This window comes from Microbulbifer maximicatervae (SeqCode), from assembly GCF_052467325.1.
In genome coordinates this window covers 4,527,672-4,585,342 of the sequence record NZ_CP174310.1, presented here as the reverse complement: position 1 = coordinate 4,585,342, position 57,671 = coordinate 4,527,672, and the positions used below count along the sequence as shown (strand labels likewise).

55 protein-coding genes (2 of these 55 cut by a window edge) are annotated in these 57,671 nt (G+C 50.1%); 37 read left to right on the top strand and 18 right to left on the bottom strand.

The annotated features are described in order from the left end of the window. The 5 genes from ACJJIE_RS20495 to ACJJIE_RS20475 form a co-directional block, all read left to right on the top strand. A protein-coding gene (locus ACJJIE_RS20495) for an HU family DNA-binding protein (protein ID WP_282934239.1) crosses the window boundary here: on the top strand, positions 1 to 31 show its 3' portion. Its footprint begins 368 nt before the window's first position; the window shows 31 of its 399 coding nt (coding positions 369–399); the start codon falls outside the window, past its left edge; its stop codon occupies positions 29 to 31. 214 nt (positions 32 to 245) lie between these two features. Beyond that, on the top strand, positions 246 to 1,973 hold the full coding sequence (locus ACJJIE_RS20490; protein ID WP_444892808.1) for a proline--tRNA ligase: 1,728 nt from the start codon (positions 246 to 248) through the stop codon (positions 1,971 to 1,973). Positions 1,974 to 2,094: 121 nt separating this feature from the next. Continuing rightward, positions 2,095 to 2,661: a lytic transglycosylase domain-containing protein gene (locus tag ACJJIE_RS20485; protein ID WP_108731817.1), complete on the top strand. Its 567-nt coding sequence runs from the start codon at positions 2,095 to 2,097 to the stop codon at positions 2,659 to 2,661. Positions 2,662 to 2,664: 3 nt separating this feature from the next. Beyond that, entirely contained in the window at positions 2,665 to 3,732 is a 1,068-nt protein-coding gene (locus tag ACJJIE_RS20480) for a helix-turn-helix transcriptional regulator (RefSeq protein WP_444892807.1), read from the top strand. Between the two features lie 178 nt (positions 3,733 to 3,910). Further along, positions 3,911 to 4,741, top strand: coding sequence for a sterol desaturase family protein (locus tag ACJJIE_RS20475; protein ID WP_444892806.1), 831 nt, complete (start codon positions 3,911 to 3,913; stop codon positions 4,739 to 4,741). Between the two features lie 68 nt (positions 4,742 to 4,809). Here ACJJIE_RS20475 and ACJJIE_RS20470 read toward each other — a convergent pair whose 3' ends face one another. Continuing rightward, positions 4,810 to 5,214, bottom strand: a complete 405-nt coding sequence (locus tag ACJJIE_RS20470; protein ID WP_282934243.1) for a DUF4345 family protein — start codon at positions 5,212 to 5,214, stop codon at positions 4,810 to 4,812. Positions 5,215 to 5,444: 230 nt separating this feature from the next. Between ACJJIE_RS20470 and ACJJIE_RS20465 the strand changes: the two genes are divergently transcribed. Together ACJJIE_RS20465 and ACJJIE_RS20460 are read left to right on the top strand one after the other, a co-directional pair. Then, positions 5,445 to 6,302: a peptidylprolyl isomerase gene (locus tag ACJJIE_RS20465; RefSeq protein ID WP_444892805.1), complete on the top strand. Its 858-nt coding sequence runs from the start codon at positions 5,445 to 5,447 to the stop codon at positions 6,300 to 6,302. Continuing rightward, complete coding sequence (locus ACJJIE_RS20460) at positions 6,299 to 7,351, top strand: HupE/UreJ family protein (RefSeq protein ID WP_444892804.1); 1,053 nt, start codon at positions 6,299 to 6,301, stop codon at positions 7,349 to 7,351. The genes ACJJIE_RS20465 and ACJJIE_RS20460 overlap by 4 nt, the downstream gene beginning before the upstream one ends. A gap of 53 nt (positions 7,352 to 7,404) precedes the next feature. Here ACJJIE_RS20460 and ACJJIE_RS20455 read toward each other — a convergent pair whose 3' ends face one another. Further along, positions 7,405 to 7,881, bottom strand: coding sequence for an Lrp/AsnC family transcriptional regulator (locus tag ACJJIE_RS20455; protein WP_108731811.1), 477 nt, complete (start codon positions 7,879 to 7,881; stop codon positions 7,405 to 7,407). Positions 7,882 to 8,019: 138 nt separating this feature from the next. Continuing rightward, entirely contained in the window at positions 8,020 to 9,219 is a 1,200-nt protein-coding gene (locus ACJJIE_RS20450) for a pyridoxal phosphate-dependent aminotransferase (RefSeq protein WP_444892803.1), read from the bottom strand. 594 nt (positions 9,220 to 9,813) lie between these two features. Between ACJJIE_RS20450 and ACJJIE_RS20445 the strand changes: the two genes are divergently transcribed. Continuing rightward, complete coding sequence (locus ACJJIE_RS20445) at positions 9,814 to 10,251, top strand: hypothetical protein (protein ID WP_444892802.1); 438 nt, start codon at positions 9,814 to 9,816, stop codon at positions 10,249 to 10,251. 281 nt (positions 10,252 to 10,532) lie between these two features. Continuing rightward, positions 10,533 to 11,165: a 2OG-Fe dioxygenase family protein gene (locus tag ACJJIE_RS20440; RefSeq protein ID WP_444892801.1), complete on the top strand. Its 633-nt coding sequence runs from the start codon at positions 10,533 to 10,535 to the stop codon at positions 11,163 to 11,165. Positions 11,166 to 11,291: 126 nt separating this feature from the next. Here ACJJIE_RS20440 and ACJJIE_RS20435 read toward each other — a convergent pair whose 3' ends face one another. Beyond that, entirely contained in the window at positions 11,292 to 11,732 is a 441-nt protein-coding gene (locus ACJJIE_RS20435) for a YqaA family protein (protein ID WP_444892800.1), read from the bottom strand. A gap of 447 nt (positions 11,733 to 12,179) precedes the next feature. On the opposite strand from ACJJIE_RS20435, the gene ACJJIE_RS20430 reads away from it, so the two are divergent. Further along, positions 12,180 to 12,380 carry a CPXCG motif-containing cysteine-rich protein gene (locus ACJJIE_RS20430; RefSeq protein ID WP_444892799.1) on the top strand — a complete coding sequence of 67 codons (201 nt, stop codon included), beginning with the start codon at positions 12,180 to 12,182 and terminating at the stop codon, positions 12,378 to 12,380. A gap of 21 nt (positions 12,381 to 12,401) precedes the next feature. Here the strand turns inward: ACJJIE_RS20430 and ACJJIE_RS20425 are convergent, their stop codons facing one another. From ACJJIE_RS20425 to ACJJIE_RS20415, 3 genes are read right to left on the bottom strand one after another with little or no spacing between them, the layout of a single operon-like run. Continuing rightward, the gene (locus ACJJIE_RS20425; protein WP_444892798.1) at positions 12,402 to 13,877 is read right to left on the bottom strand and encodes a cryptochrome/photolyase family protein; all 1,476 of its coding nucleotides are present in this window, start codon (positions 13,875 to 13,877) and stop codon (positions 12,402 to 12,404) included. Beyond that, positions 13,874 to 14,815, bottom strand: coding sequence for a MerR family transcriptional regulator (locus tag ACJJIE_RS20420; RefSeq protein ID WP_444894789.1), 942 nt, complete (start codon positions 14,813 to 14,815; stop codon positions 13,874 to 13,876). The genes ACJJIE_RS20425 and ACJJIE_RS20420 overlap by 4 nt, the downstream gene beginning before the upstream one ends. Positions 14,816 to 14,823: 8 nt before the next feature. After that, positions 14,824 to 15,786, bottom strand: coding sequence for a YbgA family protein (locus ACJJIE_RS20415; protein ID WP_108731802.1), 963 nt, complete (start codon positions 15,784 to 15,786; stop codon positions 14,824 to 14,826). A gap of 242 nt (positions 15,787 to 16,028) precedes the next feature. Between ACJJIE_RS20415 and ydiJ the strand changes: the two genes are divergently transcribed. The 3 genes from ydiJ to ACJJIE_RS20400 all read left to right on the top strand — a co-directional run bounded on the left by ydiJ (position 16,029) and on the right by ACJJIE_RS20400 (position 20,786). Then, on the top strand, positions 16,029 to 19,064 hold the full coding sequence (gene ydiJ / locus ACJJIE_RS20410; protein ID WP_444892797.1) for a D-2-hydroxyglutarate dehydrogenase YdiJ: 3,036 nt from the start codon (positions 16,029 to 16,031) through the stop codon (positions 19,062 to 19,064). 74 nt (positions 19,065 to 19,138) lie between these two features. Further along, positions 19,139 to 19,876: a tetratricopeptide repeat protein gene (locus ACJJIE_RS20405; protein WP_282934256.1), complete on the top strand. Its 738-nt coding sequence runs from the start codon at positions 19,139 to 19,141 to the stop codon at positions 19,874 to 19,876. A gap of 505 nt (positions 19,877 to 20,381) precedes the next feature. Further along, positions 20,382 to 20,786 (top strand): 3D domain-containing protein, encoded by a 405-nt coding sequence (locus tag ACJJIE_RS20400; protein WP_444892796.1) that lies wholly within the window; start codon positions 20,382 to 20,384, stop codon positions 20,784 to 20,786. A gap of 91 nt (positions 20,787 to 20,877) precedes the next feature. Here ACJJIE_RS20400 and ACJJIE_RS20395 read toward each other — a convergent pair whose 3' ends face one another. Continuing rightward, positions 20,878 to 21,411, bottom strand: coding sequence for a hypothetical protein (locus ACJJIE_RS20395; protein ID WP_282934257.1), 534 nt, complete (start codon positions 21,409 to 21,411; stop codon positions 20,878 to 20,880). A gap of 203 nt (positions 21,412 to 21,614) precedes the next feature. After that, on the bottom strand, positions 21,615 to 21,875 hold the full coding sequence (locus ACJJIE_RS20390; protein ID WP_108731798.1) for a hypothetical protein: 261 nt from the start codon (positions 21,873 to 21,875) through the stop codon (positions 21,615 to 21,617). 197 nt (positions 21,876 to 22,072) lie between these two features. Here ACJJIE_RS20390 and trhO point away from each other — a divergent pair, with 197 nt between their 5' ends. Next, positions 22,073 to 23,074, top strand: coding sequence for an oxygen-dependent tRNA uridine(34) hydroxylase TrhO (trhO, locus tag ACJJIE_RS20385; RefSeq protein WP_444892795.1), 1,002 nt, complete (start codon positions 22,073 to 22,075; stop codon positions 23,072 to 23,074). A gap of 8 nt (positions 23,075 to 23,082) precedes the next feature. On the opposite strand, the gene ACJJIE_RS20380 is transcribed toward trhO, so the two are convergent. Then, positions 23,083 to 23,475: a hypothetical protein gene (locus ACJJIE_RS20380; protein WP_444892794.1), complete on the bottom strand. Its 393-nt coding sequence runs from the start codon at positions 23,473 to 23,475 to the stop codon at positions 23,083 to 23,085. A gap of 592 nt (positions 23,476 to 24,067) precedes the next feature. Next, positions 24,068 to 25,219, bottom strand: coding sequence for an iron-sulfur cluster carrier protein ApbC (apbC, locus tag ACJJIE_RS20375; protein WP_413664391.1), 1,152 nt, complete (start codon positions 25,217 to 25,219; stop codon positions 24,068 to 24,070). Between the two features lie 211 nt (positions 25,220 to 25,430). On the opposite strand from apbC, the gene metG reads away from it, so the two are divergent. Next, a complete protein-coding gene (metG, locus tag ACJJIE_RS20370) occupies positions 25,431 to 27,458 on the top strand; it encodes a methionine--tRNA ligase (RefSeq protein WP_282934262.1) in 2,028 nt (675 codons plus the stop codon). A gap of 10 nt (positions 27,459 to 27,468) precedes the next feature. Here the strand turns inward: metG and ACJJIE_RS20365 are convergent, their stop codons facing one another. Continuing rightward, on the bottom strand, positions 27,469 to 28,371 hold the full coding sequence (locus ACJJIE_RS20365) for an EamA family transporter (RefSeq protein WP_282934263.1): 903 nt from the start codon (positions 28,369 to 28,371) through the stop codon (positions 27,469 to 27,471). 151 nt (positions 28,372 to 28,522) lie between these two features. Here ACJJIE_RS20365 and ACJJIE_RS20360 point away from each other — a divergent pair, with 151 nt between their 5' ends. The 4 genes from ACJJIE_RS20360 to ACJJIE_RS20345 all read left to right on the top strand — a co-directional run bounded on the left by ACJJIE_RS20360 (position 28,523) and on the right by ACJJIE_RS20345 (position 30,740). Beyond that, on the top strand, positions 28,523 to 29,470 hold the full coding sequence (locus tag ACJJIE_RS20360) for a D-2-hydroxyacid dehydrogenase (protein WP_282934264.1): 948 nt from the start codon (positions 28,523 to 28,525) through the stop codon (positions 29,468 to 29,470). Positions 29,471 to 29,731: 261 nt separating this feature from the next. Continuing rightward, positions 29,732 to 29,983 (top strand): hypothetical protein, encoded by a 252-nt coding sequence (locus tag ACJJIE_RS20355; RefSeq protein ID WP_282934265.1) that lies wholly within the window; start codon positions 29,732 to 29,734, stop codon positions 29,981 to 29,983. A 39-nt stretch (positions 29,984 to 30,022) separates the two neighbouring features. After that, the gene (locus tag ACJJIE_RS20350; protein WP_282934266.1) at positions 30,023 to 30,520 is read left to right on the top strand and encodes a hypothetical protein; all 498 of its coding nucleotides are present in this window, start codon (positions 30,023 to 30,025) and stop codon (positions 30,518 to 30,520) included. Continuing rightward, positions 30,498 to 30,740 carry a hypothetical protein gene (locus tag ACJJIE_RS20345; protein ID WP_282934267.1) on the top strand — a complete coding sequence of 81 codons (243 nt, stop codon included), beginning with the start codon at positions 30,498 to 30,500 and terminating at the stop codon, positions 30,738 to 30,740. Before ACJJIE_RS20350 ends, ACJJIE_RS20345 begins: the two co-directional genes overlap by 23 nt. A 126-nt stretch (positions 30,741 to 30,866) precedes the next feature. Here ACJJIE_RS20345 and yghU read toward each other — a convergent pair whose 3' ends face one another. Next, positions 30,867 to 31,745, bottom strand: coding sequence for a glutathione-dependent disulfide-bond oxidoreductase (gene yghU, locus ACJJIE_RS20340; RefSeq protein WP_444892793.1), 879 nt, complete (start codon positions 31,743 to 31,745; stop codon positions 30,867 to 30,869). A gap of 402 nt (positions 31,746 to 32,147) precedes the next feature. Between yghU and rsxA the strand changes: the two genes are divergently transcribed. The 7 genes from rsxA (at position 32,148) to ACJJIE_RS20305 (ending at position 38,980) form a co-directional block, all read left to right on the top strand. Further along, the gene (rsxA, locus tag ACJJIE_RS20335; RefSeq protein WP_108731788.1) at positions 32,148 to 32,723 is read left to right on the top strand and encodes an electron transport complex subunit RsxA; all 576 of its coding nucleotides are present in this window, start codon (positions 32,148 to 32,150) and stop codon (positions 32,721 to 32,723) included. Positions 32,724 to 32,732: 9 nt separating this feature from the next. Continuing rightward, entirely contained in the window at positions 32,733 to 33,347 is a 615-nt protein-coding gene (gene rsxB, locus ACJJIE_RS20330) for an electron transport complex subunit RsxB (protein ID WP_444892792.1), read from the top strand. A 71-nt stretch (positions 33,348 to 33,418) separates the two neighbouring features. Next, a complete protein-coding gene (gene rsxC / locus ACJJIE_RS20325; protein ID WP_282934587.1) occupies positions 33,419 to 35,470 on the top strand; it encodes an electron transport complex subunit RsxC in 2,052 nt (683 codons plus the stop codon). Then, a complete protein-coding gene (locus ACJJIE_RS20320) occupies positions 35,470 to 36,522 on the top strand; it encodes an RnfABCDGE type electron transport complex subunit D (RefSeq protein WP_282934269.1) in 1,053 nt (350 codons plus the stop codon). Before rsxC ends, ACJJIE_RS20320 begins: the two co-directional genes overlap by 1 nt. Beyond that, positions 36,522 to 37,226 (top strand): electron transport complex subunit RsxG, encoded by a 705-nt coding sequence (gene rsxG, locus ACJJIE_RS20315; RefSeq protein ID WP_413664384.1) that lies wholly within the window; start codon positions 36,522 to 36,524, stop codon positions 37,224 to 37,226. The genes ACJJIE_RS20320 and rsxG overlap by 1 nt, the downstream gene beginning before the upstream one ends. Beyond that, entirely contained in the window at positions 37,226 to 37,939 is a 714-nt protein-coding gene (locus ACJJIE_RS20310; RefSeq protein ID WP_282934271.1) for an electron transport complex subunit E, read from the top strand. The genes rsxG and ACJJIE_RS20310 overlap by 1 nt, the downstream gene beginning before the upstream one ends. Positions 37,940 to 38,272: 333 nt before the next feature. Next, a complete protein-coding gene (locus ACJJIE_RS20305) occupies positions 38,273 to 38,980 on the top strand; it encodes a TetR/AcrR family transcriptional regulator (RefSeq protein WP_282934272.1) in 708 nt (235 codons plus the stop codon). 101 nt (positions 38,981 to 39,081) lie between these two features. On the opposite strand, the gene ACJJIE_RS20300 is transcribed toward ACJJIE_RS20305, so the two are convergent. Together ACJJIE_RS20300 and ACJJIE_RS20295 are read right to left on the bottom strand one after the other, a co-directional pair. Further along, positions 39,082 to 40,242, bottom strand: a complete 1,161-nt coding sequence (locus tag ACJJIE_RS20300) for an SO2930 family diheme c-type cytochrome (protein WP_444892791.1) — start codon at positions 40,240 to 40,242, stop codon at positions 39,082 to 39,084. Beyond that, positions 40,232 to 41,527, bottom strand: coding sequence for a parallel beta-helix domain-containing protein (locus ACJJIE_RS20295; protein WP_444892790.1), 1,296 nt, complete (start codon positions 41,525 to 41,527; stop codon positions 40,232 to 40,234). The genes ACJJIE_RS20300 and ACJJIE_RS20295 overlap by 11 nt, the downstream gene beginning before the upstream one ends. A gap of 219 nt (positions 41,528 to 41,746) precedes the next feature. Here ACJJIE_RS20295 and ACJJIE_RS20290 point away from each other — a divergent pair, with 219 nt between their 5' ends. Then, positions 41,747 to 42,259, top strand: a complete 513-nt coding sequence (locus tag ACJJIE_RS20290) for a hypothetical protein (protein ID WP_444892789.1) — start codon at positions 41,747 to 41,749, stop codon at positions 42,257 to 42,259. 1 nt (position 42,260) lies between these two features. On the opposite strand, the gene ACJJIE_RS20285 is transcribed toward ACJJIE_RS20290, so the two are convergent. The 3 genes from ACJJIE_RS20285 to ACJJIE_RS20275 form a co-directional block, all read right to left on the bottom strand. Beyond that, positions 42,261 to 43,289, bottom strand: coding sequence for an alpha/beta hydrolase (locus tag ACJJIE_RS20285; protein WP_444892788.1), 1,029 nt, complete (start codon positions 43,287 to 43,289; stop codon positions 42,261 to 42,263). A gap of 76 nt (positions 43,290 to 43,365) precedes the next feature. Continuing rightward, positions 43,366 to 43,968 carry a Yip1 family protein gene (locus ACJJIE_RS20280; RefSeq protein ID WP_282934278.1) on the bottom strand — a complete coding sequence of 201 codons (603 nt, stop codon included), beginning with the start codon at positions 43,966 to 43,968 and terminating at the stop codon, positions 43,366 to 43,368. Positions 43,969 to 44,310: 342 nt separating this feature from the next. After that, on the bottom strand, positions 44,311 to 45,375 hold the full coding sequence (locus ACJJIE_RS20275) for a branched-chain amino acid aminotransferase (RefSeq protein ID WP_444892787.1): 1,065 nt from the start codon (positions 45,373 to 45,375) through the stop codon (positions 44,311 to 44,313). Between the two features lie 618 nt (positions 45,376 to 45,993). Here ACJJIE_RS20275 and ACJJIE_RS20270 point away from each other — a divergent pair. The 10 genes from ACJJIE_RS20270 to ACJJIE_RS20225 all read left to right on the top strand — a co-directional run. Then, positions 45,994 to 47,292, top strand: a complete 1,299-nt coding sequence (locus ACJJIE_RS20270; RefSeq protein ID WP_444892786.1) for a hypothetical protein — start codon at positions 45,994 to 45,996, stop codon at positions 47,290 to 47,292. A 554-nt stretch (positions 47,293 to 47,846) separates the two neighbouring features. Beyond that, positions 47,847 to 48,638, top strand: a complete 792-nt coding sequence (locus tag ACJJIE_RS20265; RefSeq protein ID WP_444892785.1) for a hypothetical protein — start codon at positions 47,847 to 47,849, stop codon at positions 48,636 to 48,638. A gap of 17 nt (positions 48,639 to 48,655) precedes the next feature. Beyond that, complete coding sequence (locus tag ACJJIE_RS20260; RefSeq protein ID WP_444892784.1) at positions 48,656 to 49,876, top strand: hypothetical protein; 1,221 nt, start codon at positions 48,656 to 48,658, stop codon at positions 49,874 to 49,876. 102 nt (positions 49,877 to 49,978) lie between these two features. After that, positions 49,979 to 51,535: a tetratricopeptide repeat protein gene (locus ACJJIE_RS20255; RefSeq protein ID WP_444892783.1), complete on the top strand. Its 1,557-nt coding sequence runs from the start codon at positions 49,979 to 49,981 to the stop codon at positions 51,533 to 51,535. 273 nt (positions 51,536 to 51,808) lie between these two features. Further along, positions 51,809 to 53,899, top strand: coding sequence for a PEGA domain-containing protein (locus ACJJIE_RS20250; protein ID WP_444892782.1), 2,091 nt, complete (start codon positions 51,809 to 51,811; stop codon positions 53,897 to 53,899). A 9-nt stretch (positions 53,900 to 53,908) separates the two neighbouring features. Continuing rightward, positions 53,909 to 54,118 carry a hypothetical protein gene (locus ACJJIE_RS20245; RefSeq protein ID WP_444892781.1) on the top strand — a complete coding sequence of 70 codons (210 nt, stop codon included), beginning with the start codon at positions 53,909 to 53,911 and terminating at the stop codon, positions 54,116 to 54,118. Positions 54,119 to 54,142: 24 nt separating this feature from the next. Further along, positions 54,143 to 54,937, top strand: a complete 795-nt coding sequence (locus ACJJIE_RS20240) for a MotA/TolQ/ExbB proton channel family protein (protein ID WP_282934287.1) — start codon at positions 54,143 to 54,145, stop codon at positions 54,935 to 54,937. 38 nt (positions 54,938 to 54,975) lie between these two features. Then, the gene (locus ACJJIE_RS20235) at positions 54,976 to 56,280 is read left to right on the top strand and encodes a hypothetical protein (RefSeq protein WP_444892780.1); all 1,305 of its coding nucleotides are present in this window, start codon (positions 54,976 to 54,978) and stop codon (positions 56,278 to 56,280) included. Next, complete coding sequence (locus ACJJIE_RS20230) at positions 56,270 to 57,352, top strand: vWA domain-containing protein (protein WP_444892779.1); 1,083 nt, start codon at positions 56,270 to 56,272, stop codon at positions 57,350 to 57,352. The genes ACJJIE_RS20235 and ACJJIE_RS20230 overlap by 11 nt, the downstream gene beginning before the upstream one ends. Next, a protein-coding gene (locus ACJJIE_RS20225) for a VWA domain-containing protein (protein WP_413664370.1) crosses the window boundary here: on the top strand, positions 57,349 to 57,671 show its beginning. Its footprint extends 682 nt past the window's final position; 323 of the gene's 1,005 nt are visible here — the first part of the coding sequence; its start codon is at positions 57,349 to 57,351; the stop codon falls past the right edge of the window. The genes ACJJIE_RS20230 and ACJJIE_RS20225 overlap by 4 nt, the downstream gene beginning before the upstream one ends.

The window sequence follows — 57,671 nt, the reverse complement described above, 5'->3', positions numbered from 1 at the left end:
GAAGAAGCTGAAGGAAATGGCAGAGAACTAATACACTCTGTAAAGCCTCAGCTTAAAAACCCCGCTTATGCGGGGTTTTTTATTCACTCCCATTCCAAGCCAGTGCCCAGGCACCTGCTAAATAGATACCCCGGTATAGCAAAAGGCAATCCGCATTGAGGCAATACTGCCCCCAGGCAATATTTATTGCCCAGCGAATAGCGTAAAATAGCCAGCTTACCCGTAATAGAATCCAACTAATTCCTATGCGCGCATCTCGTTATCTCATCGCAACCCAAAAAGAAACTCCCAACGACGCAGTGGTGATCAGCCATCAGCTGATGCTGCGTGCCGGCATGATCCGCCGTCTGTCTTCAGGTCTCTACACCTGGCTGCCCACCGGGTTGCGGGTGTTGCGCAAAGTCGAGCGCATTGTTCGCGAAGAGATGGACCGCGCTGGCTCCCTGGAAGTACTGATGCCAGTCGTACAGCCGGCAGAGCTTTGGGAAGAGTCCGGCCGCTGGCAGCAGTACGGCCCCGAACTCCTGCGCATCAAGGATCGCCACAACAATGACTTCTGCCTGGGCCCGACCCACGAGGAAGTCATCACCGACCTGATCCGCGGCGAAATCAATAGCTATAAGCAGTTGCCCGCCAACTTCTACCAGGTGCAGACTAAATTCCGCGATGAAATCCGTCCGCGCTTTGGCGTAATGCGCGCGCGCGAATTCACCATGAAGGATGCTTACTCCTTCCACGTGAACGAGGATTCCCTGCAGGAAACCTACGATATTATGCACGGCGCCTACTGCCAGATTTTTGAGCGCATTGGCCTGGACTACCGTCCGGTACTGGCAGACACCGGTTCAATCGGTGGCTCCAGCTCTCACGAATTCCACGTGCTGGCGCAGAGCGGCGAAGACGATATCGCCTTCTCCACAGAATCCCGCTACGCCGCCAATGTCGAATTGGCAGAAGCGGTTGCCCCAGCTGGCGAGCGCCCTGCTCCGTCACAGGAAATGCAGGAAGTTCATACGCCGAACCAAAAAACCATCGCCGATGTCAGCGAGTTTTTGAAAAGTGATCCCGCCCACTCAGTAAAAACCCTGATTGTTCTGGGCGAGTGCGAAGAGGGTGAAACCGCTCCATTAATTGCCCTGGTACTGCGTGGCGATCACGAGCTGAACGAATTAAAAGCAGAGAAGCTAGCTGGAATCGCCAGCCCTATTCAGTTCGCCTCGGAAGAGCGCATCGCCGAAGAACTCAGTTGCAACATTGGCTCCCTGGGCCCGGTGGGCATAAAGATCGAGACTGTTGTGGATCGCTCTGCAGCGCACCTGGCAGACTTTATCTGCGGCGCCAATCACGATGACTACCACTTAACCGGTGTGAACTGGGGTCGCGATGTTGAGTTGGGCCGCATCGAAGACCTACGCAATGTAGTGGCAGGCGACGCCAGCCCCGATGGCCAGGGCACCTTGGAAATCAAACGGGGTATCGAGGTCGGCCACATTTTCCAGTTAGGCGACAAGTACAGCCGCGCTATGAATGCCACAGTACTGGATGAAAACGGTAAAGAGCAGGTTATGTCCATGGGCTGCTATGGCATCGGCGTTTCCCGAATCGTCGCTGCGGCGATCGAGCAGAACCATGACGACTCAGGGATTATCTGGCCCACTGCGATTGCACCTTTCCAGCTGGCGATTGTGCCAATCAATATGCACAAGAGCGATGTGGTAAGGGAGAAGTGCGAGCACCTGTATGAGTCCCTGCGCAGCAAGGGTATTGATGTATTGCTGATGGACGAAGCCAAAGCGCGACTGGGCGCTATGCTCGCCGATGTGGAGCTGATCGGTATTCCCCACCGCATTGTTATCGGCGATCGCGGCCTGGAAAAAGGTGTGGTGGAATATAAAGGTCGTGGAGACGCAGAAAGCCAGGAGTTTGCCGTATCCCAGCTCGAAGAAGTGTTATTGGAAAAATTTAATCAATAATTGTCGAGCCGCCCGGTCTGCCCCCAAGCAGGCCGGGACCTCTTACGGCAAAAGTGCTTTTTATCGGTGGCGTCACAAAATCACGCTGCCCATTTTGCCGGGCTTTTCGTAGAATCACCCCATGATAAAAAAAGCCACCGCCCTCTTGTTGCTCTGCCTTACCTGCTGTGCCGCCCAGGCTCAAAGCAGTAGAGCCGAGATCGACCCGGAGTTGCGCCTCGCCCTGCAGGACGCAGTTACCCAGGCCGACAGCTTTGTGGACCGCTTCGATGCGGAAGTGTGGCTAATGTCTAAATCCCAGCCTCTGTCCCGCTATATCAAAGATCCCAAGCGGCGGATGCACGTACTGAAAGCTGTCCACCGGGAGGCAACTCGGGCCGGGCTACGCCCGGAAATCGTATTGGCGGTTATCCAGATTGAGAGTGCTTTCGACCCCTATGCGATATCCCGCGTTGGCGCTCTGGGTATGATGCAGGTAATGCCATTCTGGAAAAATGAAATCGGTCGACCCGACGATAACCTGATCGATATGGACACCAATCTAAGGTACGGCTGTACCATTCTTAAACACTACATCAAGAAAGCCAAAGGCAATCTAGCCAACGCCCTCGCCTATTACAATGGTAGCTACGGCCGCCATACTTATAGCAGCAAGGTCCTGGATGCCTGGGCCGAGCGCTGGAGATAAACGATGACCGCCGGCTACTTATTTTTCTCCGGCGGTGCATGCGCTCTTCTTTTATTGGCAGCAACCAAGGTTGCTATACATCACTACCGGCTTGTTGCCGGGCGCTGCTTGCTGGCCCTGCTGATAGCCGTGATCTGCTATTTACTCTGGCCCATCCTGCCACAGTTAAGTGGACCTACTGCGCTCTTGCTTAACCTGCCAATTACTCTGATTCCCGCAATTTTTTGGCTGTTTACTCACCTGTTATGCCGCGAGGAAGAACCTTTTCCCCTGTGGGGCTGGATTCCGATTGGTATTACCCTGGTCATCGGCATAGTCGCCTACCACGCACCCTTGCCATTGACGTCAGATCAGCAATCCCCACTATTTACCCTTTCGCAGCTACTCAAACTCAGTTTAATCAGCCTCGGCCTACTGACACTACAGCGGCAGTTTCACCTGGACTTGGTCGCAGAGCGCCGACGCCTGCGCACAACCCTACTTATCGCCGTCGGCGCCTATATGCTGGTGGTAATTGGCGCAGAATCTATCTTTGCTTACCGCCCGCTTCCCAACGGTGTGCCGACACTGCACGCACTATTTGCCAGCCTGTTGTCACTGGTTGCCTGCCTATGGTTGCTGGCCCTTTCCCCCAGCGCTCTGGGAGAATCCCTGCCGCGCCCGAAGAGCAGCGAGCCAGAGGAGGAAGAACAGCCTTTAGCTCCGCCACCTGAACTGGATGAACAACAGCAAACCCAGCTGCAAAAATTACAGGAACATATGCACAACGGTGGTTATCGCCACACCGGACTCACCATCAGGGAGCTCGCGGAGCAATTGGATATTCGCGAACATGTGCTGCGTGTGCTGATTAATCGTCATCTGGGTTATCGTAATTTTAACGAATACCTAAATCAGTTTCGTATTGATGAGGCCAGCAACCGGTTGGCAGATCCGGAGCAGGCCCATTTGCCGGTACTCACCATTGCTCTGGACATTGGCTATCGCTCCTTGAGCCCGTTCAACGCTGCTTTCAAGCGCCGTCACAGCCAAACTCCCACTGAGTACCGCCGGGAAAAGCTGCCCGCCTGAATCTCCTCTCCTGAAAGAATCCGTCAGCATTTTTTCATATTCCGTAAGCCCGCAAAGTAAAAGGCTCCCAGACTGGGAGCGCGGTGAAAGCGATTTTCCCGCTGCGTGCCCGGCTCACCGAGACCCGATTTAACACCGGTGAGTCTCCCTTCAATAGAAGAATAATGATGGTGAGAATATGGATTTTTTAGTCGACATATCCCAGGACGGAGCCAAACATTTCCAGTTGAGTTTATTTCGCTATGTGCTGGCCGCTTCAGTAATGAGTATTTTGGCCGGCTGGCTATTTCGCACCTGGATGAACCGGCGCCGTATCCAAAAGCGTCGTGCCGAGTGGAAAGATATTCGGCGGGAGGTGAGTTATTCACTATTAACGGTGTGTATCTTTACCCTGGTAGGGGTTATTACCACCATGATGCACGATCTGGGACTGACCAAATTTTACTGGCAGTGGAGCGATTATCCACTCTGGTGGAGTATTGCCAGCCTGCCAGTAGTGATTTTGATCCACGACGCTTATTTTTACTGGACCCACCGAGGTATGCACCATCCCAAGGTGTTTAAACACTTCCACCGCCTACACCATCAGTCCAGAACACCCACGCCCTGGACGGCATACAGTTTTTCCGTAGGTGAAGCGGTCCTGATGGGCGCTTTCTCTCCCCTAATTGCGCTGATACTGCCGCTTAATCCAACTATTTGGTTCACCTTTTTATTTATCAGCATCTTCCGCAACGCCATGCTGCACACTGGCCGCGAATTCCACCCGCGCAGCTGGGTCGACGGCCCTATGGACAGGCTCACCACCACGACTCACCATGACTTGCACCACCAGCGCTTCCAGGGCAACTACGGCTTTTACTTCACCTGGTGGGATCGCTGGATGGGCACAGAGTTTAAGGACTACAAGCAGGTCTTCCGGCAAGCGGTGGATGGGCAATTACACGGGGGAGAAAAAGAGGTGGAAATAGACAACAGCGCAGCGGAAGGCGCAAAAGCTCACGCTTAACCCACTCAAATTACTTAAATGGGTGCCGGGGTTCCCCCGGCTCCTTTCTACTAGCCGTAACAACCGTGTTAATGGCCATGCTGTAAAGGCAACCAGCGGGACTCTCGGTAACAGTAAAGTCCCCAGATAACAAAGACGACTTCGATAGCAAAAAGCACTAAATTGCGCTGGTCAAAACCACTGATAAATAACATTCCGTAGAGGCGCCCAAGAGCGAAGCCGATATAGGCGATAGACATCGCAGCGTAAGCAACCCTGCGGTGCGGGCGCATAGCCAAGGCCACCAGTAGAATCACCGCGATGGCCAACATAAACCCGCCATAAGTGGCCATAAACTCGGGCATGGCTTCGGGGGTATCAAATGAAAAATCCACTTCATTCGCAAGGCTCTGCGGTTTAAACAGGGCCCAGAGGCCAATAGAAGCAAAAACCAATAGATTGAGTGTCAAATAGACTCTTCCCAAATATTTCAATCGATTCTCCCCTCTAATTTCTGTTACTCACCCCTATACAAGGGGAACACCGCTTTGGAGTACTGTCACAGTATATATGAGCCACACCCCGCCATACGCCGGAACAATTCACCAATTTGGTACAAAGCGATGGATTTATCAATATTTTCTTACTGGCAAACTGAGAATGTCTTTCCATAATTAGAATCCACAGCGCAACTCCGACCCACTCCAAAATAAGGGCCGCGCTTTTGAATACCACCACCTTCCTCAAGTCATTGGCGAAAGAGCCCCTGCTGTATTTTATTGCGATCGCCCTAATCCTATTGGGATTGGGAGAAATCCTGGAACCGCCTGCACAAGAGATTGTTATCAGCGAGGGGCGCGTCGAACATCTACGTTCGGTGTTTGAGCGCAAGTGGCACAGGTACCCCACCGATAGCGAGCTGGAGCAACTTATTGAAAATTACCTAAGAGAGGAAATACTTTACAGGGAAGCGCTTGCCCTGGGATTAGCCGAGAACGATACGGTAATCCGCCGCCGCCTGCGAATGAAAATGGAACTTACGGCGCGTAATTTCGCTGATACTCAAGACCCAGGCGATCAAGTATTGGAGAAATTCCTTCAAGGTCAGGCTGATAAATACCGGGTTCCCCCCACCCTATCTTTCCAACAACGATTTTTCTCAGTGGATCTGGCCTCATCAGATTCACGTGATTTTAACGACTTACTCATGCAGCTAAACAGCGGTCAGGCTTCGCCAATGATTGGGGATTCAACCCTACTGCCAGCTGCTTTTATCGACACTTCAGAGCCACGAATAGACAGGCAATTTGGGCTGGGATTTTCCGCTCAATTGTCCAGGCTGCCTATTGGCAAGTGGAGCGGTCCAGTCCGCTCGACCTTCGGCGATCACCTGGTCCTCCTTGAGGAAATCAAGTCCACCCAGCTACCGGCATTGGCTGAAATACGCAGCCGCGTACTAAATGATTGGCAATTCCAGGCGCAAAAGAAGATTCTGCAGGAGCAGTATCTCCAGTACCGTAAAAACTACGAGGTCACTGTCCACAAGCCGGATAACTTCTCAGCCGAGGTTGCCGTCAAATGATGCACATCCGGCCACTCCTGTTCATTCTGCTCCTCAGCTTTACCCCAATACTATCTGCCCACGAACTGCGCCCGGCTTACCTGGGCATAACTCAAGTTGATGCACAACTATTTAAAGTACTTTGGCGATTGCCCGCACAAGGCGATCTTCGCCTCGCTCTGAATGTCCATTTGGACCAAGCTGCCTCCCCCCTAAGCCAACCCAGAGCGCAAATAAGTAAGGGCTACTACACAGAGCACTGGACTATCCATCACCCCAGGGAGCTACAACAGCTGTCGATTCATATCGATGGCCTACAGAGCACTATGACCGATGCGCTAGTGCGGATCTCCTGGTTGGATGGGCGCGAGCAAGTTATCCGACTGACACCAGACCATCCAGAATGGACCCTTGACCAGCCAACTAGCGAGTTCCAAGTCGCTCAAACTTACTTTGTGCTGGGCGTTGAACATATTCTTCTCGGTGTCGATCACTTGCTGTTCGTTTTGGCCCTGATCTTACTTAAACAAAGCCTTCGCCAGCTGATCTGCACTATCACTGCTTTCACTATCGCCCACAGTATTACCTTGGCAGCTGCCGTACTGGGCTATATCCATCTGCCGTCGGCGCCAGTGGAGGCGATTATCGCCCTCAGTATTTTACTGGCAGCCAGGGAGACAGTACGCCAGAGGCATGGTGTTTTCAGTTTGACCAGTCGCTACCCATGGGCAATTGCCTTTGCTTTTGGACTTTTACACGGTTTGGGTTTTGCCGGTGTACTGGGAGAAATTGGGCTTCCCCAGGGGGCTATTCCACAGGCATTACTGACTTTTAATCTCGGTGTGGAAGTGGGGCAATTAGTATTTATCACTGCTGTTCTTACAGCAATCAACTTGTATCAAAAGCTCCTTAAACATTGGCCAGGGTATGCCATTCGGAACCGCGAACAATACTCTTTCGGGGAGGGTGGAGGTATCGGAATACCAGTCGCTACAGTGGTCGCGTATACGCTGGGGGGCATTGCCTGCTACTGGGTGATTAAGCGCAGCCTGCTTATTGTTTTCCCATAACAGAGAACATTAACCGGTGCCCTGCAAATCACGGGCACCGGTTAATTTAAGGCTCAGTCCTGAAACAAGAGTTCCAGTGGGTAGCCGGTAAAAGGCTTGGTTTTCTCAATCACCAAATGAGAAGTCATACGGGAAATCGCCGCCTCTTCATTGGCCAACAACTGCTCTGAGACTCGATTAAAATCTGCTGCGTCTGGGCAGACGAAATGCAGCATATAGTCGAACTCACCAGACATCTTCACACAGGAAACAATCTGTGGAATATCGCTAATAATGCGGCGAAAGTTCTCACTGGTACGGGCATCCTGCCGCTTAAGCGCAACGTTTACATAAAACTCTGCATGCCGAACTTTATCCAGGTTTATCTCGGCAAAGAACTCGCGGATATAGCGCTCACTGGTCAGGCGTTTAACCCGGGCCAGGCAGGCACTTTCCGATAATCCAATTTTTTCACTCAAATTCAGGTTACTTGTACGTGCGTTTGATTGCAGGGCCTGCAAAATACGCAAATTATGCCGGTCAATTTTCACGGAGCTATTTTCTTTTGAATCTGAAAGGGGGCAAGGATAGCGGTATTCGCCGGTGGCATAAACACTACAGCCACCGGCATGGGAAACTTGTCATCACTTCAAAAGCGAATTTAGCGACAAGCAGCTCCCGGCAAAGGCCTAACCGGCCTGGCGGTTACCACTGGTGACGAACAGTTCGATGCGATCCAAGGCCCGCGACAACTCGGCCTCATCAGCCGCCAGGGTGAGGCGGACATGATTCACTGAACTGCTACCAAAGGGCGCGCCAGGCAGTACCGAGACCCGCTCAGCATCCAAAAGGGCTTCAGCGAAGGCTTGCCCGGAGCTGGATACCTTGGAGACATCCACCATAACGAACATCCCCGCCTCAGGGCTGTAGCAACTCAATCCCGGAATCTGGCCAATCCTCTCAACAATCAGGTCTCGACGCTGCTGATAGGCATCCCGCATCTGCTTGACGAAGTAACTATCAAACTCCAGGGCAAAGGCAGCGGCCTCCTGGATAAACTGAGGGCATCCAAAAATTGTCGCCCCTGCAAAAGCAATCAAACGATCTACCAGGGGACCACGAGCCACTGCCCACCCCAGGCGCCAGCCACTCATGGCATGGGATTTGGACAAGCCATCAACCACAACAATATTATCCAGCGACTCCGCAGCCGTACGCAGAGAGGTGTGACGACGGGCAAAGGTGATCATTGAATAAACTTCATCACACACCAGCCAAATATTGCGCTCGCGGCAGTATGCCGCCAACTCGCGCAATTGTTCAGGGGTAGCCATCGCGCCAGTCGGGTTTACCGGCGTATTGATCATAACGACCTTGGTCTGCTCACTGATGGAGGCCTTGATAGTGTCGACATCAAAAGCGAAATTGGTCTCCGCCGGGCAAGTCACCCGCTTTACGGAGAGGCGCAAGGCATCACAAATGGGGACATAGCCGATATACATCGGCTCGGGAATTACAATCTCCTCACCGGGGTTTAGCAGGCAGGCAAGCACTGCGTAGATCGCGTTGGTTCCACCGGGGAAAACAACAACATCATCCGGATTACAGGGGTGGGGGGAGACCTTGCTCTCGATATCCGCAATAGCCCTGCGCAGCATTGGTTCCCCGGCAGCAGGGGAATAGTGGGTACGCCCCACTCCCAGGCGAGCGCGGGCAAAGTCGAGGATCGGTTCGGGGGTGTCAAAGTTGGGATCACCAACGCAGAGAAAGATGACATCCTCCCCTTTATTGGCGAGATCGTGAGCCCGGTCGCTCACAGCCCAAACATTGGCGTCCTCACCATTCAAAGCCTCACTTTGCAAGCTGAACCTGGGGGTAAAATTTGTCACGTTTTTCACTATTTAGCAGCCATTTATAGGGGCTAAGGTAACAACCATCTGGGTAATCGGTGCCGCTATATGACCGTCAATTTCGCATTAGAGGGAGCTTTTCTTTGGTATTCCCGCAGATAATGCGGAGATCAGTGTACTCGGGTAGATCGTGACTAAAAATAGGCGCTTGGTGTCAGTTTTCCGGGAACCCCGGGGCCTGTAGACAGCAAGTACCGCATAGAAGGTAGCCTTATCTTGAGCAAGGTATCAATGTATCTCCCCACCCCCCAATCACCCCTGAAATCGGATACTTTTAACTAAAACCCGGGCGTTTTGGCGTAGCCAACATTAAACTTTGACACGATATTCTTTTTCGAGGCTCCTTCGTACGCCAAAACCCTTTCAGCTGGCTCGTGGCAATATTCCTCTGGTTGTCCGCAACACCCTCTGTGCCTGGGACAATTTTAATCTGTAAAAGTGGAAAGCTGGCTCCCCCCGATATTACTGCGAAACGTGCTAATTAGTGTTTCTGGAGACTATCTGTAATGGCTAGTGTGCGTGTTATCGTTAGCACTTGAAAACGTTAATAAGTTAATTTAAATCATGGATAAGATGAAACAGTTACTGACCTTACTTTTTCTTTCCTTTTCAATTACCGCAATCAGTACTGAAATCTCCCAACAACAGAAATTGGAACTTATAAATTCTATCGAGAAAAGGATTGCCTCCAACTATATATTGCAAGAAAACCTGGACGCTATTCACTCTTCATTAGATAAAGTTGCAGAGTCTGATATATTTAGGCACGCCAATGACACCGAATCTGTTGCTGATATTATTGAATCCGTGCTGGAAAAGCATGATAAGCACTTCGGCGTAAGCTGGCATGATCCAGAGTCTCCCCAACAACAACCGAAACACAAGGATTGGTTTGGCAAACTCAGTAGAAAAAATTCTGGAATTACCCGGATCGAAGCCTTAGAAGAAAAAAATCGGCGTAAATCCGGACATCGAAACATCCTGAAGGGAAGCATTTCCAACGGCCTATAAACTCACTTTACAAGATGCCAAAATCTCTACTGTACACCCGGAACAATTAAAAGAAATCCAGCAAAAGCTACAAGATCTCGATAGCCTTTAAATTCCCTTAATCCCATACAATAACTATTCAATCTATTACTTCAGGAGGGAGGCCTAGTGATTAGTCTCCCTTCCCAGATTAATTCAACATCCCACAAATAAAAAAACAGCCCTTAACAATTGTGAAGATCTTTCACTCACATTAACCTAATACCATTCCCTTATCTTATTCGTGTAGCAGGGCGAATCAGATGTTTCAATTTACTCAAATCCTTAAGTACATACCTGAAGAACTTGCGGACAGCTTTGCCCAACTCCCTCCAGATGAATATCTAAAATCCCAAAATCCATATCGCTACCGAACATATAGTTCAGGACTCTATAGTGGCAATTCAATTGAGTGGAGCAACAACACCATCTTCATACAAAGTAAAACAATTAATACGTACCTAGGAGATATAGAGCGTCACTATCCCTCATTAGGAACAATCGCTCGGATATTCTCACAAAACATTGTAAGACACTTAATTTCCCACCAATATATACCGGCAAACGAATATCAAGTCGGATGCCACCAGATAAGAGTTCGTGCTACAAATGAATTCAACGCTTATCCCACCCCCGAGGGGTTTCACCAAGATGGGTTCGACTATGTAGCGATTAATTGTATTAATAGAAACAATGTCAATGGAGGCGAATCATTTATCAGCAACTTGGATGAAAATGAAATTATATTTCATGGCACACTAACCCCTGGAAAAGCTTTGGTTTTGAACGATAGGTCACTCAAACACTACGTAAGCCCCATCACTCCTCTTTTTCCCGGGGAAGCTTTAAGGGATGTTGTGGTAATTACATTACATAACGACAGGAACACCACATGAAAACATGAAGTTTACCCAAACCAGATCACAAATAACTATTTGCATATTCAAAAAGATGATCGCCTAAATCAAATTCCACCCCTAAAAAATTCCAACCCAAGTTCTCTTCTCAACTTAATATCCATATCAAGATGCTTGCAATACCATATAGCAAACCACCAGATAGCGTAGACATTTACCCATGGCAACCAACAACAAAAACCAAACCAAGCGAATTCTTAGAATACCGGCCATTACAGTAAGGGGATCACCAATAATAGGCACCCAGGAAAAAAACAGGGAGAATACTCCATATTTTTTAAATCTCTGTTCAGCCTTTACAAATTCCTCTTCAGACATTCTCAACCATTTCTTGATCACGCCCAAACTGGCCCAGTAGCCTAATGCATAATTGAGAAGAGAGCCCGCTACATTCCCAGTAGTGGCGACTATTATCAGGGCCCAAGGGGAGAGCCCCTGGAGCAATAGACCAGTCATTACAATTTCTGAGCTTAGCGGCAGAATGGTCGCTGCCAAGAATGCTGATACGAAAAGCCCCAAAAATCCAAACTCAAGAAAGTACCCCATAATGACGACTCATACCTAGCTAAACTCGGCATTCCTTCTATCTATACTTATAATTGGGCCACTATAATCGAAAAAGGGGGACATCCCAACAGCCCGCCTCATCAGTGATAGCGATACTAGTCACAAGCCTCTACTTTTTATATTCACCCTTGTGAACGGGTTTTAGAATTCACAACCTCATGCAGGCTAATTTTGGCCCAAGTACAGGTCCGCTCACTTGAAGTAGAAATCAATGCCCCCTAAACTCTCAAACTGATTTTCAATTTTGCCTTCGACAAGAGTTTCAAAATAGTTTTCCTGTCTAATTCTTTTGATTTCTATCGCTGAATAATACCTAGTGAAATTGCGGAGCCATCCTCTGAATAGGCAAGGGTTGAAGTATAGTTATGCTATTAATTTGCATGGACTAAAGAAGGGAATCTGACAATCACCAGACGGAGTTATCCTGTGCCAGAGGTAATAGTGGAGAGAAGTATTTACTGCCCTTATTGTGGTGAAATCATAAAAATACTGGTTGATTCATCAATTTTTCCTCAACAGTACACTGAGGACTGCCAAGTTTGCTGTAGACCTATCGTTTTCTCTGTGGAACTCGATTTAAATGGTGAGCTATCTGTCGCAGCTCATACTGAGGATGAAGCGCTATAGGTCGCATTGTCGCGCACAAATTCACTTCAAGTTGGCAAAAACCTCTATGGCCCGCTTCCGCCCAGCCCCCACGTCGCAAATCACTTGAGGATAGCCTTGAGTCGGCGGTGGATCGTGTATGGCTTTGTCGCTCAGCTCCTTTAGCTCAGGTACAAATTTTCGGATAAAATCTCCATTGGGATCAAAACGTTGCGACTGACTATAAGGATTAAATACACGAAAATAGGGTGCAGCATCAGTACCCGTGGAGGCAGTCCACTGCCAGCCCCCATTGTTGGAAGCAAAGTCTGCATCAATTAAGCGCTGCATAAAGTAGCGCTCACCCCAACGCCAATCTATCAGCATATTTTTACTGAGAAATGAAGCTACTATCATACGCAGTCGATTATGCATCCAGGCAGTCTCATTTAACTGTCGCATCGCTGCATCAACTATCGGAACCCCAGTCTCACCCAAAGTCCAACGCTCAAACTGATCCTTATTGTAGGACCAGGGGATTTGGTCAGTCTCCTGCTTGAATGGCCTCCCTTTACTCAAACGGGGAAAGTCCACCAACAAATGAGTATAAAACTCCCGCCAGATTAACTCGCCAATCCAACAGGCCGCCCCATCATCTCCACCCAGCCAACGCCCCTCGTTCATATCCAACGCCATAGCTATACATTGGCGAATCGAAACAGCACCACTATTTAGGTAGGGGGATAGGCAGGAGGTACTATCGAGTGCTGGAAAGTCTCTCTCTGCCTGATACCTAGATATTTTTCCACCGAACTTCTTGAGCCGTTTCAGTGCCGCCTTTTCTCCTGCTTGCCAACCTTCAATCAGGCCTGCATCGTCGATCTTATCTATCGAGTATGTCGACAGTTGCACTGGAATCTTTTGACTTAATTTCTGCCCTTCAGATAAAGAAAACCACTTTGGCCAATGTGCTCCATTTTCCCGGGTAGAAATTTTCCGAGGCTTAGGTAAGGTTTTTATTTCACTATCGGCACACAATTGAATCAGTGCACGCTTGAAGGGGGTAAACACTTTGTAGGGTTCCCCTCCGCCGGTTCTTACTGCTCCCGGTGGAAGCAGGGTGCGGTCACTGTAGAATTGAACCTGAACCCCCTCATTTGCTAGCAAATTTTTTACTGCATTATCACGGCGCAGCTCATTGAGTGGATATTCAGCATTCGCATAGAGAGCATTGATATCCAGGCGCTCAACTATTTGCTGAAGAACCCTTGGAACCTGAGTAAAAGTAGGAACTTCAACGAAGTACAGCGGTATATTGCGCTCCTCTAATCCGTCTTGTAATTCACGCAAACAGGCGATACGAAAAGTCACCAACGGATTGCCTTCATCCTGGCTCTGCCAGGTATCCGGACAGGCAATAAATACAGCAGCCACCTCCTTACATTGCATACTGGCTTGGTAAAGTGCTGAATTATCATTGAGGCGTAAGTCACTGCGTAGCCATACCAGGCCACGCGGCAAAGTCACTGAGCGACTCATAGCTTTAAAGACTCCCGCAATTGTGTAACTGCACTCTCTGTATTTCCGGAAAGTACTTTTGTTAAAGAGAGTCGGTTCAGTTCAGTCAAAGCCAAACGCTGCACCTCAATAAAATCACCCGCAAGCCACAGAGGATCAGTCATCCCCTGAACAGCACTTGGTAGCTCACATTCAAGAATATTTTTCGGCAGAGCCTTGTGGCTATAGCAAAGCACTCCCTGAGCACCCAGTTTTTTGACTGTACTTCCAAGCTCCAATAATCCCGCAGGATAAGCTAGGGTAACGACCTCTATTCCCGCAGCAAGGAGTACCGCAATAAACATCTGTATAAATGCCTGTTGGCCCTGAACGCCAATTTCCAGTAAAAGAACACGGGGCTTCGCCTGGGACCTGTCTTTGTCCAGGTTTTTCCTCGCCATACCATTAGCCATAAGTAGCTGTTCATTTAACAGAGACCAGAAAAATGTCTGCGCTCCATGGGCTTCAGGTAGGCGAAATCGCTCAAGCCGCACATGCAAAGGTTTCAACCAGTGCTCCAATAGCAAAGCGGCAGGGAATGAGGAAAACCACTGATCGAGACGGCGGCGCAGCTGGGGTTCTGCAAAGTCTCTGAGGAGACTGGTGGTTTCATCCAGCATCGCCTGCCAATTGTTTTTTCCATCGCCTGCAGTCGCTGGCAACCCCAATTTGTCCTGCTCTCGCGCTAACAAGTCTCGCACTTGACCAATGGAAACGCCCCTGGCGAGGCATTGCAGGACCTTTTCGATCTGCTCGACCTCCTCTTCACTATAAAGGCGATGCCCTTTGCTGGTGCGCATGGGTTTTAGTAGACCATAGCGGCGCTCCCAGGCCCGTAAGGTCACGGGGTGCACCCCGGTCCTCCGAGCTATCTCACGAATCGGAAAATAGTTTTTTTCAACAACTTCTGGGCCGGACATGACGCTCATTATCGAAATTCACATAAACCTAATTCAGCCGGCTCGGCAGCGAGCAAGACCTGGCTGTGGATAAAGTGGTGTGGGCTTCTCGGCAAGTAATGACGGAGCATAGTAAGCACCGCCGAAATCGGTTTATGCCCCTGCCGGTACTCCTCGATAAGCTGGGCCAGTTCAGCCCGCTCTTCCCGGCTTAAATAGCCTTTTAAATGCCCCTGGCTGTGCATCAGTGCATTGGTTCGATCCTTGCGCGATGCATGTTGGGAGAGAATATCCATAATCCGCCCACGAATTTCATAAGCGAACTCTTCGGGGGTCACCGCACGAGAGTTGGAAACAAACTGACCCAAGGCACGGGTCAGAGGCTGGCTATGGGCTAACAAGAGGTACTTATAAGCGGTGTAAAACTCAATAACTTTAGCGGGTCGAGGATCCGGCGATACATAGCGATGCCAGGCATCGTAAGCAAATACTCGGGTTAAAAAGTTCTCGCGAATATCGCTGGCATTCAGTCGCCCTACCTCCTCCATAGGGAGGTGGGGAAAATTCTCTCTCACACGCGCAGCAAATAGACCTGCCGAATGCGCCAGTACACCGCGACCATCTTCTTTGTAATGGGGGGTCGTACGCACACCGCAGCTGGGAGACTTTTGCATCAGGATAAAACCGCGCAACTGCTCGACCTCCGGACTTATCTCGTCTGCGTAAGCCTCAAGGTCCTCTGTCACATCGATATTGGTGTCATCGCGCCCAACTGCGCGCAGGCGATCACTGACAATCAGGTGAATTGGCGGGCGGGGCACTCCCAAGCCTATTGCCACTTCCGGGCAGTAAGCTTGCAGATCAAAGCAATTACCCAGCAGCTGAGTGCAGACTTTGCTGTGCTTATGGCTACCGTTATATCGAACTGGATCACCCACGGCACAGCGGCTGATACCAACAGGAATCTTATGCGGCAGGAATTGAATATTCATAGTCACAAGGTGTGCAGGTAATGGCCTACCTTTTTTATAGCCTGCCACTAAAACTTATACAAGATCTGCCCTTGTATAAGTTTTTAAAAGTCTCTTGCAAGGTAACCGTGGCTTGCGCAAATACAAACCAAAGCTACAATGCAAAGCCGCGTTCATTCCGAGTTTTAGCGCTGCGCGCACTCTTATCGCCAGTCCCCGGTCTGCGATGCGGCCCATACCTCCCGGAAAGTACGGATTAGCTCATGATTCCAGCATTGCGCGAAGTCGACGAGGTTCAGGCGCTCTATTTGCAGTTCTTGCAGGAACTGAAGGACGCAGGTTTCCGTGGCGATACCACCCCCAGTTATGCCAGCCGCACGGTTCTGGCTACCGATAATTCGATATACCAGGTCCTCCCTCAGGCTGTTGTCTATCCCCGCGACAATCGCGACTTGCAGCTGCTCGCCGAGCTGGCTGACAGGGAGGAGTTTCACTCGGTAGTGCTATCTCCCCGTGGCGGTGGTACCGGAACAAACGGCCAGTCCCTGACCGATGGACTGGTTGTGGATATCTCCCGCCATATGAACCAGATCCTCGAAATCAATGTTGAGGAGCGCTGGGTCCGGGTACAGGCCGGTGTAGTCAAAGACCAACTGAACGCAGCACTAAAACCCCACGGCCTCTTTTTTGCTCCGGAGCTTTCCACCAGTAACCGGGCCACCATTGGCGGCATGATCAATACCGATGCTTCGGGCCAGGGTTCATGTGTCTACGGCAAAACCCGCGATCACGTGCTGGAGTTACACACCGTATTAATAGGCGGTGAGATTTGGCGCTCGGCCCCGATCGACGATGAGGAGCTGGCACAAGTTAGTGTCGGGGATAAACGCTCTACACAGGTTCACCAAGTCTGTGATTCTATCGCGCGTACAAAAGCAGAATTAATCACAGCAAAGTTTCCCAAGCTCAACCGCTGCCTCACCGGCTACGACCTGGCTCATATTCGCGACGATAAAGGCTTTAACCTCAATAGTGTTCTCTGTGGCTCAGAGGGAACCCTGGGTTTTATCGCCGAGGCAAAACTCAACCTGTTGCCAATCCCCAAATGTGTCGCTTTGGTCAATTTAAAGTATGACCATTTTCAAGAGGCGCTGCGCGACGCCAAAGACCTGATGTTGGCCGGTCCCATGTCAATCGAGACGGTGGACAGCAAAGTGTTGCAGCTGGCGATGGAAGATATCGTCTGGCACAGCGTCAGTGAATTTTTCCCAGCGGATGATCGCCCGGTCAAAGGCATTAATTTAGTCGAGTACGCCGCCGACAGCGAAGAGGAATTGGAGCAGGCACTGGCCCAATTTACTGCTCATATTGATGAAGCTATTGGCCAAACAGGTAAAAGTTTCGGTTATTCCATTGCCCGAGGCCACGCCGAGGTCAATCGAATCTGGGCCATGCGCAAACGGGCCGTGGGCTTACTGGGCAATGCCCAGGGAGAAAAACGCCCAATTCCCTTTGTCGAGGACACGGCAGTGCCACCGGAAAACCTGGCGGATTTTATCGCTGAGTTCCGCGCGGTATTGGATGAGGCCAATCTCGACTACGGTATGTTTGGCCATGTCGATGCGGGCGTGCTGCACGTGCGCCCGGCAATTGATATGAAAGACCCCCAGCAAGCCGCACAAATTCGTCCGATCACTGATCAGGTGGTCGCCCTCACACAGAAATATAAGGGCCTTTTGTGGGGGGAGCATGGGAAAGGTGTCAGGTCTGAATACGCACCGGAATTTTTTGGCGAGCTCTACCCAGAGCTGCAAAAAATCAAAGCCGCCTTCGATCCTCGCAACCAACTCAATCCGGGGAAAATAGCTACTCCCAGTGATGACAGCCAGCTGCTGAAAATTGACGAGGTATCCACCCGAGGCAAGCGGGACCGGCAAATTCCCGCCCAGGTCTGGGAGGGCTATGAGGAAGGTGTGCACTGCAACGGCAATGGTGCTTGCTTTAACTGGAATCCCGACGATGCCATGTGCCCTTCCTACAAGGCCACTCGCAACCGTATTCACTCTCCCAAGGGGCGCGCCTCTTTAATGCGCGAATGGCTGCGATTGCTCAGTGAAAAAAATGTCGATGCGGTCTCCAGTGCCCAGCGCCTGCGGGAGCGCTCCTTTTTTGTAGGACTCCCCAAGCGCATTATCAATTCCCTGGCAAAAACCCGTGGCGAGTACGATTTCAATCACGAAGTTAACGAGGCAATGCAAGGCTGCCTGGCCTGTAAATCCTGTGTTGGGCAGTGCCCGATAAAAGTGGATGTGCCGGAGTTCCGCAGCAAATTCCTCGAACTCTACTACAGCCGCTATTTGCGTCCACTAAAAGATTACGCCGTCGGTGGGCTGGAATTCCTGATGCCACACCTGGCCAAGCTACCTCAGTTATACAACTGGCCACTAAAACTCAAGCCAGTTTCCTTCCTGATGGAGCGCCTGCTCGGCATGGTGGACAGCCCACTGTTATCGGAAAAAACCTTGAAAGCGACTATGGCGGAACTGGGTATACCTGTCGCCAGTGCCGCCTGCCTGGAGTCCCTGGGTCCGGCACAGCGCAGTCGTGCAGTGGTAATTGTGCAGGATGCTTTTACCAGTTACTTCGATGCCCAAGTGGTTGCCGATATCGTGCGCCTGCTAAAGCAGCTCGATTTTGTCCCCATGCTGGCGCCCTACCGCGCCAACGGCAAACCCCTGCATGTGCACGGTTTTCTGCGCCAGTTCCAGAGGGTCGCTGAATTAAACAGCCAGATGCTTAACGACCTCGCCGCCAGCGGTATTCCCCTTGTGGGCATCGACCCCTCAATGACCCTGACCTATCGCTCGGAGTATAAAAAGCTGATGGGCGATGAGGCACCCAAGGTCCAGTTGTTGCAGGAATGGCTGGCTTCCCAGCGGGAGCACCTGGAACAACAGCGCCACCGCATAGAGCCCGCCAGCTTCCAGCTTCTGCCCCATTGCAGTGAACAAACCAATGCCACCGCCTCAGTAAAAGACTGGCAAAATGTTTTCACAGCCCTGGGTCTGGAACTCGCTACCGAGAGCCTCGGCTGCTGCGGTATGGCCGGTACCTATGGCCACGAAGCAGATCACAAAGAGACCTCACGAGTCATTTTCCAGCAATCCTGGGCGCCCCGATTGAACAGTAGCGAAAACCAGTTGGCCACCGGCTATTCCTGTCGTTGCCAGGCCAATCGCTTTGCAGGCGTATCCTTGCGCCATCCGCTACAGGGGCTACTGGCACAACTGGATAAATAGGCATTTACTGACGTAAGGGGCCCATATCTCCGGGTCTCTTACTGTCCACCCAAAGTAGCCTGCGGGAAGTGCCTATGCACAAACATCTCTCAAACCTGCTCATGCTGTTTTATGCACTGCTTGGCATCGCCGTATTGCTAGCAGCAATATCCATAAGCTCAAACTCCGGGAAACAACAATTAGGGCACCATCTATCCCAGGCCCAACACTCCCTGGCATTGGTTACTGAGGCTGAAACCTACGCCCGCACGGGCAACTACGCCGACGCACTGCCACTTTACGAAAAGGCCATCTCCTCACTGTCCGACTATCCGGATCAACAACAGGCCCTGCGCTACCGCTACGGCATTGTGCTCAATGCATTTAGCGCCCAAGCGCGACCTGACCTCTACCCCCTTGCCCGCGCACAGTTCGAATCGGTCCTCAATTACCTGGATGAGGGCGCGGTGCTACCGCAGTCCACCGCGAGAGTGCGGTCAGCCATGGCACACACTTACCATCAGCAAGCAGCAACGGAGAAGGAGCACACTCAGCGAGCTCATCTTTTACGCTCGGCTTACCTTCTATATAAGAGTGCAATCCAAGGCCTGCGCGAACAGGCGGAATGGCAGAACCTTGCCATCACCTATTTCAACCTGGGGCAAGTCTGTGAATGGCAGGGTAATCTGGAGGAAGCCATCATCTGGTTGGAAAAAACAGTGAAGCTGGACATGCAGCACAAGCTGCCGGACCTACAGGAAGACAGTGACTACCTATCCGCATTGCGCAGCCAGGTGGAACCGATACTGGAAAACCCCGAAACCGCGCTGTAAGTACTGGGGATTCCCTGCACTTTTTAATGTGACGCACCGGTTTTTCCGCTAAAACCCGCTGTTTTTTGTCATATCAGCAATATATGGAGAAGAAGTCACAAATAATTTATAAGGAATTTTTTACTGTTCCAGTCATGCTAAGCAATGCCCTCCACCACTCCTAGCACGACTCTTTAGAATGACATCGCTGTCACGCAATTTTTCTCTTTTGAAACCATTTACCAAGGAGCTGGGTTCTATCCGGCCATTTCCTTCTGTACAAAATATATACAGCGCGATTTTATTGTTCTTTATATCTGAAAATTAAGCCATTTTTTTATTTTCTGTAAATAACCCGCCAATTCATACGGCTTTTCTCGCTTTGCAGGAAAAAGTTGATACCTCAGGAATCGCCGGTAATATAGCCAGCGTTGATTAAATATTAATCAACGATTTCCAAACAAACTTGGAAATTTCACAAGCAGCCCTTGGCTTGTGACCATTTATGACCTGGAGGTAATGGGACATGATGAAACAGACTCTGCGAAATACTGCCTTTTTTATTGCTGCCTTGCTCGCTATCGGTGTAAGCGTTAATGCCTCAGCAGCACTTAAGAAAACCATGATTGTTGACGCAACTGCTTACAACTCTGTACCCGGACAAACTGACAGTGATCCCTGGGTAGCAGCTTGGAACAACCGCCTGCGCCCCGGTGACAAAATTATCGCCGTATCCCGTGACCTGGAAAAACACGGTCTGACTAACGGCGCCAAAGTTAAAATTGAAGGTCTGCCTGGTACCTATACCGTGCGCGACCGTATGAACAAGCGTTTTACTAATCGAATCGATGTTTGGATGGAGAAAGACATTCGGAAAGCCCGCGCCTGGGGCAAGAAAAAACTGAAGATTGTTTTTGAACCCGTAAAGTAATTAGACCTAATTTCAACAGAGCTTGTGACCCCGCCCTCCAGCGGGGTTTTTTTATTGTTAAAAAATTTATATCTAATCCACCCAAAAGCAATCAAGGTTCCATCTCCATTAAAAATCCTTCTAGCTCTATACAATTTGAATTTCCGATATAAAACAGGCTCGGCTGCTGGTTTTCGGTATAGCGATGTTTTAACCCATCCTCGCCGATTAATATTAAGTATTCTGATTTTACCCAGCGCTCACCCTCCCTGTATTCCGTTAGCCATAAAAGCGATGGCTGCCCCTCGTGACAGAGCCCATAAAACATGCGGGTTTTTTCCACCAGTTTCTTGGTCATGTAATCTAGATAGCGGCCGGGATAGGTATAGCGATCAGCCTCAATACCAATTTTCTCTGGGTTTATCCCCATATCGGCGCGGCCAACCCTCTGTATATAAATTGCCAGGTTCTCGTCGCAATCGAGACAATGGCGCCCGGCAACAATGGCATAGCCACTCAATTCGGAGATAAGTCGGGCTTCTTTCAGGTCAGTGGTGAGCAGCTGTCGATTGGAAAGGCGGATGCTCTCTGCGGATACCAGTGGACTTAATACAGTCACCAGCAGAATAAGGTAGCGCAGGTTCATGGGGAGGGTAACCGCAGGTTAGGTAGTACCGCCGGAGACCTGGATTCCACCATTGTCTCGCGGCGGCACTGTGATTGGGTGTGCTGTTACACAGTCGCGATTCCCTTCTCACATTAACCATAGCAGTTTGAACAAATGTCAGCCGACTTTTGCCACAACTCCCGCTGGGAATTGCCAGTCAGCCGATTCATTCTGCAGAGGGCTTACCAGCTGCCATCGGCTTCCTGAACTGGCCCAACAAAGGTAGCGATCCCCTCCTCTTTAAGAGCATCGAGCGCTTCATCCAGCGCTTCCCGCTCAGTCTCAAACGCGTCTTCCCAAACGGTTGAGTTGTTGTGTTCATCGACGATTTCAAGCAGCCAGCCGCCCTCACCATCTTCATAAATATCGATCTGGACGGAAACCTCGCCCTCCCGATAGATCTGGCTCAACTCCGACTCTTTCGGTGCAAACTCTTCGCCCATGGGATTCGCCTCGCTGTGACCTTGAAATTTCGGCCAGAACTTTGACAACTTGCGGCCCGACGGTCAACTACAAATCCCTTTTCTTGCAGATGCGGACCGCCTGCTTACTGTACGACAAGCTCCTTTTTTTGCGATAAAATGCGCGGCGATTTTTTCTGCTCCGGATTTGCGATCCGGCCCGCAACTGAGGAAGTACCATGAACCAATTTGTTGTCTGTGCACTGTATAAGTTCGTTACCCTTGAGAACTTTGAAACGCTTCGCGCCCCACTGCTGGAGGTGATGCAAGAAAACAGTGTTCGCGGCACCCTGCTGTTGGCCCAAGAGGGCATCAATGGCACTGTAGCCGGCTCCCGCGAAGGTATCGACGCGGTATTAGCCCATTTGAAGTCAGACGAGCGCCTCGCCAACCTGGACTACAAAGAGTCCATCACCCAGGCAATGCCCTTCCTGCGCAGCAAAGTGAAGCTAAAGAAAGAAATTGTCACCATGGGTGTAGAGGGCATTGATCCACTGCGCACCGTCGGCACCTATGTCAAACCCAAAGACTGGAATGCCCTGATCAGCGACCCAGAGGTTGTTGTCGTGGACACCCGCAATGACTATGAATTCCAGGTTGGTACTTTCAAGAATTCCATCAACCCGGAAACTGAAACTTTCCGCGAGTTCCCGCAGTACGTAAAAGAGAATATGGACCCGGCCAAGCACAAGAAGGTCGCCATGTTCTGCACCGGCGGTATCCGCTGCGAGAAGTCCACAGCCTATATGAAAGAACAGGGCTTTGAAGAGGTATATCACCTCCACGGCGGTATTTTGAAATACCTGGAAGAAGTCCCAGCAGAAGAATCCCTGTGGGAAGGCGAGTGCTTTGTTTTCGATGAGCGGGTGACAGTCAACCACAACCTGGAACGCGGTAAATATGATCAATGCAATGCATGCCGCATGCCCATCACTGAGGAAGACCAGCAATCTCCCCTGTTCGAGCAGGGTGTAAGCTGCCCGCACTGCCACGACAAGGTGCCTGAAGCTGACCGAGCCCGTTTCCGCGAGCGCGAAAAGCAAATTCAGCTGGCCAAACAGCGCGGTGAAGTACACATTGGCCAGGACGCCCGCGCGCAAACTGTCTCCCGCCGCGAGCAAAAGAGAGAGGAGCGCCGCCGCCAGGCTGAAGCCCAACAGGCGCGCAACCAGCAGGCCTAACTCCTCCCCTAGAGAGCAAGAGGCTGAGGTACAACCTTTATCTGGGCTAGCCAGGCCTCTGCCTCAGCCTCCACAACGAACTCCCTAGAACTGAGCCTGCACAGGCAGGAGCCATGGCTGGGCAGCGGACAGGTCCAGCGCCCTCGCGGGTGTAACACCGCGATAAATGCCCGTCTCAGTACGGGGTTCTCAGCAATAAAGTAAATAAACTTCTGGTGTTCCTCCAGTGTGCTTTTGCTGCGCGCATAACGCAGGTCGAGTAGTACACGTAGGGGTTTTCGGTGGCGATACTTTTCCACCAGTAGTGCAATGGCTTCTATTTTGTCCTTATATCCCACCGGACCAAAAAAAAGCACACGCGCTATTCCACCCACCGGCCGATAGCTAATATGAAAATTCATTGATAACAGCACCCGTGCGCTTGTCTTTTTTATTTTTATCGACTACAGCTTCCGCAATGCCTCTTTTTATTGTCTTACCTGTATTGAAAACGCGAAATAAGGCAGACTTTTTTCTCGTACACTCCTGATATTTACTTCTACCTCAACGGCAATCCAACATCCGTATAAAGGGTTTGACGTTTGTCGGCGAAAATACTGCACCTGTAAACCCGTTTTAATACCCTCAGCCCCAACTACACTTAATAAACGACAAAAAACCTGCAAATACTGCCACCTAAAAATCATAAGCGGTCTATATCGCAAAAAAATATCGGCTTTATGATTTTTAAAACAATAAGTAACTAGTACGATCAAAATACCCCTGTTTTTTACCAGGTAATTCTGTGAAATATTTTGAAATTTCTAATTTACCCAGGGCGCGACAGAAGTGGGCTATCGCTAAAAGGAAATCTGTACCATAAAACAAGGAACAAACTAGTACGGCTTACTTCAATGAGGGACACCGGGCTGCATCAATATAGAAATATTGGAGCCCGGTAAAAACAGAAAAACAAAGAAAATTATTTCTTTGTGATCAATATCGCGAATGGGTTCAACTTATTTCGATTTCCGGCATATCGCTGTCATCACTGCTGTTTAACCAGATCTGGGCAGCAGCCTTGCGGGCAATTTCGCAATAAAAACCAGCAATTTCACTATCTGGATCGGAAATAACACTCGGCTGTCCGCTATCCACATCGGCGCGGATTTTCTGTGCCAGCGGAAGCTCTCCCAGTAAATGGGTATCGTACTCTGCAGCGATTCGCTCACCGCCACCGGTACCGAAAATTGGCTCGCTGTGACCACATTTGGAACAAGTATGCAGCGCCATATTTTCCACAATACCCAGCACAGGTACCGATACCTTGCGGAACATCTCCACGCCCTTAATGGCATCTTTTAGTGCCAGGTCTTGAGGGGTAGTTACAATTACCGCACCGGCCAAGGTAGTTTTCTGTGCCAGCGTCAATTGAATATCCCCAGTACCCGGGGGCATATCCACAACCAGGTAATCAAGCCCATCCCGGCTTTCCCCCCACAGGGTTTGACTGAGAATCTGGTTGAGCGCGCCGCTGGCCATAGGCCCGCGCCATACCGCTGGGGTCTCCTCGGTCATCAGATACCCCAGAGACATTGTCTCTATTCCGTGAGCCTCTACCGGCACAAAGAATTTCTGTTCTTTCACATGCGGGCGCTGGTCTTCAGTTCCTAGCATGGTGGGCAGGCTCGGGCCGTAGATATCAGCATCCAACAAACCAACCCGGGCACCTTCCGCCGCCAGGGCCAGGGCCAGATTGACCGCAGTCGTGGACTTGCCAACCCCGCCTTTGCCCGACGCCACGGCAACAATATTTTTTACCTTCGCCAGAGTTTCTGGCGCCCCGGAAGTCGGCGTAGCGGGAATATCGCTGAACAGCTCAAACTGCAACTTGGAGCCTTTGAGGGGCCCGGCTTTCAACAGCGGCTGGCAGCTTTCCTCTACTCTCTGGTGCCAGTCTGCCTCCTGGCTCGCACACGGATATCCCAGGGTAATCCCGGCGAAAACAGTTTCGTCCTCATACCCAACTTCAATTTCTGCGTCCAAATCATCCAGCGGCAAGCCACTGGCAGGATCATGCAACTGGCCGAGGCACTCCGCCAGTCGCTCCAGTTCAGCCTGAACTTCCTGTGACAGCTCGTCATGATCGTGATGATGATCGCTCACGGTATCTCCCTCTCAGCGCTTCTAGATTGGCTCGCATTGTGTCGGATGACGCGGCCTAACACCAGCCACGGCAGCCAAACAAGGATTCACATAAGCCAGCTTGATCCCTCCACGACATAGTGCAAATCTGCTATATTCCGCGGTCTTTTGACGATCTTCGGCCCACTCTCCGTGAGTCCCTGGCCGCAACCCCACAGCGATGGAAAAACCGATGTCCGATACGCGCAACATTCTCGTCACCAGCGCACTGCCCTATGCCAATGGCTCCCTACATCTGGGCCATGTGCTCGAATATATCCAAACCGATATTTGGGCCCGCTTCCAGCGTGCGCGCGGCAATAACTGCCTGTATATCTGTGCCGACGATGCTCACGGCACTGCAATTATGCTGAAAGCTGAACAACTGGGCCTGACCCCGGAACAGCATATCGCCAATATGCAGGCAGAACACGAGCGCGACTTCGCCGACTTCCTAATTGGTGTGGACAACTACCACTCCACCCATTCAGAGGAAAACCGCGAGCTGTCGGCAATGATCTACCGCCGCCTCAGCGAAAACGGCCACATCGCGTCGCGCACTATTACCCAGGCTTTCGATCCAGAGAAACAGCTTTTCCTGGCGGATCGCTATATCAAGGGAACCTGCCCCCGCTGCAGCACGCCCGACCAGTATGGTGATAACTGTGAAGCCTGTGGCGCCACCTACAGCCCTACCGAACTGATCGATCCGGTATCAGCGATCTCCGGCGCCACTCCGATAGAAAAGGAGTCAGAGCACTTCTTCTTTACCCTGCCCGCATTCACCGAGTACCTGCGCGAGTGGACTCGCTCCGGTACCCTCCAGGATGAAGTGGCCAACAAGCTGGCCGAATGGCTGGAAGAGGGTCTGCAAGAGTGGGATATTTCCCGCGACGCCCCTTACTTCGGTTTTGAAATTCCCGATGCGCCGGGCAAATATTTCTACGTGTGGCTCGACGCTCCCATTGGCTATATGGCCAGTCTCAAAAACTACTGCGACAGCAAAGGGCTGGACTGGCAGGAGTACTGGAAAAAAGACAGCGACGCCGAGGTCTACCATTTTATCGGCAAGGATATCGTCAACTTCCACGCACTCTTTTGGCCAGCCATGCTGGACTCAGCGGACTTCCGCACCCCCAACAAAGTTTGCGTACACGGCTTCCTTACCGTAAACGGCAAGAAGATGTCCAAGTCCCGCGGCACCTTTATCAATGCCCGCAACTACCTGGATCACTTGAGCCCTGAGTATTTGCGCTACTACTTCGCCGCCAAACTGACCGGTGGCGTCGATGACCTGGATCTGAACCTGGACGATTTTATCGCCAAGGTGAACTCTGATCTGGTGGGTAAAGTAGTCAATATCGCCTCTCGCACCGCCAAGTTTGTCAGCAAGTCCGGTGGCAAGCTGGCCGGCGAACTGGCCGACGAACAATTGTGGAACCAATTTGTAGAAGCGGCTCCACGAATTGCTGAGTATTACGAGCAGCGAGAATACGCCCGCGCCATGCGCGACATTATGGCTCTGGCCGACGCCGCCAATGCCTGGATCGCCGACAAGGCTCCCTGGTCCCTGGCCAAGCAGGAGGGCACCGAAGCTGAGGTTCTGGCTATTTGCTCCCAGGGTGTGAATATGTTCCGCGCCCTGATCACCTGGCTCGCCCCGGTATTGCCCAACACTGCACAAAAAGCGGCGGAGTTCCTCAACAGTGAGCTGGATTGGAACAGCGCAACCAAACCGCTGACAGATCACGAAATCAAGAAGTTCAAACCGCTGCTGCAACGGGTTGAGAAAACCCAGGTAGATGCGGTTATGGATGCGGCTGCGGAATCCCTGGCCCAGCTACAAGCGGAAACCAAAGCTGCTACCGGCCCTCTGGCGGAGGACCCCATTGCTGAGGAAATCCAGTTTGATGACTTCGCCAAAGTAGACTTGAGGATCGCCCTGATCGCCAAAGCTGAGCATGTTGAAGGCGCCGGTAAACTGCTGCGCTTAACCCTGGATCTGGGCGGCGAAACCCGCCAGGTATTTGCCGGTATTAAAAGCGCCTACGCCCCTGAGGACCTGGAAGGTAAGCACACCGTTATGGTCGCCAACCTGGCGCCGCGTAAAATGCGCTTTGGTGTCAGTGAGGGTATGGTTCTGGCAGCAGGTCCCGGAGGTAAGGACCTGTGGATACTGGAGCCCCACGAGGGCGCCAAACCCGGTATGCGCGTAATGTAATTTTCCTGCGCTAACGCAGGGAAACTGCAATCAAGCCGGCACACACCAGCCCCACTCCCAGCAGCTGGGGCCTGTGTGCCGGCTCCTTGAGTAACCAGACCGCCAAGCCCACGCCCAGGGGAATACTCAACTGCCTTAGGGCAACTACATAACTCACATTTTCAGTCATTGTCATCGCCAGCAGTACCAGGCCGTAAGTCGCTCCCATCATGGCACCGGTCAGGGCCCCGACCTTCAAATCCCGAAAACTTTGGATCAATGGCGCAGTGCCACTCTGACCCAAGCACCCCAGAAGCAGCCATACACCACAGGCAAGAAACTGCATCCCCAAATAGCTGTAGGCCAGAACAAGCGCAGGGATAGTGCCTCCCGCAGTATCCCCCAGGTAAATCAGCGCCCCTTTATCTGCCAGTGAATAGCCCACAGTGCCAATGGCTGCGACCAGCGCCCAGGCGCAGTCCGCGCGCCAATAAGCTCTCCAGTGCCACTCGCGGAAATACACCAACGGTACCAGCAGGCAGCCAATTGTCACCAACAGCATTCCCACCCAGGCGAGTGGAGGTAGCGATTGCCCCAACAATACCGTTGCCAGTGCAACCAGCAATACCGGCAATGCTCGAGCAACGGGATAGACCAATCCCATATTGGCTCGCTGGTAGGCGAGGGATAAGCCCCCCATATAAATCATTTGAAAAAAACCACTACCGATAAGGAGGATCCAGAAACTTCGCGGGAGCGAATCAACCTGATATAGCAACCAAAAATTTAGCGGTAAAAGAAAAATTCCAACACTGAGAGTCGCGATACAGAAAAAAGCGGGAGTTGGTGTGCGGGACTTCCCCAGTAAATTCCAACCCGCGTGTAGAAATGCAGAAATTAAAACAAGACTGGCAGCGGTAAACGATATTCCCATAGAGGCCCTCTTCAATTGCGACAGAAAGGCCCCGACAAACCAACCGTAGCCACGAATATGCGCAGTTAAGGCCGCTGGCCAGCAAAGTTTTGCATTCCTTCTTCACTGCCGTAGCATGTCCACCACACTGCAAATCTATCGAGGAGATGTCATGCGCGGCGTATTTCTGGACACTTTGACAATGAAGCTTGAGGAGCTGGATACCTCGGCCCTAACAAATAGTCTAGACCAGTGGGACTTCTATGAAACGACTCCCGCCGAAAAAGTCGCGGAGCGAATCGCCGAGGCCGAGGTGGTAATAACCAATAAAGTCATAATAAGCCGCACATTATTGGAGCAGGCCAGCAAATTAAAAATGATTTGTGTTTGTGCAACCGGTACAAATAACATCGATCTCGCCGCCGCACAGGAATTAAATATTCCGGTGTACAACGTTAAAGGTTATGCGGGGGCTTCTGTACCACAGCACACTCTTGCCCTGATCCTGGCTCTTGCTTCCAAGTGGCACCGCTATCACAACGATGTTTTTGCCGGACGCTGGAGCCAATCTACAATTTTTTGCCTGCTCGATCACCCAGTGGTTGAACTCGCAGGAAAAACACTCGGTATCATTGGCTTTGGTGCCCTCGGGCAGAAGGTGGCCAAACTGGGGGAAGCCCTGGACATGCGGGTACTGGTGGCTGAATCATTTAGCGGCACACCCGCTGAAGGCAGGACGCCACTGCAACAATTGTGTGCAGAGTCCGATGTCATCAGTCTGCACTGCCCGCTCACAGAAGAAACCGATCAGCTGGTAGACGAGCAATTCATCGCCGCGATGAAACCCGGCGCACTCCTGGTCAATACGGCTCGGGGCGGGCTGGTAAATGAACAGGCACTGGCGGATGCTTTGCGCAGTGGACACCTTGGGGGGGCGGCACTGGATGTCCTCAGCCAGGAGCCCCCACCCGCCAGTCACCCACTATTGGACAGAGATATCCCCAATTTGATTATCACCCCCCACAACGCCTGGATCAGCCGTGAATCACGCCAGCGCCTACTCAACGGCGTCGTAGAGAATATTGAAACCTGGAAAAGTGAGAGTACCAGCCATCCATAAACAACTCGCTTTTATCTAACCCAAGCCATCTCAGGCATCTGCCGGTCCGAGGACTAAGCCCCTCTGTGAACCCAGGCCGGCTTTTGCCGTTTGAAACCACGACCGGGCCCGAACAGCTGCCAGCCATAGTCCAAGATCAGTAGCAGAGACAGGGACTTTTTTCTGCAAAAATCGAGTGAAAAAAACCCCCTTTTTCAAGTGGGAATTACCACGCGGGACTATAGACTTCCTCGGCAATTAAACCCCGAGAGGAGAAACCTGATGGCAACCGCAAGATCTCCACATACGAACTCCAGTAGGGAGAAGCTGCAACAGGCCTATAATCTTGCTGGAGAGGCCGCTTCACAAGCTGCTGGCAGCTTGAAAGAGAGGGCCCGGACCTCTGTAGAGTCCCAGAGACAACGTGCCACCGATGTAATGGAAAAAGCGGAGTCCTCACTTCGGGAGCGCCCCATTCTCGCTGTTGGCTGTGCATTTGTTGTTGGCTGGGCAATTGCGAAGCTCTTTAAGTAACGCTGCTCTCTTTTTTTCGACTGGTAAGGACACCCCCTGATGGGCAATGAAAAAAAGTCCCAAGCGTCTGGCGAGAATGCCGATTCCGCTGCGCAGGAGCGCAGCCCGGATCAGTCTTCACCTTCTCCCTCAGGGAAAGACTCTGATGGAGAAGGTGAAAATAGCCTTGAAGCTACCCTCGCTCGCGCCGAGGCAACACTGACCCTACTGACTGCCTGGTTGGCTAATATTCAAAAGCTATTCCAGTTGGAGTTGGATAGAACAATTGCAGCCGGCAAGCGTATTGTTGCCCTGCAACTGATGTTACTGCCTCTAAGTGCGGCCCTCATCGTCAGTCTCTGTGGAGGCGTTGGGCTGATTGCCTACTATTTTTCCCAGTCTATTTATTTGGCATTTCTGGTATTTATTCTTATCCAGGTCGCTATTTTGGCGGGAGCTATCGTTTATCAAAAGAAGCTGGTGCCCCTACTGGGTTTTGAAGAGACCAAGCGACAAGTTAAAGAGGCTTTAAACGATGTCACTGAAGTCTTTAAATAAACAGATCGAACTATGTAGTCGAGACACGGAGCGACAACGGCTCAGTGTGTTGGCAATAGTAAATCGACAACAGCAGGACGTTCAGCAGCGTTTACAGGGAATTCCCCTGCCACTGGTTTTAGGTCTGGCTTTAATCGCCGGCTTCGCGGTGGAAAAATTATGGCAATTGCCCCGCACCTCACAGGTGGTTCAGTTTATGCTGTCTATGAGGCCTTTTTAGCCGGCGCTACTCTTTATATAAATATTAATTCAACGGCCACTTCTAAAAAGAGGGGCACCGGAAAATAACCATAGAAAATAGATACTGGCACATCCTTGTGCCAGCCTTACCCATTAATACCCTGTATTAATCAACATCCTTATCGGTCACTTTATCTTGGGTGTTATTGTCAAAGTCACCGGCGCTGTGGCGCTCATGTAGTTGTTCGCTGGGCTCACCCCAGATTCGATTGACCATTCGTCCGCGCGTTACCGCTGGCCGCTCTGCAATTTCCCCCACCCAACGATTGAGATTTTTATAACTCTGGGTATCGAGAAATTCCGCCGCACTATAAGCTTCATTGCGCACCAGAGCCCCATACCAGGGCCAGATCGCAATATCGGCGATGGTATAAGTCCTTCCCGCCACATACGGATGCTTTGCCAGCTGTTGGTCCAATACGTCCAACTGGCGCTTTACTTCCATAGCAAATCGGTTGATCGGATATTCATATTTTTCCGGTGCATAGGCATAAAAGTGTCCAAAGCCTCCCCCCAGGTAAGGGGCCGAGCCCATCTGCCAGAAGAGCCAATTCAAAGCCTCGGTGCGCTGCTCGGGCGTATGAGGCAATAGGACATTAAACTTTTCTGCCAGGTAGAGCAGTATGGAGCCACTTTCAAATACCCGGATTGGTGGCGTAGTGCTGTGATCCACTAAGACCGGAATCTTGGAATTTGGGTTTGCCTCAACAAAACCACTGCCAAACTGCTCTCCTTCAGTGATACGGACTAAATGGGCATCGTATTCTGCTCCCTCAAACCCGAGTTCCAATAACTCCTCTAACATCACCGTCGCTTTAACCCCGTTCGGCGTAGCCAAAGAATAGAGCTGCATCGGGTGCTGCCCCTGCGGCAGCGCTTTATCATGGGTCGCACCCGCTACCGGCCGATTGATACTGGCAAAAGCGCCCCCGCTTTCCTTATCCCACTGCCAAACCTTGGGGGGAGTGTAGGTTTCGTTCGACATTAAACTGCTCCAACTGAATTTAAGGTTGCTCTCAAGCAAAAACACGCATGCCGCGTCAATATACTGTATTGCCTCTACCCCACGCTTATCACCAAGTACCAAACTGGGTTACCCATCTTGTACCTATCGTTTCAAATTGGCAAAGATACTGCAAATAGTATCCACAAAGGCCTCCACCTTTACTCCAAGTGGGGTCCATTTGATCCAGAGGTGGCCCTTTGTCGGCCCTTTTCCCCTGCCACCCTCCTCACGAGTTGAAGCCCCCAAGCGACTCAACCATAATAGCCGCCCTGCGCGGCATTCGACGGTGCTCACAAGGAAGGTGCTAGTCTCACCTTAACCCTGCCGACGCCATTGCCGCTGTTCGCGCCACTCCGCCCTAGGGCTTTAACCGGACCTGTTATGACCGAATTTGCCGTCATTCTGCTCAGCACCATCTTGGTCAATAATTATGTGTTAGTGCAGTTTCTCGGCCTGTGCCCGTTTATGGGAGTTTCCAATAAACTGGAGACCGCTGTGGGTATGGCCGGCGCTACCACCTTTGTACTTACTTTGGCCTCTATTTGTTCATACCTGGTCAACACCTATCTGTTGGCCCCCTTTGGTATTGAAGATCTTCGCACCATCTCATTTATTCTGGTGATTGCTGTTGTCGTACAGTTCACGCAGATGTTTATCCAGAAGACCAGCCCCTTGATGTACAAGGTGTTAGGCGTTTTTCTACCGCTGATCACTACCAACTGTGCCGTGTTGGGTGTCGCTCTACAGAACACTATGAAAGCGCACACTTTTATACAGTCCACTCTTTACGGATTTGGCGCAGCAGTGGGTTTCTCCCTGGTATTAATCTTGTTTTCCTCGATGCGCGAGCGCCTCTTTGCCGCCGATGTCCCGCTGCCATTTCGCGGCGCCGCAATCGGTATGGTCACTGCCGGACTGATGTCACTGGCATTTATGGGCTTTAGCGGTCTGGTATAGGATTTCGATATGCTGGACTGGATTTCACAAATTTCTTCTCCCCTACTGGTGCTCGGTGGCATGGCATTGGTATTCGGTGCCCTGCTGGGTTTCGCCGCCGTTCGCTTCCGGGTGGAGGGTGACCCGCTCGTTGAGCAGGTCGATGCCCTGTTGCCACAGACTCAATGTGGCCAGTGTGGCTACCCCGGCTGTCGCCCCTACGCAGAAGCGATAGTGCACGGCGATACCATCAACAAGTGCCCCCCCGGCGGGCAGGCCACTATCAATGAGTTGGCCAATCTGCTGGATATAGAGCCCATGCCGTTGGACGCCGAGCACGGTATTGAAGATGTAAAAAAAGTGGCATTTATCCGCGAGGCAGAGTGCATCGGTTGCACCAAATGTATTCAGGCCTGCCCGGTAGATGCCATTGCCGGCGCCGCCAAATATATGCACACGGTAATCACCGATGAGTGCACAGGGTGTGACCTTTGTGTCGAACCCTGCCCCGTTGACTGTATCGATATGGTTCCCCTGGAAACCGCTTTACAGGATTGGCATCCACACAAGCCCAGCGATAGCTCGGCGCTGATTGCCAGCGATCGCCGCACTATTCAAGAACATACCGGGGGAGGCGCGGTTTGAACCCCGTAGATAGCAAGACCAAGCAAAGAGAGGCCGTTCAGGAGAGACGCGCAGCCCGCGAGGCACAACTAATTGCCAGTGAAAAAGCGCGCGAGCTGCGCCCCAACGACTTCCCCGGCGGAGTGCACCCTCCCGAGAACAAACACCAGAGTACCGGTGAGCCTATAGGAGTGATCCCCCTCGCCGAGGACTTGATCGTACCACTGCTACAGCACTCCGGTACCACCGCCATACCGCTGGTGAACCTCGGTGATAAGGTATTAAAGGGGCAAAAGATTGCCGAAGCCGACGGTTTCATTAGCTGTCCAGTGCATGCTCCCAGCTCCGGCAGGGTTATGGCCATTGAACCCTATCCAGTACCCCACCCTTCGGGTCTGCTGGAGGACTGCATTGTCATTCGCACAGACGGCGATGATGCCTGGTGCGAACTCACCCCGTGCGAAGATTACCTTCAGGTTTCACCGATAGAGCTTCTGGATAAGATCCGCGACTGCGGTATTGCCGGCATGGGCGGTGCAGGGTTTCCAACCGCTGTGAAGCTAGACCCTCACGGCGGCGCCGAAATTGATACTTTGATTATCAATGGCACAGAGTGTGAACCCTATATCACTGCCGACGATATGCTAATGCGGGAGCGTGCCGACGAAATTATCGCCGGCGTGGAAATTCTTGCCCATATCCTCGACCAGCCCGAACGGGTATTGATTGGTATCGAAGACAATAAGCCCAAAGCTATCCGCGCGATGCGCAAAGCTGTCGAAGGCACTCGATTCGATATCGTGGTATTCCCCACAAAGTATCCGTCCGGCGGCGAAAAACAGCTGATTCAAATCCTTACCGGCCGAGAAGTGCCCAACAAAGGGCTACCGGCTAACGTGGGGATTGTATGCCAGAATGTCGGCACTGCTCGCGCGGTATATCGCGCGATTCGGTTTGGCGAACCCCTGATCAGCCGAGTGACGACTGTTGTCGGCAAAGCGCTGGAGCAGCAGCGCAATATCGATGTACCTATCGGCACTCCCATAGAACATATCCTCAAATATCACGGTGTCCATCGCGGCCTGATGCAAAAGGTGATCATCGGCGGTCCGATGATGGGTTATACGATTGACGATCAACGCGCCCCAATCGTGAAAACCACCAACTGCCTACTGGTACCGACCCATGAGGAGCTACCGCCAGCACCGGTGGCCCAAGCTTGTATTCGCTGCGGTTTTTGCGCAGAGGCATGCCCGGCTTCCCTGCTACCGCAACAACTCTATTGGTATGCCCGCGCCGACGAACGGGAGAAGCTACAGGCCTATAACCTGTTTGACTGTATCGAGTGCGGTGCCTGCTCTTACGTCTGCCCCAGTACGATTCCCCTGGTTCAGTACTATCGCGCTGCCAAAGGCGCAATTCGCACTGCTGAAGCGGAAAAAGAGAAGTCCGATCGCGCACGCGATCGTTTCGAATTCCGCAAGTTGCGCCTTGAAAAAGCTGAAAAAGAGAAAGAAGCAAAACGCGAAGCCCGGCGCAAAGCCGCTGAACAAGCTCGCCAGCAAAGGGAACAAAACCCTGAATCTCCGACAGCCAAAGCTGAGAAGCAGGAAGCAGATGTTGTTGCCGCCGCCCTGGCGCGAGTTAAGTCCCGCCAGGAGGACCCTAAGCAGCTTTTAGCCCGCGCCCAGCGTACTTTCTCCAGTGCCGAGAGCCGGGTGGAACGCATGCGTAACAAACTGGAAGCTGCCGATGAGAGCCAGCGCGACCAATTGGCAGCGCAACTCAAGGCTGCTGAAGTGAAATTGCAGGAAGCACAACACAAGTTGACCCTTGCCGAACGACGCGCCGATAGGGATACCACCCGGGAGCCCAACCAGGAAGAAACCAGTGCAGCTGTGCGGGCAATTACCAAAGCCCGTGCCTCCGCAGAGGCGCGGGCCCAGATGAGTGACGCCGACAGACTTGCTGCAGATATCGAAGCACTACGCAAGCGCGTCGCCAAAGCTGAGACTCGCCTGCAAAAGGCTCGTGATGAAGATGATGCCAATCTGGGCGCATTCGAAAGTGCCCTGGAGAAGCTACAAAAGAAACTGGAAGACAAAATGCGCGAACAACAAGCAGCACAGGACGGAAAGCAATAATGTCTCTGATGCGCGCCACCTCCCCTCACGCCCGTTCCGGCAATGACACCACTAAAGTCATGCTACAAGTCGCCGCGGCCACCATACCCGGTGTGCTGGCGATGGTGATTTATTTCGGTATCGGGGTGCTGATCAATATTGCCCTGTGCACAATCACAGCGCTTCTGTGTGAAGCAGCGGTAATGAGATTGCGCGGCAGGCCGGCAGCATTCTATCTGCGGGATTGCAGTGCTTTTGTAACTGCACTGCTGCTCGGTATCGCGCTTCCAGCCTACTGTGCCTGGTGGCTGCCGATAGTGGGCACTGCGGTGGCAATTGTCCTGGCCAAGCATCTTTATGGCGGCATGGGGTACAACCCATTTAACCCCGCAATGGTGGGCTATGTTGTCCTGCTGATTAGTTTCCCGGTAGATATGACCCGCTGGGTGGGAGCTGCAGAGGTTATTGGCGGGACACCCAGCCTGGAAGAAGCCTTCTCTCTGGTAATCGGTAGCTACAATGTCGATGGTTTTACCCGCGCTACACCGCTGGAAATCGTGCGGTTAAACGAGTCAGTGCTTCTCTCCCAGCTCTATGAAATGGAGCCGGTCCTCAATAAAGGCACATTTGCTGGAGTCGGTTGGGAAACCGTCAGCTTCGGATTCCTGTTAGGTGGGCTGTTCTTATTATTTCGCGGCATTATTACCTGGCATGCTCCGGTTGCCATGCTCGCCACCCTCACTCTGATTTCCCTGTTTTTCTACGACAGCGGCAGTTCCTTGTCAGAGGGATCCCCCGTACTGCATTTATTTTCTGGGGCCACCATGTTTGGGGCCTTCTTTATTATTACCGACCCTGTCAGCGGTGCCACCAGTAACCGGGGCCGCCTGATTTTTGGGGCCGGTGTTGGGCTGCTCACTTATGTAATCCGGGCCTGGGGCACTTACCCCGATGCGGTGGCTTTTGCTGTATTGCTGATGAACTTTGCAACACCAACCATTGATAACTACACGCTTCCACGGACCTATGGCCACAAGGGCTCCCGCCGCGCTACCGACCTGGAGGAGAGCTGATGCTTAAACAGTCAATGGCCTCCAATGCCGCCGTTCTCACTCTTATCGCCCTGGTCACTGCAGGTACACTCGCAGTGACCCAGATTACGACTAAAGAGCCGATTGAGAGAGCTATCCGGGAAGCTTCGGCGAAAGCACTACTGGAAATTATCCCATTGGAACGCCACAGTAATGACATGTTGGTAGACACCTATCCAATTCCAAAACCTTACTGGAATCAGCTAGGCCTACAACAAGGTGGAGATATCAATCTCGCGCGGGAAGAAGACGGAAAAGTCTCCGCAGTCATTGTGCCCGCAGTCACACCGGATGGATATTCCGGCCCGATAAAAATACTCGTTGGTGTGAATCGCGATGGCACCATTGCTGGCGTCAGGGTGACAAGCCACACAGAAACTCCGGGGCTGGGCGATAAAGTCGAGCTGAAAAAAAGTAACTGGGTGCTCCAGTTTGACGGCCTGTCACTAAAAAATCCGCCCTCAGCCGATTGGAAAGTACAGAAGGATGGCGGTGTTTTTGATGAATTTACTGGCGCAACAATTACTCCTCGCGCTGTTGTCAATGAAGTACACCAAGTGCTTGAGTTTGTAGCCCAGCACCACGAACAAATATTTAATGCGCCAATGTCCAAGCGAGCAGTAGAGATTGAGAACTCTGAAATCGACTCGGAACAAGTACCTGCGGCGGTTGAGGAGCAGAACTGATGGCAACTCCCGGCTACACAGAAATCGCCCAAAATGGGCTGTGGAAAAATAACCCCGCGCTGGTGCAATTGCTTGGCCTCTGTCCCCTGCTGGCGGTCACCGGTTCCGTAGTGAACGGCATCGGCCTCGGCTTGGCCACTACCGGAGTTCTCACCTGCTCAAACCTTGCGGTCTCCCTGATTCGACGACAAATTCCGGATACTGTCCGTTTACCAGCCTCCGTTATGATCATCGCCACCTTCGTTACCTGCGTTGAGCTATTGATGAAGGCTTATACCTACGAGCTTTACTTGGTACTAGGTATTTTTATCCCGCTAATCGTAACCAACTGCGCGATCCTGGGACGAGCAGATGCTTTTGCCAGTAAAAACCCCGTGCTTCCGTCCCTGGCAGATGGATTTATGATGGGTATAGGTTTCACTGCAGTACTCATCGCCATTGGCGCAGTCAGAGAAATTCTTGGCCAAGGCACGCTATTTTCAGATATGGATTTGTTATTTGGTTCAATGGCAAAAGATTGGGGTATTTCAATTTTTGGCAGTGACTATCCAGGCGTTCTTGTTGCCGTGCTTCCTCCCGGTGCGTTCCTTGTCGCCGGCTTATTGATCGCAGCAAAAAACGCCATTGATATCGGTATTGAGAGACATAAAAGCCAGAAAGTTAAGATCATTCCAGGCTCAAAGCGCGTACGTGTTACCGGAAAAATCTCTTAAGATAAGCAGCAGCTAACCAATTTAATTCTGCAATTGAATGGCTATTTATCCTGCCAATCGATTGCAGAACTTAATTTTTTCACCAAAAGCCAAAATGTGAACCCCCTCACTAATCTGTATCTTGCGGATTTTTCATCTTTCACTTTTTCAGTATGATGAGATACATCATCAAATCCCCACTTTTTTACATTAATTGCGCTGTACCAGTGCAATATTCGTGTAATCGAATGTAATAGCATTATTCCCTTTTTTTAATTTTGTTTGGCTAGAATGGCACGGCCGACCAGCTTCACCTTGCTATCGGCGCCAACGCAATAAGACAGGGATAATGCTATGACTGTAGACACTGGAAAGTCTGAATTGGTCTACCACGGCCGCCGGGCCCAACGCGCAGATAGCCGTCTGCGGCGCAAGGCGATTCTAGAGGCCACCCTGAGACTGATCGTTAAAGAAGGTATCCGCGGCATCAGGCACCGTGCAGTCGCCCGCGAAGCTAACGTTCCTCTCGCGGCTACTACTTATTATTTCAAAGACCTGAATGACCTGATCAGCGATTCATTTACTTATTTTGTTGAGCAGGGACTCGAGGCTACACGCCAACTGCATGAAGAGAGTTTTAGTGCGGCACGGAATTTATCCGCACAGGAGCGGGCGTCACATAGCAGTCGTAAACTGCTGATTCAACAATTGACCCGTTTCATTCTTACTCATGTCCGCACCCAGGCTGAAGACCGGGATCGCAGATTGGTTGAACTGGCATTCCGCAATGAAGCGCTTCGCAATGAACAGCTGACCCGCGCGGTGCGGATGGCCAATCACGCCAGAGAGTCAATGATTAAGGAATTCTTCCAATTACTGGGTCTGGCGGATTCTGAAGCGGCTGCACAAATTGCTCACGGTACGATCCTGAACCTTGAGTATGAAATTTTGAGTGGTGCTATTGCTATCGACTCACCGCTGTTGGAACGCACCGTCACCTTGATGATCAACGGATTAATTCCAGCGGCAACAGTTGTTGCTGAAACTGCAGCATACGGCTGAATCTTTCTGAATTACTCGTCTCCAGGAAACGGGTATGGAGTTGTCCCCTCCATACCCAACTCCTCTCCATATAGCTCTTTCCAGATATCTTCCAATAAAGATTAAGTGCAGCTTCCCGGTAGGGAGCTTACCCACTGCTTTAGTAATTCAACGCCCTCTGTATGCACCATGCTTCTACCTAATTCAGGCATCATGGCCCCAGGCGCGGTAGACTCTACACGAAAATTCAAAATAGAATTTTCAGGCTCTCCCGGTACTATTGCGAATAAATGCCCTCCACTGCCTGTACCCGCAGCAATAGGCGGTTTACATAGCCCAAGTTTGCGCCAATCAGTTTCGCCATGATGCAACATAAGCCCTGAGGTGTCTGCCGGCCCAGTGGGATTGTGGCAGTGGCCACAATTGATATCCAAATAAGCCCTGGCGCGATCCTCCAGCGACACAGTCGCATCGTAAATATTGGCATTTCTCGGCAAACTTTTCAGATCAGGCAGCCCTCGTAAATAGCCGGCCTTCTGCCAAAACAACAATTGATTCTCTACTCCGCTACCGTAGGGATAGTCTTTATTCAGATGTCGAGCTTTAGGGCCGAGAGGAGAAATGGCTTTGTCAGTAAACTTTTCTGCATGGCAACCAGCACATTGATTGGCGTCAGGTACTACATAGCTAAGGTTTTCCTGCTGCCCGCTCAGACGAACCAACTGAAAATTTTTCACATCTCCAGCAATCTCAAGAGTTGCCTCAGTCTGCTCTTTATTCCAGACATAGGGCAGCGCCTGCCAATTTTCCTGCCTGCGGATTAAAAGTCGTGTCTCAACGAGACGGACACGATTTAAATCAAGTGCCTGCCCAAAGCGCCCCTCAACATAATCCGCAGAGAAGTCATTGGTACGACGAACTACACCACTACTCTCCTGTGGATAGTAAAATGTCTTGCTTAAGATAGTTCCGACAGGGTAATTAAACTGTTCTTCTCCGTAGGTTGCAAAAGCCCCCTCAGGCAGCCAGACGGTTCTGAACTTATGAGCATAATCGGTAAATAACCCCGTATTTAAATCATAGGGTAATGCTCTTTCCGCAGGAAAGAGCACACCTTTCTCCAGCCTCAATAAATTCCATGCACTGAGTTTTTCGGGCACCTCTTCTGCTGGGAATAAATGAACATCCTTTTTGTATGATTCACACCCTGCAAGGCCAATCAGTAATAAAAGCCTCCAAATAGAGTAGATAAGCTTCTTACTTATTTGATTATTATTCTTCATTAGCTACCTCTATCACTGCCAAACGGTCTTCATTTGCCAGCTTTGAATCAAAGTCTAAAACTACTTTGGCAAGCTTTTCCAAATGACACTGATGAGGTGCTATATCCGTGGATATATTCTTATACTCATTTCCAAAATCTATATTGAGAATTCCTGCAGGTTCGTTATCAATACATAACTTTAATGCCTCAGGTATTTGACCATCCACCAGTTTACTTTGATCAACAACCCCATCCCAAAGAATATCCGGCAATGTACCTGATATTCCAAACATAGCTAACTTCAGAGCTTTTAACTTAAGATGATCTGGCGATGTACCACCGCCAGAAAAGTTATTGGCATAGATATAGATCCCCTCTGGGTATGGGTCAAAATCAGCCTGCGTAGACTTATCACTATAGTATCCAGCCGTAAAATAGCTGCTGATCAATATATTAGCAGTATCATTATCAGAAATATCATTTTCAAAAATCTCCACCCGATCATTCGAGTTAATAACCACCCCAGATCCTGCTGGCACGGCAGCAACCGGCGTGCCCTCATGACCAAAATTTCCAGTATTATTATTCTTTATCTGGTTATTGTAGATACGTGTACTGTGCCCTGGCTGCGGAAGATTAGGCATATTAAAAACAAGAATTCCCCCAGTATTATTCACAGCAATATTGTTGTAAACATCTGCACCGATCGTATTCTCTACCTCAATACCCGCCACATTAAATTCTGCACGGCTATTGCGAACAATAACATTCCGTGACTGACCGACATAAATCCCTGCATCTGAAGCACCAATAGCTACCACACCATCGATTAAAGTATTTTCAGTCTGTACAGGATAAATACCATAGGCACCATTCTGGGTAGACGGGCCATTGGTCCATTCAACACGAACATCCCTGATGATAATGTTTTTGCCTTCATTAATTTTCAGGGCATCGCCTATGGTATCCTCAATAGCCAACCCCTCAATAGTAAAGTTACTGGCATTAACTAATATCCCCTCAGCACCCTGAATTTGCCCCTCAAAGGAGAGGACAGATTTATCCATGCCAGCTCCACGTAGCGTTACCCCATCAATATTCAGGGATAAACTACGATTAATATGGAATTTACCCTCAGGAATAGTAATAACATCCCCGGTCTTTGCAGATATCAGTTTTTTTAATAATTGCTTTTGAAAATCAACCTTACTGGAACGGTCCTCAACTCTGGATTCAGGCCGTTCAGCACATCCAACGGGTACTATTAAAGCCAGAATTACTCCCATATACGCTAAAGTCTTCATAGCCACACCTTTTATATAAATTATTGTCAATTGAGCTACTCAAACCCTAAACTGGTACTCATGTACCAATTTAAAGGTGAAAACAGGACTAAATACACACTTTGATACTATCCAACCAACACCTCGCTATCAAGGCGCTATTATTAATACAGAAGACAACCCTAGAAATTCATTTAAGCGCCATACTCCCAAAAACAAAAACCACTTATTGAAATCAAGATGGCCAGAACTTCAATTAAAAAATGTCAGTTTCTGTATTTTCTTATTTACGTATTCTGCTCACTTGACGCTGCTGCCGAAATGATAGCGATACAGATCTCTGCTCCTAATGGATCAAACCTCTACACAGAACAACCTATCGATAAAAGTACAGATATCAAAGGAAGCGAGCCTATCTATATCAAAATATCATCGACTCAATATCAAGCAATAAAGTGCAAAGGCCCGTGGGGCGCTACAAAGTACAAAAAATGGATGACGGAGGGGCCTGGTTTCAAGCTCTACCAAAGTGATAAGCAGCTGCTCATTCAGGTTGTTGAACACCGGGTAATTAGCGCTGACATGGCCATTAACTCCATGAGCATACATTGCATGGACGCAGAACCTAAACAAGTTATTAAATCAATAGCGGAGATAGTGATCGAAAGATCAATAAATTCAGAAGAAATACTAGAGTTTGATAACGGGTATAAATTATCTTACCAGTACTCAATTACAAAAGGAAAGCCGTAAGTTAGTCATTCAGGAAACTATTCATGCCGGCATAAACTTTTGCGCACTCCCCTTTCACCAAGTCTTCAAGAATCAAAAATGGATGAATCATATCGGAAAAGTGAACATTTTCAGATCTAACGCCCACCTCTTCCACTTTCCGGTAGTAAATATCCCCTGTATCCCGGTGCGGGCAAAACTCCACGGTAAAAACTAAGGTTTCAGGAAGAGCTGCCGTAAAATCCATAAAAAGAGGGGATGCCTTTTTTCTACACTGTTCCTCAGCAAAATATTGCCCCAAGTACCAAATTGATTTTCGTGCCTCTAAAAAATAGCCTACGGCATTCTCTTCATGGGACCGTAAATGCATGGTGTAATCGAGAACCGGATAAATTAAAACCTGCTTTTTAATTTTAACGCTGTAGTCAAATTGAGCCAGGTGAGACATTGTGGCGGCCAGAGCGCCACCTGCAGAGTCCCCAGCGACAGACAAACTCGGTTGATAATATAAGCCCAATCTATCCAGTGCCGCCCAAACCCCAATAACTGCGGCATAGCAATCTGTTACTGCGCTCGGATAGCGATTCTCAGGAGCCAACCGGTACTCAGGCGCAACAACAATATGTCGAGTCTCCCGGGCAATCTTTCTGCAAATCGGGTCAAATGAATAAACGTTTCCAGCTACATGACCACCGCCATGAAAATAGACAAGAACAGGTAGAACTTCATCAGGATAGGGGACAAAGACTCTTACTGGTACATCGTATCCAGAGGCATAGATAATGCCATCTCGTACCGAGGCAACATCTGGAATATCGGTCACATACTTATCTATAAACTTTGTGGTCGATTCCCGAACATTGATGGGGCTGAACTCAAAGCCCTTCGAGTAGAGCTCTTTCATAGAGCTGTTGAATTCTTCGAGAAACCCCGAAAGGCGGTCATTTACTTTACGCATTGTCGTTACAGCCAGGATAGAAGAGACTTCGCCGTACCCGTGAATATGAGCCCCTTCACCGGGTACGACGTCGATAGCTTGTATCCCCACCACAACAACAGCCCTAAATCGCCTGGCGAAAATGCCTGAAACGACATTTCATCTAGTGATAGCTACGAGCCCAAACTACTCAAGAGGAGTAAAAGACCGGTGCGGATACATAACTCCAGAATAGAACTGTAGCAACCATAATAATGACTGCCATGACGAGTGACACCGTAATAATCGCACTGGCAAAAAGGAAGCCACGCTCTTCAGAAACACCCATCACAATAGGAATTCCCAAATAAAGCAGATAGACGGCGTAAGCAACCGCCAGAGTTGCGAGTAGTATGTCCAGCCACAACACAGGGTAAACCCCTGCAATACCCACAATAAAAATAGGCGTGGCAGTGAAACCCGCTACAACAACGCCTTTAAGGGGGTGAGTTTCGGCTCCGTAAGTCTTGGCCATCCAATGGATGAAATAACCAATAGCAGTGACAGCCAAAACCATTGTGCAATAAAATACGGCGACCAATTCCAAAGCACTTTGTCCCGTAATTCTCACCGGGGTACCAGTGCCAATCGTCCAGCCAACTTGTGTCGTGCCAAAATACCACGCAGCTGCAGGAAGTAATGCCAGAACGATGACATAAGGAACCTGTCTACGCAAATTACGTTCAGAGAGACTGCCAATAAGCTGCCACTGTCTACGTGGTTGCAGCATAAGGCCAAGCATATGGGTCAACATCTCGTTATCCTCGACTGTGCAAGGAACTATAAGCGAGACCTATTAGCTCAAATTGATCTTGGAACTGCTGGTCAAAATGAGGTGTACCGCAATCAGGCCACTCTCAAGCTCCAATTTATTTCTTATTTAACCCCTTCACTTTTAGGTGTTAAGGTCGCACAAGTCAACAAACTCAATTAAATTGGCGGGAATGTTTACGCGAGCGTTTCGCTTGGAAACAAGTAAATAGAAAACACTGCTACAAAAAAACCCGCGAAGGATAAAGCAGGATTTATGGTGGGGAAAAGCTGGTTACTAGACCCAGGCAGCCTTGGAAACTGCCCGGGTACGAAGATTCAGTACTTAAACTACAGGCTCAACAGAGTGCATCCACCCGTAAGCATCCTCAGAACGCCCCTCCTGAATATCCAGCAGTGCTTGTCGCAAACGCTCTGCAACAGGACCTGGGGCATCGGCTAGTTCGTACTCCCTATCGCCATCACCGATTACGCTGATAGGACTGATTATTGCAGCAGTACCACAAGCAAAAGCTTCGCTACAGTCTCCAGAAGCTGCCTGCTCTAACAGTTCATCAATGGGGATCGCCCGCTCAACAACCTTGTACCCCAATCCCTCCGCAAGCTGGATCAGAGAATATCGGGTGATGCCTTCGAGAATTGAGCCGTTCAACGCTGGGGTATATATAGCGCCATCAATGACCGCAAAAAAATTCATCCCTGACAGCTCATCGATACTCTGCCGATTAGAGGGGCTCAACCAAAGCGACTGATCATAACCTCGCTCTTTAAGGCGGCCGATACTAAGTAGAGAGCTGGCATAATTTCCGCCAACTTTGGCATCCCCAGTTCCCCCTACTGCAGCTCGAGCATCTTCTCTCTCAACCCACAAACGCATATTGCCGGAATGGTAGGCTTCCGAGGGACTAGCTATTACATAAAATTCATAGGCATTACTGGCTGAAACCGTTAGGTCCGGCTGGGTTCCCATTAGGAAAGGACGCAGGTACAGGGACTCACCGCTGTTGCTCGGGAGCAGGCCAGCGCAGTAAGCAGTCACAACACGAACGCCATCCAGGAACAAGGACTCAGGAACCGGAGGCATACATAAGCGCTTAGCTGAATATGCCATTCGTGCAGCATTCATTTCGGGCCTGAACAGTGCAGCTCCCCCCTCGGAAGTTCGATAGGCCTTCATTCCTTCAAAGCATGACTGCGCGTAGTGAAGTACCTTAGCAGCAGGGTCGACGGTCAGAGGCGCATAGGGGATCAACTCTCCACTACTCCAGCAACCATCCTGCCAAATGGCGCGAAACATTACTGGGGCCATGGCGGTTCCAAAGCCCAGCTTCTCGGGTGCTTCATAGCCCCGAAGGCTTACCGCGATCTCTGGATCGATATAGATACTCACTGAGCTCTCCTCTGAATTCGAATCAGCTGATTATGGCGCTTGTTACGCTGCAATCCAAATAGATCAACCTCTGATACAGCAACAGCAGTAATCTAACCCCAAATTCAGCATACTTGTTAGGACGATGATCCACCTATTTAGATTCCGCCATCCTGATGTGGCACCAGCGCCAACCAAGCCACTCGCTACACTTCGCTGCCAAGTCGCGATATCGGACGTAATCAACAAATTTTTGGCATCTACTTACAGTCCCTCACCCCTAATTTGCACTCCCAACTGCTAAACCAAAAGGGTGGTCACAGGCATGCTGGCGCAATGGGCATTAAGTGGCTGAAGTACCCGCCGCAGCTTCCTTCTTGGCACATAGTGCTAGCTATACTGACTAATACGCGGCCAGGCAGGCATTTATAAGCATCCAGTCGCGCCGTCACTGTGAGCTTGAGGATACCCCCTCAATGCGCTCAGGGTCGAGAGAACCACATTCAGGAGAGAACTTCCGCCGTATTCGCTGTTGCAGTGGGCGAGCGGAAATAAGACCCGAAAACTGACAGGTGCAGGTTCCAACCTCAGCTGTTTGGTATTCGGTGAAGCCAAATATGAAACGGAAGTGGTTCAATCGTGACACAGATAGATACCAGCAATTCCTTTGCTATCGGCTTGATGTTTACAGCCACAGCACTGCTGTGTAATGGCGCCCTGGCCGACGATGGCGCACCTGTGGCAGTCCAAACTAATGCACCTCCAAAAGCCTTTATTGAAGCCGCCTCGAAACCACTCAAGAAAACACCTCGACAGCTAAGGCCCTCCGAGGCTGTAGAAAATTACCGTGAACGTATAGAGGAGCTCGAAGCCCAATATGGTGCTTATGGCGCCGGTATTGATGAACAGCTTTTGGGGCTGGCCACCGCATTACAGAAAGCTGGCGATCATGAGCAGGCTGTCACTGAATTTCGTCGTGCAATGCTGATTAGCAGAGTCAATGAGGGGCTCTATTCACTAAGCCAAATCCCTATGATCAAGCGCTTGATCGAGAGTCAAATAGCGCTCAATCAGTGGGAAGAAGCTAACGACAACCAGCAGTACCTCTACTGGCTCTACCAGAAAAATTACGGCGAAAAAGACCCCCGTATGCTGCCAGTAATCAACAACTTGAGTCGTTGGCATTTACAGGCTTATGTGGAGGAAAAAGGGGACACGCTATTTGAGCACCTCATTAGTGCAACCAATCTCTACAGTTTGGCTGTGGATATCATTACGAAAAATTTTGGTTCTTCCGACTTGCGTCTTGTTGATGCCCTGCGCGGATTGAAAGCGACTAATTATTATCTCGCCACTTACAAGGGCGAACCCAATTCACCGGTATTTGTAAACGCCAGTTTTGGTGGTAGTAGCCCCGACTCACACCAGAGAACCAAACTCGATCACTACCGGATGAAAAGTTTTAAAACCGGGAAAAAAGCCATTACCCGTATCGTGGATGTTTATCAGAGAAACCCCAAATCCCCACCAGCTGCCTCTGCAAAAGCCAAGGTTGAATTAGGCGACTGGTACATGATGTTTAACAAGTGGCACTCTGCACGCCAAACCTATGGTGAAGCTTATAAAGCACTTTGGGATAACGGTGCCTCTAACGATGAAATTGAGGACATATTTGGACGGCCTGTGGCTTTACCCGCGCTCCCCGTTTTGGAGTCGGACAGCAAAGCCCTAGCCAATTCCCGGATTACGGTCTCCTATGATGTCACGGCTTTTGGCAAGGCGAGGAATATAAAAATACTCAGGGCTTACCCTTCAGATAAAGTGAAGATCCGCTCAAAAGTTAGAAACATTCTAAAACGCGCTAAATTCAGACCAAGGTTTGAAGATGGAGAGGCGGTGGAAACCCGCGGAATTGTGCAACGCTTTATATTCGACTGAGAAACCTATCACCACTGACACCAGCTCGATGTGGAATCTACGCAAATAATCAAATAACAACTATTTTTAAAGTTCCACATTGAGCATTTGCTAGTACCGGAAAAACACTTCATGTGTCTCACGCGGTCACACCGGCAAACAGTCTAGGAGAGAAAGAGATGACACCTCGAGCAGCGGTAGAAAAAATTCACCGCCACAGCTGTTTGTCAAATGTACTGGTACCAATTGCTTTGGCGGCGATCTTAACCGGTGGGTGCAAGAGCCAACAAACTCAGTCACAGCCACCAGCAATGCCATCTATACCATCCTCCAGTTCATCTTCCAGTTCTGCATCGCAATCACAATCGCAATCGCAATCGCAATCGCAATCTAGTAGCAGCAGTAGTTCGCAAAGATCTGGCCAATCAACGGCTTCGAGCAGTGGGCAGCCTAGTAGCAGCTCTTCCAGCCAGCCCAGTGCGAATATGCCTACAGCGAGATCAGAACAGAGCCAGTCCTCCAGTAGTGGAAGTAGCGGATCAGAGTCGAGGGATCAAAGTTCACCTGGGGATCAAATGCCGGACCCAAACGGTTCAAATGATCCATCGTCACCAATTTATACGGATCCCGAACAAACCAGTCAAAATGGAGAGAAACCTACTGATCCTTCGTCTGGTGAAGATGGAACGCCTCCCGAAGAAATTGATTTTTCTGAGGAGGAGCAATCATCTTCGTCTTCCAGCGCATCATCTAGTAGCTCAGCTTCTAGCAGCAGCTCATCCAGTAGTAACTCAGCGGCCAGCGGCGCGCCTGCCAGCAGTTCAGCTTCTGGGCAACCCGGCGGTGATTCGCCACGTTCCGGCAGTGCCCCCAATGAAGCTCCCACTTCATCGGCAGATCGTGTTGCAGAACTTGAGGGCCAGTTTGAATCCACTATGGTCAGCTATGACGGCATGATTTTGCGGGAGCGTGACTTTGTAAGAAACAGACCGGGGTCAGCCTCCGAAGAAAATAAAGAAGAGGCGATGGATGAGGCACCACCAGCAGGGGAATCCCTAGAAGACTTAATTCAATCTGCAGAAGCCGAAATTCCACCTCCCCCCAATGCAGGCCCAACATCAGGTAACGGCCCCAAAAATAATAACTCCAGTGGACAAATAACCGGTCCCGGACTGCCCGCTTCTGGACGTAAAGGTGATTTTAATCACGGTGGTTCACAGGCAGTTGTGCCCGCCGATATACCCAGTGGTACAGATGATGACGTCGTAGCTCGACAGATTCGTGAAGCTGCCACACGCGAGACTGACCCCGAATTGCGCGAAAAGCTTTGGGAAGAGTATCGCAAGTATAAAAGTGCAACGCAGTAGTCTTGGAGAACGCCGATATGTCGACCAACCAAAAAACCCGACCGGTTAAGTATCAGTTCATAACAAGAGTCGCAGCATTTTTTCTAACTCTTGTTGTTATCAATGGTTGTACCACTACCGAAGTCAGAACTACCGCATTTACTCCGCTAACAATCGAAGATAACAATGTTCCCGAAGAGAGACTGCTGGATGTCGGCGTTATTCAATTCAATCCAGGTCTCGATACAGCACAAGCAGATGAAGATGAGCTTGTTTTTCCCGAGCTTCGTCAAGCTGAATCCCGCTATATGGCTGTCACCCTTGCCGATTCATTGCAGTCCAGCCTGGGGTGGGGAGCTGTAAGGGTTATTCCATCGAGCCGCACCAATATTGATGTGACTGTATCCGGGCGTATTTTGCAATCTGATGGAGAAAAGCTGACGGTGGAAATCACCGTATCCGATTCCCGGGGGCAGTTGTGGTTTACCAAGCAGTATTCAGAGAACGCATCCCACTATGCCTACGACCGAAAGCACCCTACTGAAGGAGATGCTTTTCAGGGAATCTATAACCGTATTGCTAACGACATGCTGAATTACCGACAAAAACTTTCAAATCAGCAAATTGTAGAGCTGCGCACAATTTCTGAGATGCGGTTTGCACGGGATTTTTCTCCCCAGGCATTCAATCGCTATTTAACTCAAAGCGCTGAGGGTGTCTATTTTTTAAGTGCTTTACCCGCAGAGAATGACCCCATGTTACAGAGGGTAAGAAAAATACGGGAAAGAGATTATCTGTTTGTCGACACTCTGCAGGAGTACTACGGCACCTTCGCCAAAAGTATGGAAGTTCCCTATCAGGAATGGCGAGCCCGCAGCTATGAAGAAGTAAGGGAGATGCGAGAGTTAAAGCGCAAAGCCCGCAATCACACAATTATGGGAGCAGCAGCCATTATTGGAGGTATTGCAGCTGCTGGCGCTGGCACTGGAAGCGCCCAGGCAGCTGGGCAGGTTGGGATCGGTGCTGGGGGCTATCTTGTTAAAAGTGCATTTGACCGAAAATCCGATGCCAAGATGCATTTGGAAGCTCTGCAAGAATTAGGAGACTCCATCGAGGCAGAGGTAGAACCACAAATTGTTGAGCTGGAAGATCGCACTATTACCCTCACAGGTACTGTAGAAAATCAGTATCGGCAATGGCGGGAAATTCTAAAGGAAATCTATGAAGCCGAAACTGGCGCAGTCAGTAACAGCATTTAAATCACGTTAGAGGTACCCAAAAAGCACGCTAATCAATGTGATTAGTTATTACTGAATACCCAACATCTTCACTGGGTCATTGAATAACACGGCGGAATCACTATGCAGCACCGCGATAACTCCAAGGAAGATACAGTTCATATAGAGCCCGCAGAATTCACATTCGGCGGAGAGGAAAGCTCTAAATCCCCTAAGTCAACGACTGCCAACACTATTCATCAACGGGAGCAAAGGTCCTACTGGCCCGCCGTTCTTGGAGTGATAATGGTAAGCGCACTGGTCGGTGTATTTTGGGGGCTTCCTCAAGTTGTAAAACCACCAAAGCGTTCAGCCGATACAATTGTCTCCGCACAGCCTGGAAACAGCGCAGCTGTGGAGAGCAACCAAAAATCTCCTTATAGCGATGCAGAAATAATGCAGCAGCGCAGGGAGGTTCAAAAGGTTCTCCAGGAAATTCTTGAAATCAAAGAAGAGCTCAAAGATCGAAAGGTAGAAGTATGGGCTTTTGAAGAATTCTATTCTGCTGAAGACTTGGCTCTAAAAGCCGATGAAATTTATCGCAAACGCAATTTTATGGCAGCACTCGAAAAATACCGGGAATCACTCCAGGCATTAGAGTACCTGAAAGATAGTATTCCCGAGCGCATTGAGACGCATATTAGTGAAGGTAATCGAGCTCTGAGTCAGGGAGATAAGGATTCCGCCAGCGATGCTTTCAAGATGGTATTAACCATATCCAATAACCATCCCAGAGGCCTTAAGGGTATTGAGCGAGCCGACAAACTCCCCCTCGCTTGGTGGTACTTAACTCAAGGAACAAAGGCATTTAAACAGGCCAAATTGGATTTGGCTCAGGAACAGCTCAAGAAATCTCTCGCGATCGACTCAGAAACAGCCGATGCTCAGGATCTATTGGCAAAGGTTGAGGGTGCAATTACAGAAAGGGATTATCAAAGCGCGATGTCATCTGGCTACGGTGCAATTGCCGAAGAAAAATTTGAATCGGCAAAATCCTATTTTCATCGAGCAAAGAACTTAAAGCCAACAGCAAAAGCCCCCGATATCGGCTTAGCACAAGCACAAAATGAAGCTGACAGAGTGCAGATAGAAAAACTCCTCCAACAAGCCCGCATGGAAGAAACCAAGGAAGAATGGCACAGAGCCCTAAAAAGTTATACAGACCTGGTCAAGAAGGACTCTAGCCTGGTGGACGCAATAACAGGCAAGGCTAGAGCTGCTGCCAGAGCAAAGCTGGATGACCAGTTAAAAGACTTAATTCAAGATCCATTAACCCTTGGCGAAGGTAAAAGGAACTATTTTGCCCGACAAGTACTAACAGACGCTCGCAAACTCAATACTAAAACCCCAAGGCTGCAAAGACAAATTGAAGACCTTGAAAATGCCCTGACACAAGCCCTGATCCCCTTACCGGTTAAATTCAAGTCGGATCGAACCACCAGTGTCACCATTTACCATGTAGGGAAATTAGGTAATTTTGACCAACGGGAAATCGCGCTGAAACCTGGGCGCTATATCGCCATTGGTACCAGAGAAGGTTACCGGGACGTTCGCCAAGAGTTTGTTGTAAAACCAGGTAAGCCCACAACGGAAGTTGTTATCCAATGTGCCGAAAGGATAAACGGTGCCAATAATAGTTAAATGAGAGAACCCAGACAGCAGCATAAACTCTAAAAATAAGATTTTCCGTAATGAGCTGCGATGACAACAGACACCTCGTTGAGCTGAGCGAAACGAGGTGTTCTGTGACAAACACCCTATAAATCCCCATGCAGATTACGCCAGCAAGCTAAGCTTTCTGCAGATAGAAAATTGTGTACCCACCTTTGGTCAGGCTGACTGAGCATAAAGCGATACGTGCCAAACCAATGCCATTGCGAAAAATCTATAAGTACCAGCAATAGGGAAACATAAATGACAGTGAAGGAAGCAGTACCTGTCCAGGATGAAAAGCCGCCAGTTCAGGAACAAAGCCTGATTGAGCCAGTTGGATTCACCCCGGTACAAATAAAATCTACCCGCGCGCGACTCTTTCTTTCTAAGCGAGCATTGATTGTCGCAGGTTGCCTTTTACTCGCTATTTTTGCACTCAGCTATCTGATTATGGCGCGGTCATTAATCTTTGATACCAACCCGGTTGATGCCCGCATCAAAGTCAGTGGGTTCGCCATCCCTCTGGGCGATGGCCATTTGGTTTTACCTGGTAATTATCAATTCACGATCAGTGCCGACGGCTACTTACCCCAGAGCGGCGAAGTCGAAGTAAAACGTGACGGACACAGTCGCCACTCTGTTTCCCTGGAAAAACTTCCAGGCCACCTACAGGTTAAAACAACGCCCCCTGTACCAGTAAAAATCCTTATCAATGGACGGGAAGTACCCAATAAAAATGGTCTTGTGGAAGCAATCAACGCAGGTCCTATGCGTGTGACTGTCCTATCAGACCGGTACTTGCCGTTCACCCGTGAAATCAATGTTGAGGGGCTAGACAATACCCACACACTGGAGGCCGCGCTTCGACCGGCCTGGGCCAATATCACCGTCAGCAGCAACCCTCCCGGGGCCACGGTCACGGTTGAAGGAAAAGTTCTCGGCAGAACACCACTGACCACTGAGTTAGTTCAGGGCGACAGAACCGTATCCATTTCACTGCCGGAACATAAAACTGTCGATATTCCTGTCGCTGTTACAGCCGGTGTCGATCAAACGCTAGCAACCGTCAGCCTGGGACCTGCTGATGGACTTTTACGCGTTGTTACCACCCCAGAGGGAGCGGGAGTGACAGTCAACGGAGAGTTTCGAGGTCATACCCCACTGGAACTGGAATTGGCCTCCGGCCACAGGCATAGACTTCGCTTCTTCAAGGATGGCTACGCCTCTATTGAGCACACTGTTGACCTCGGTGCTGGAACACAGCGTGACCTGAATATAAACCTAAATGCTGTGTACGGCAGGGTTCACGTCAGTAGCGTCCCTCCAGATGCGGAAGTTTACATTGATGGTCAATACGCCGGGAACAGTGGACAAACTTTCAACCTGCCAGCTCGCAGCCATAACATTGTCGTACGCAAACAGGGCTACCAGGAATTTGACACTCGTGTCATTCCCAGCACCAAACTGGAGCAAACTGTCAGGGCGGTACTGCTTACATCCGAACAAGCGCGCTGGAGAGAAACCCCATCAACTTTGCGTCACGCAGCTGGCGGCACCATGAAACTCATGCGCCCCAACGCCGTATTTACCATGGGATCATCCCGGCGAGAACAGGGGCGGCGGGCAAACGAGGTTATGCGTCAGGTATCTCTAAATCGGCCTTTCTATATTGGGACCACTGAAGTTACCAACCGGGAATATCGGCGTTTCAAGCGCCTGCATACCTCAAGCCATGTCAATGGTGTCAGTCTCGACAATGACAATCTGCCAGTTGTAAATGTCAGTTGGGTAGAGGCAGTGCTATTTTGCAATTGGCTCAGTGAAAGAGACGGCCTTGCACCGGTCTATTTGACGGAAGCCGGGCGTGTTGTTGGCTTTGATGGCGCAGCCAACGGTTATCGTTTACCGACTGAAGCCGAATGGGCCTGGGTTGCACGATACGATCAAGGCACCATGAAAAAATTCCCTTGGGGAAATGAGCTACCAATAAAGAGCAATTCCGGAAACTACGCAGATACTACTGCCACAAAACTAGTTCCTGCAGTCCTTCGCACCTACAGTGATCGTTACGCAGCTACCTCACCGGTAGGTAGCTACAGTCCTAATGCTTTTGGTATTTATGACTTGGGTGGAAATGTCTCTGAATGGATTCACGATCTATACACGATAGGGACCGGATTATCCCGACGTATCGAAGAAAACCCTGTCGGTCCAGAGGATGGGGACTTCCATGTAATCCGTGGTTCCAGCTGGCGTCATTCGGGACTGACTGAGTTGCGCCTCTCCTACCGTGATTACGGAGAATCCGCTCGTAATGATATTGGCTTCCGCCTTGCCCGCTGGGTGAATTAGGAGACTAGTGTGAAATTTTTATTACTTACCTTACTGCTTCTATTTATCAACTTCGTGTACGCAGAAGATGAAAACAAGCCGGAAGAGAACCAACAAACAGCGGCAGTAACCCCCAAGAAAGAAGCACCAATAACTAGGAATAAAAGTAATTCAGATGACTATAAGGCCTCGGAAGAAATCTCCGAAGACTTATCGGTTTCCTTTCCCGTAGATATATAGAAATAGCTTCTAGCGAGTATCGCCATGAAATTTAAATCATCAGATTTTGTCTTCCAGGTCTTTGCTCTTCTGGGGTCTATTATTTTGGTCCACGCGATTTATGTCGCCATTATTCGCCCTAATGCAGATGCGCTAATTGAGGAGCAACTGGCGAGGGAGGCCGCTGGGGAAACCTACGTTCAACAACGCTCTATCTACATTGTGATGCGCGACTATGAGCAAGAGGCCTGCTTTGTTCTGATGTTGTGGGCAATGGCCATTATGGGACTAAAGGCACAGAGAAGCATTCGCGAGCGAAAATTACTGGACAAGGCTCTACTTAATATCAGCGAGGGAACTCCTATTCTTCCCGAGGATACCCGTGATTTATCCCGCCCGATACAAGCCCTTCCTGAAGAGGAACGACGATATTTAGTTCCCAGGGCACTACTCACCGCCCTGCAGAGATTCGGTTCTACCAAGAATGTCGCCGCCGTTTCCAACTCTGTAAAAGAGGTTTGCGAAACTGAGGGAGACAGACTCGATTCTGAACTGGCAATGGTTCGCTATATTACCTGGGCTATTCCATCTATCGGATTTATTGGCACGGTACGAGGTATCGGCGAAGCATTATCACAGGCGCATAGAGCCGTAGAGGGGGATATAGCTGGCGTGACGGTAAGTCTGGGGGTCGCGTTTAACTCTACCTTTATCGCCCTGGTAATTAGTATCGTCATTATGTTTTTTACTCACCAGCTACAACTCATGCAGGAGCGCCTGGTGTTGGATACACAAAGTTACTGTGACAACCGCTTACTGCGTTTCCTGAAAATCAGCTAGCGGTTTTACCTGAATAAGTCGTAGCGAGGAATAAACCCATGGGACAAGGCGTCCTGGAAATAAATGACTGCGGATTACGTGTATTTTCAAATACTAACGAAGTACTGGAAAGTCCTGGAATTGCAGTTATTGAACACAATAAAATTCATATTGGTACCTCAGCTCAAATGCGTGCCAGGAGCCATCCGACTCAGGTTAACAACCAGTTTTGGAGAAGACTGAGCCTCGAGTCGCTAAAGTCAGAAAATCAACGCTGCCGCCACCATGCCGACTTGGTCTACTGCCACCTTCAGGAAATAGCGGAGCACTGTGACCTTCCCGATGAAATTGTTCTCGCTGTTCCCGGCAATTTTACCCACGAACAACTGGCCTTACTTCTGGGAGTTATTAAAGTCAGCGATATCAATATCGTAGGCATTGTTGATGCAGCAACCGCGTGCCTGGGTAATTTGGCTCCTGCAGGAATCCAACTGCATATCGACCTACAACTCCACCAGACACTGGTAACAAAGATTGCTGTGGATAAGCAAGCCACGGTGAAAACGGTAGAAACTGTTGCCGACGCAGGACTACACAACTTCCAGGAATCCTGGGCTCGCGTATTTACCGATGCATTTATTATGCAGTGCCGATTTGACCCTCTCCATTCAGCTGAATCAGAACAGCAACTCTATGATTTGATGCCCCAGTGGACTGATCGAGCGATGCGTCACGGAGAAGTTCTAGCTGAACTTGATGATCGAACAGCAAAGATCAGCCTGCGGCAGCTTCAAGATGCAACAACCCCTCTCCTATCCCGTATACGAGCAATGATTGAAAACCTGGAGGAAAGTCAAAGTGTGAGTTTTATCTCCCATCGCTGGGCTGATATCCCAGGGGGAATTCAATTGGCCCAACGTGTACATCTTCTCTCAAGAGACTCCATTGCACATGCCATCAATCATCGCTGGAAAGAATTACGCAGTGATAGCAGTACATTGAAACTGATCAACTCTGTCACTGCCCTCCCCCCCAACGAGGTCAAAGTGCATGTAGAGAAATCCTCAGAAACCCTAGCGACACATTTACTTTTTGGCCACAAGGCACTGGCCGCCCAGGAACCTCTATTCGTTTTCTGGCATGACGAGAAATTTCAAGTCACCCCAACACCACCGGAGCACCCTGCCGCAACAGTCACAAATCATGCCGGCAGACTTGCTTTGCGGGTGGATGCTGGAATTCAGCTCACACTCAATGGAAAAGAGATTGAGTCACCCGTTAATCTCAATGCCGGCGATACAATTGGAGTTGCAGATTATCAAGATGTGATAACTGCGATTAGCGTGGAGCGATATGGGGCGTAAAAAGCGTCGTTTTTCCACATTTAGCCTGTCCTTCCTCGATATCATGTCCTGTGGTTTTGGGGCAGTAGCGTTAATTTTTCTTATTATCAAACACGGCTCCGATCACCAAGTTGAAGTAGAGACTGAAGATCTCACTGCCGAGGTGAACCTTCTGGAAGAGGAGGTGGAATTTGGACAGGAACACTTAGTTCAAGCCAGAAATACTCTGGATATCGTTAGTGATGAACTGGTTGAGGCTCAAGGGCTTGCCAGACGCATTTTGGAGCAAATAGAGGAAACCAAAGGCAATATCGCTGAAATCGACAGTATCGATGAAGAAGAGGATATCAAGAGGCTACAAGATAAACTCAAAAAACTGGAGCAGGCGAAAAAGAACCTTGAGGAAGAAAATAAAAAGCTGGGAAATAACGTTCGCAAATTTGTCGGTGATGGAGATCGTCAATACCTCACCGGCCTGCGCCTAGGCGGTAATCGCATCCTGATACTATTGGATTCATCGGCGTCTATGCTCGGCGACGAGCTTATTAAAATAATACGCGCCCGTAACATGTCTTCACCGGTAAAACGCAAAACTGAAAAATGGCGCAGGGCCGTCAGCACAGTCTCCTGGCTTACTGCTCAGTTTCCCAGAGATAGCCAATACCAGATCTATACTTTTAATACCTCTTTTCGTGCCGCAATAGCCGGTACAGAAGATCGCTGGCTCAATGTGGATGACCGCGACCAGTTGGACCAGGCTATCAAGGGGCTAGATGAAGTAGTGCCGGAAAATGGTACCAGTCTAGAGAGAGTATTTAACGCTATTAACGCTATGACGCCACTGCCCGACAACATTATTCTCATTACCGATGGGTTACCGACCCAAGGGATGAGTGCGCCCAGAAAACCCACTATTTCGGGTAGAGACAGGCGCAGTCTATTCAAGCGCGCGGTCAAAGTGCTCCCCAAGAATATTCCCATCAATGTCATTCTTGCCCCAATGGAGGGGGACCCATTTGCGGCTAGTGAATTTTGGAAGCTGGCGATGCAAAGCAAAGGCTCTTTCCTTGCACCTTCGAGGGACTGGCCATGATAGGAGCACAAAAAAAGCGTCGCCAGGAGGAGTTCAGCATTTCCTTCCTGGATGTTATCTGCTGTGGATTTGGCGCAATTGTTTTGCTGCTGATGATCGCCAAGACTGCAGAACCGATTGTATTAGAGGAAGCTGAAGTTGACCTCGAAGGGCAGGTATTGGAACTACAGCAACAGCTGGCAGAAATCCGTGGTGAGACCACAGTTATCAACCGGGACCTAAATTCCAAGCGAGAACAAATCGATATTGAGCGCAAGAGAATTGCCAACCTGCGCGGTGAGTTGGAAGCACTTCAAGCAGAATTTGCCAGTAAAACCGA

Bases quoted from the DNA above. Each gene is read 5' to 3' on its own strand.
- ACJJIE_RS20480 (WP_444892807.1), top strand. From the start codon at position 2,665: ATGACCGCCGGCTACTTATTTTTCTCCGGCGGTGCATGCGCTCTTCTT.
- ACJJIE_RS20300 (WP_444892791.1), bottom strand. From the start codon at position 40,242: ATGAAGAATAATAATCAAATAAGTAAGAAGCTTATCTACTCTATTTGG.
- ACJJIE_RS20305 (WP_282934272.1), top strand. From the start codon at position 38,273: ATGACTGTAGACACTGGAAAGTCTGAATTGGTCTACCACGGCCGCCGG.
- ACJJIE_RS20395 (WP_282934257.1), bottom strand. From the start codon at position 21,411: ATGAACCTGCGCTACCTTATTCTGCTGGTGACTGTATTAAGTCCACTG.
- ACJJIE_RS20345 (WP_282934267.1), top strand. From the start codon at position 30,498: ATGTCACTGAAGTCTTTAAATAAACAGATCGAACTATGTAGTCGAGAC.
- ACJJIE_RS20400 (WP_444892796.1), top strand. From the start codon at position 20,382: ATGATGAAACAGACTCTGCGAAATACTGCCTTTTTTATTGCTGCCTTG.
- ACJJIE_RS20420 (WP_444894789.1), bottom strand. From the start codon at position 14,815: ATGTCCGGCCCAGAAGTTGTTGAAAAAAACTATTTTCCGATTCGTGAG.
- ACJJIE_RS20255 (WP_444892783.1), top strand. From the start codon at position 49,979: ATGCAGCACCGCGATAACTCCAAGGAAGATACAGTTCATATAGAGCCC.
- rsxA (WP_108731788.1), top strand. From the start codon at position 32,148: ATGACCGAATTTGCCGTCATTCTGCTCAGCACCATCTTGGTCAATAAT.
- ACJJIE_RS20490 (WP_444892808.1), top strand. From the start codon at position 246: ATGCGCGCATCTCGTTATCTCATCGCAACCCAAAAAGAAACTCCCAAC.
- rsxB (WP_444892792.1), top strand. From the start codon at position 32,733: ATGCTGGACTGGATTTCACAAATTTCTTCTCCCCTACTGGTGCTCGGT.
- metG (WP_282934262.1), top strand. From the start codon at position 25,431: ATGTCCGATACGCGCAACATTCTCGTCACCAGCGCACTGCCCTATGCC.
- yghU (WP_444892793.1), bottom strand. From the start codon at position 31,745: ATGTCGAACGAAACCTACACTCCCCCCAAGGTTTGGCAGTGGGATAAG.
- ACJJIE_RS20320 (WP_282934269.1), top strand. From the start codon at position 35,470: ATGTCTCTGATGCGCGCCACCTCCCCTCACGCCCGTTCCGGCAATGAC.
- ACJJIE_RS20265 (WP_444892785.1), top strand. From the start codon at position 47,847: ATGCCGGACCCAAACGGTTCAAATGATCCATCGTCACCAATTTATACG.
- ACJJIE_RS20380 (WP_444892794.1), bottom strand. From the start codon at position 23,475: ATGAATTTTCATATTAGCTATCGGCCGGTGGGTGGAATAGCGCGTGTG.
- ACJJIE_RS20475 (WP_444892806.1), top strand. From the start codon at position 3,911: ATGGATTTTTTAGTCGACATATCCCAGGACGGAGCCAAACATTTCCAG.
- ACJJIE_RS20440 (WP_444892801.1), top strand. From the start codon at position 10,533: ATGTTTCAATTTACTCAAATCCTTAAGTACATACCTGAAGAACTTGCG.
- ACJJIE_RS20310 (WP_282934271.1), top strand. From the start codon at position 37,226: ATGGCAACTCCCGGCTACACAGAAATCGCCCAAAATGGGCTGTGGAAA.
- ACJJIE_RS20485 (WP_108731817.1), top strand. From the start codon at position 2,095: ATGATAAAAAAAGCCACCGCCCTCTTGTTGCTCTGCCTTACCTGCTGT.
- ACJJIE_RS20280 (WP_282934278.1), bottom strand. From the start codon at position 43,968: ATGTTGACCCATATGCTTGGCCTTATGCTGCAACCACGTAGACAGTGG.
- ACJJIE_RS20260 (WP_444892784.1), top strand. From the start codon at position 48,656: ATGTCGACCAACCAAAAAACCCGACCGGTTAAGTATCAGTTCATAACA.
- ACJJIE_RS20350 (WP_282934266.1), top strand. From the start codon at position 30,023: ATGGGCAATGAAAAAAAGTCCCAAGCGTCTGGCGAGAATGCCGATTCC.
- trhO (WP_444892795.1), top strand. From the start codon at position 22,073: ATGAACCAATTTGTTGTCTGTGCACTGTATAAGTTCGTTACCCTTGAG.
- ACJJIE_RS20425 (WP_444892798.1), bottom strand. From the start codon at position 13,877: ATGAGTCGCTCAGTGACTTTGCCGCGTGGCCTGGTATGGCTACGCAGT.
- ACJJIE_RS20405 (WP_282934256.1), top strand. From the start codon at position 19,139: ATGCACAAACATCTCTCAAACCTGCTCATGCTGTTTTATGCACTGCTT.
- ACJJIE_RS20230 (WP_444892779.1), top strand. From the start codon at position 56,270: ATGGGGCGTAAAAAGCGTCGTTTTTCCACATTTAGCCTGTCCTTCCTC.
- ACJJIE_RS20295 (WP_444892790.1), bottom strand. From the start codon at position 41,527: ATGAAGACTTTAGCGTATATGGGAGTAATTCTGGCTTTAATAGTACCC.
- ACJJIE_RS20365 (WP_282934263.1), bottom strand. From the start codon at position 28,371: ATGGGAATATCGTTTACCGCTGCCAGTCTTGTTTTAATTTCTGCATTT.
- ACJJIE_RS20360 (WP_282934264.1), top strand. From the start codon at position 28,523: ATGCGCGGCGTATTTCTGGACACTTTGACAATGAAGCTTGAGGAGCTG.
- ACJJIE_RS20240 (WP_282934287.1), top strand. From the start codon at position 54,143: ATGAAATTTAAATCATCAGATTTTGTCTTCCAGGTCTTTGCTCTTCTG.
- rsxG (WP_413664384.1), top strand. From the start codon at position 36,522: ATGCTTAAACAGTCAATGGCCTCCAATGCCGCCGTTCTCACTCTTATC.
- ACJJIE_RS20235 (WP_444892780.1), top strand. From the start codon at position 54,976: ATGGGACAAGGCGTCCTGGAAATAAATGACTGCGGATTACGTGTATTT.
- ACJJIE_RS20290 (WP_444892789.1), top strand. From the start codon at position 41,747: ATGGCCAGAACTTCAATTAAAAAATGTCAGTTTCTGTATTTTCTTATT.
- ACJJIE_RS20460 (WP_444892804.1), top strand. From the start codon at position 6,299: ATGATGCACATCCGGCCACTCCTGTTCATTCTGCTCCTCAGCTTTACC.
- ACJJIE_RS20250 (WP_444892782.1), top strand. From the start codon at position 51,809: ATGACAGTGAAGGAAGCAGTACCTGTCCAGGATGAAAAGCCGCCAGTT.
- ACJJIE_RS20435 (WP_444892800.1), bottom strand. From the start codon at position 11,732: ATGGGGTACTTTCTTGAGTTTGGATTTTTGGGGCTTTTCGTATCAGCA.
- ydiJ (WP_444892797.1), top strand. From the start codon at position 16,029: ATGATTCCAGCATTGCGCGAAGTCGACGAGGTTCAGGCGCTCTATTTG.
- ACJJIE_RS20390 (WP_108731798.1), bottom strand. From the start codon at position 21,875: ATGGGCGAAGAGTTTGCACCGAAAGAGTCGGAGTTGAGCCAGATCTAT.
- ACJJIE_RS20445 (WP_444892802.1), top strand. From the start codon at position 9,814: ATGAAACAGTTACTGACCTTACTTTTTCTTTCCTTTTCAATTACCGCA.
- ACJJIE_RS20415 (WP_108731802.1), bottom strand. From the start codon at position 15,786: ATGAATATTCAATTCCTGCCGCATAAGATTCCTGTTGGTATCAGCCGC.
- ACJJIE_RS20355 (WP_282934265.1), top strand. From the start codon at position 29,732: ATGGCAACCGCAAGATCTCCACATACGAACTCCAGTAGGGAGAAGCTG.